The organism is Streptomyces aureoversilis (assembly GCF_042657885.1).
In the GTDB taxonomy this organism is placed as follows: domain Bacteria; phylum Actinomycetota; class Actinomycetes; order Streptomycetales; family Streptomycetaceae; genus Streptomyces; species Streptomyces aureoversilis.
Genome location: NZ_JBHSKJ010000021.1, coordinates 112,841 through 161,022, shown reverse-complemented (window position 1 = coordinate 161,022; position 48,182 = coordinate 112,841). Strand labels below are relative to the sequence as shown.

Here is a 48,182-nt window from a genome sequence, read left to right as displayed (position 1 = left end):
GGCTCCGGCTCCGCCCGCACCTGCCCCACCTGCCCCGGGCCCCGGTGCTCCTCCTCCTGCACCGCCCGGCGCGGAGGTTCCCGCCCCGCCGGCTCCGGCTCCGCCCGCACCTCCTGCCCCCGCACCTCCGGCTCCGGCCCCGCCCGCGCCTGCCCCTCCGGCGCCCGCCCCGCCGGCGCCGCCCGCTCCCGTCCCCCCGCCGGGTGCACCGCAAGCACCCCCGGCCCCGGCGCCTCCTGCCCCCGCGCCCGTAGCCCCGCCGCCGGCACCGGCGCCCCCGGCCCAACTCCCGCCGGCCCCCGTGCCGGTGGTGAGGACGCCGCCCCGCCCCGCTCCGCCTGCCGCCTCGCCCCCCGCTCCGCCGAACACGGCGCCCGTTCCGAACCCGCCCACCAACCTGTGCGGACCCAGGAACCGTTGCCCCTCGTACCGGAAGGTCCTCCCGTCAGCGACCGAGAAGCAGCTCCGCGGCCTGTCGCTGGTGACCCTCACCCTGCTGCTCACCACCCCGGCCGTGCTGGCCGCGGCACTGCTGCGCCCGCGCTCCGCCAGCCGGCGAAACCGTTGAGGGGCCGGAGTGCGTGTGGCGACCGGGCGCACGGGCGGGGAAAGTTGTGGTGTCCGGTGGATCGACGACGGTGGTGCGGATGGTGCGTGTGGTCGTCCTGGGCGAGTTCCGCGCGGACAGGCTCGTGCCGGCGCTCCGGGGCGTCGGCACGGAGGTCACCGTGCTGGGATTCGCGGACCTGACGTCGTTCCTGGGGCCCGGGACGGCGTGCGGAGAGCTGCCGACGGCCCTCGACGAACGCGGGACGCTGCAGCTGCTCGAGGATCACGGCGCCGACGTCGCCGTCCCCAACCCGGGGTGCCCCGGACAGGAGCAGTTCCTGCCCGTCTACTCCCGGGCGGCGTCCCGGCTGCGCGGCGGGGGCTGCCGAATGCCCGTGCATCCGGAAGGGTTCGCGACGGCGGTCAGTGACAAGGTGGCGTTCCACCGCCTCGCGGGGGAGCGGGGCTGGCCCGTGCCGCGGGGCGTCGTCTGCGAGGAGGCGCGGGAGCTGCCGGGCGCCGTGGGCGAAGTCGGGTTCCCCGTGCTGGTCAAGGAGGCCCGCAGCGAGTTCCACGCCGGACGCCACTACGTACGGGACTGCGAGCAGCTGGACCGGGTGGCCGGCGAGGTGAGGTATCCGGTACTGGTCCAGGAGGCGGTGTCGGGGGAGGAGTACGCACTGGAGCTCCTCTCCGGGCCGCCGTCTTCGGCTGCCGGGCTGCCGACCACGATCGCGTGGCCGGTGGCCTCCCTGGGCCGGCTCTGCAGCGCCTGCGCTCCGGGCAGGCGGGTGAGAGTCGCACCGGCGGCGCTGCCCGCGCGAGTGCAGGAGGAACTGGCCGCCACGGTCGCGGACATGGTGGAGTCGACGGCTCCCAGAGGGCCGTGGCAGATGGACCTCGCCGTCACCGACGACGGCCGGCTGCGGGTGATCGAGCTGAACGGCCGGCTGGGCGGCGTGTCCAACATGAGCTGGGCGAGTACGGGGCTCGACCCGCACGTGGCGTACGCGCACGCCGTGCTGGGCCGTGCGTCGTCCACTCGGCGGGCCCACCGGGCCGCGCTCGAACTGCCTGTGCACAACGGGTTCGCCCTGCCGCCCCCGCCGACGGGGACGGAGCTGATGTCCTTCCCGGGAAACCCCGCCAACCGGGGCCCTTTGATCGGCGGATACCACCGCCCCGTCCTGTGCGTTGCGGACGACCGCGCCGACGCGGTGGGCGCCTGGCTGCGGTCCCTGCCGCCGGGAACGCTGCTGAACGGGGCGGACGAGGCGGCCGCTCAGCTGGAGCGCGGGCTGCACGCCCTGCGGCAGGGCGGCGGCCGGCCTCCGGTCTGACGATCTCCGCGGTGACGATCTCCGCGGTGACGGGCTTCCCGCCGGCGCCGGCGCTGCGTCATGCGAGGAGGTTGGTGATGAGCTTGCGCACCCTGCCCTCCGTGACCGGCAGGACGCCGTGGACCAGCTGCGTGCCGTAGACGACGGTGGTGCCCGGCGGCGGGCTGCAGATCCAGCGGGTGTGCGGGAGGTCATCGAGTTGCACAGGGCCGGAGCGGGCGGTGATCTCGTGGACGAGCCGCGTTCCGGGCGCGTAGTCGCTTTCGGCCGTCGGGGTCGTGTCGCTCCACAGGGCGTCGGCCGAGTAGGTGTCGAGGTGGAACTCGCCGCCCCGTTCGGCGTCCTGGAGGTTGAAGGCGACCCGCGCGATCCGCTGCGGCCGGGCCTGCGGGTCGCCCACGCCGTGCACGTGCGGACGGATCTTGTCGCCGGGTTTGAGGTCGTGGTAGAGCCACGGGTCGGTGCCCGAGGCGGAGGGGAACACCCGGCGCAGCGCGGGCAGTGCGCGCCTCATGGCGCCGTTCAGGACGGCCTGTGCCGCGTCGGGCGGGGTCGTTCCTTCACTGGGCCGTACGGGGACCCAGCCGGTGGTCGCGAGGTGTTCGTCCAGGATCTTGGTCAGCTCGGCCGTCTCGTCGGCGGTGAGGAAGTCCTCGACGGTCTGCACGGCCAGGGTCTCGGTCATGTGGATCACTGGCGGACTCCTCTCGCGGGCCCGGCGGCCCGGCCGTCTCATTCCAGTGCGGGACGGTGCCGAAGCCAAGCGTCGGCTTCGGCCAATCCCGAAGGGCCGCTTGACGGTCCTCGCTCATGCGGCGAAAGGTGAGGGAGTGACGTCCCGGGGCGCAGGCATCGACGCAGGCATCGACGCAGGCACGGACCCAGGCATGGACCCAGGCATGGACACCGAAGTGCTCGTCGTGGGGGCGGGGCCGACGGGGCTGCTGCTGGCGTGCGAACTGGCACTGGCGGGCGTACGGGTCCGAGTGGTCGACAAGCGAACGACGCCCCACCGGGAGTCACGGGCACTGAACCTTCACCCGCGCAGCATCGAGCTGATGGACATGCGCGGCCTGGCCGGCCGCTTCCTGGCCGCAGGCCGTACGGTGCCCGGCTGGCAGTTCGCCGTCAGCCTCAAGCGGCGGCTGGACTTCACCGCGCTCGACACCCGGCATCCCTACGCGTTGCTGCTGGCCCAGGTACGTTCCGAGGCGCTGCTGGCGGAACGGGCCCGGGAGCTGGGGGTGGAGGTCCACCGCGGGTACGAGGCGGTCGCCGTCGGGCAGGACGCCCACGGCGCCGAGGTCGGCCTCTCCGGCCCCGGCGGCCCGGTGACGATCCGCTCCTCGTACGTCGTCGGTTGCGACGGCGGGCGCAGCCGTGTGCGGCAGGCGGCCGGCATACGGTTCCCAGGCACGCGCGAGTCCATGAGCGCGGTCGTGGGGGACTTCGCCGTCGCCGACCACGCGTGCAACGAACGGGCCCGGCAGCACGGCGTCCTCGTCGCCCGCCTGGAGACGGGGCTGACCCGGTTCGTGGTCATGGACCCCCGGCGGATCCGGACTCCTTCCTCCGAACCGGTGACCCTGGAGGAGTTCCGCACCTCGCTGAGACAGGTATGCGGAACCGACTGCGGTATCGGCGAGCCCCGGTGGCTGTCGAGGTTCGGCAACGCCACCCGCCTCGCCGAGACCTACCGCCGCGGCCGCGTCCTGCTGGCCGGCGATGCCGCGCACATCCACTTCCCCGTCGGTGCCCAGGGCCTGAACACCGGCCTGCAGGACGCCATGAACCTCGGGTGGAAACTCGCCGCCGCAGTCCGGGGCTGGGCGCCGCCCGGTCTGCTGGACACCTACCACGCCGAGCGGCACCCCGTCGGTCATGCCGTCACCGCGGGCACCCGGGCGCAGACCCTGCTGGTGGAACTCCCCCTCACCGAGCAGTACGGGTTACCTGCGTCGCTTCTGTGCGAGCTGCTCGACACGCTCCTGGGTATGAGTGAAGTCAACCGGTACCTGGCCGGCCGGATTTCCGCGCTCGACACCGTCTATCCTCCGTCCTCGCCGGATGCCGACCCGCTCACCGGCCGGCGCATGCCCGACCTCGATCTGACGACGGCGGCAGGGCCGGCCCGCGTGTACGAGCTCCTTCGCGACGGCCGCTTCGTCCTGCTGCACTTCGGCGAGGGCACGGGCGGCCCGGAGCGGTCCTCGCACACCCGCGCAGTCACCGCCCACCGGCACGGGGCCCGTTCGGACCTCGACGGTGTGAGCGCCGTACTCGTCAGGCCCGACGGCCACATCGCCTGGGCGACCCGCACCACGGACCCGCGTGCCCTGCGGGCCGAACGGGCCGAGGCGCTGCTGATGTGGACCGGCTCCCGGTCAGGTTGACGGCCGGCTTCTCCACGTGGGTGACTCGCCGCGGGCCCGGGACCGGCCTGCCCCGGGGGTCACCAGAAGGAGATGTTGCCCCGTCCCGCGACCGTCCGCAGGCCGCGGGACGCGCAGCCGGTCACGTCGGTGGTGGGCACCGCCCAGCCGCGTACGTGGCGGTGCGCCATCCGCCCCGAGACGACGTCGCCGCTGAGGAAGGCGTCCGCCGGGGTGTAGCCGCCACCGCCGCGGGCGGACGGCCTCAGGTGGGAGGTCCCGGCGGTCCGGCCGCGCTGGGCCCAGCCGTGGTACCAGGTGATGACGGCGGAGCCCTCGGGGCGGGCGGCGGTGAGGCAGTTGGCCGTCGCCGAGCCGCGCAGGACCATCCGCCCGGACCGGATCCCGTACTGGCTGCCGTCCGCGGAGGTGCAGCGGTCGAGCAGGACCGTGCCCGTGGCCGACACCTGTTGTACCCGGCCGGTGACGGGCGGACGGAAGACGAGGGGGTCGCCGGGGGCGGTCTGCAGGGAGCAGGACAGGGCGGTCCCGGCCAAGGCCGTCGCGGAGCGCGCGGCGGCCGCCGCCGGCGCGGTCCCCGGGCCGGCGGTCGTGCCGAGGGCGCCGAGCAGCAGGGCAGCCAGAGCCGCGTGGATCGTCGCGGCGCGCGGACGACGTGGACGGCGCAGACGGCGCGGACGGTACAGATGGTGCGTGGTGGTGGTCATGTGCGGATCTTCTTCCTCACGGTCTGTTTCTGCTGGGCCGGCACGGCACCCGTGGATGCCGGCGGCACGAAGGCGGTGTGGAGTCCGAGGCGCCGGTGGAGGCGGCGCAGCGGCGCGGGAGCCCACCAGTTGGCGTGCCCGGCCAGCCGCATGAAGGCGGGCACGAGGACGCCGCGCACGACGGTGGCGTCCACGAGCACGGCGAGGGCGATGCCGCATCCGAACATCTTCAGCAGCACCACGCGCGAGGTCAGCAGCGGCAGCACGGCGATGGCGACGAGCAGCGACGCCGTGGTGATCACCCGGCCCGTGCGGGCGATGCCGTTGACGACGGCGGTGCGGCAGTCGGCGCCCGCCCGGTACTCCTCCTGGATGCGGGCGATGAGGAAGAGCTCGTAGTCCACCGAGACCCCGAAGGCGAAGCAGAACATCACCACCGGCATGGCCGTCTCCAGCTCGCCCGTCACCTCGAACGACCCGAGGAGACCGCGCAGATGGCCGTCCTGGAAGACGTGCACCATGGCCCCGAAGGCGGCGCACATGCTCAGCGCGGCCAGTACCACGGCCTTGAGCGGGATGAGCAGCGAGCCGGTGAACAGGAAGAGCAGGACCAGCACGCAGCCGATCAGCAGCGCCCCGATGAAGGGCAGGACGTGCGCGAGGGCCGTCTTGGTGTCCAGCACGCGCGCCGGGCAGCCGGTGACCAGGTGCGGGCCGGGGGAGGGCAGCGCGCGCAGGGTCCGAACGAGGTCCGGGTCGCTCGCGGGCGGACCGGATCCCGTCACCGCGAGCCAGGTGCCGCCCATGGTGATCTGCAGCAGTGACCCGGGCGTCGGCCCGGCCGTCCGGCGCCCGTGCGCGTACGTCCCCAGGCCCGTCACCACGCTCGCGACGTCGGGCCGTTCGGACAACTGCCGGGCGTAGGCGGTCACCTCGGCCTCCTGCTCGACGGCATCCGTGGCCGGCAACAGAACGGTGACGGCACGGTCCCACGGGAGGGAGAAGTCGCGCTCGATCCCGGCGGCGACGGCGTGGGACTCCAGCTCGGCCGGCAGCACCCGGTAGTCGGTGACGCCGAAGCGGACGTGGGTGAACGGCAGCGCCGACGCGGCGAGCAGCAGCACGCAGCAGCCGGCGGCCAGGACGGGCCGGCCGGTGGCGGCCCGGGCGACCCGCCGCCACAGCGGGCTCTCCGCGGAGCGCGCCCGGCGCCACCGGGCCAGCGGGTCGCCGCGGTCGATCCAGCGGCCGAGCAGGACCAGCAGCGCCGGCAGGACGACAGCCGTGGCGAGCCCGCAGCACAACACGACCGCGATGCCCGCGCAGGCGAGAGACCGCAGGAACGGCAGGGGGAACAGCAGCATGGGGGTCAGGCAGACCGCGATGGTGCCGCTGGAGAAGAACACGGTGCGTCCGGCGGTGCGCATGGTGCGCAGCGTGGCGCCCCGGGTGTCAGGGCTGCCGTGGGCGTCGTGCACGTCGTGCGCGTCGCCTTCCGGGGCGGCGATCTCCTGGCGGTAGCGGCTGACGAGGAACAACCCGTAGTCGACGGCCACGCCGAAGCCGAGCGCCGTCGCGACGTTCGTGGCGAGCGCGGACACGGGCATCACGTCGGCGAGCGCACAGAGCAGCGGATAGGCGCCCAGCACCGCGAACAGCCCGGTCAGCACCGGCAGCAGGGCCGCGACCGGGGAACCGAAGGCCAGCAGCAGCGCCAGCGCGGCCAGCGGCACGCCGAGCAGTTCGGCGCGGAGCAGCTCCTGCCCGCTGACCTCGGTGGCCTGCGCCGAGACGTAGGAGATGCCGGTGGCCGACACCCGCAGCGGACCGTGGGCACCGGTGAAGCGCGGCACCAGCCGTGCGGCGGCCCGCGCCGTGGCCGCGTCGTCCCCCGCCAGGTCGGCCACGACGAGGGCACCGCGCCCGTTCTTGCTCAGCAGCTCGGCGGCGCCCGTGTTCCAGTACGAGTAGACGCGCTCGACGCCCGGCTGCCGGGAGAGCCTGACGGTGAGGTCCAGGCCCGCGCGGGAGACGTCCTCCGAACCGGCGGGGGAGCGGGCGTCCGCGCGCAGCACCAGGTCCGGCAGGCCCGCGTGGAAGCGCTCGGCCAGGACGGCGTCGGCGCGAGCGGCCTCGGTCCCGGTGGCGAGGTAGCCGCCGCCGCTGAACTGGGGGCGGGCTCCCAGCAGCCACAGCGCGAGCACCGCGCCCAGCAGGCCCGCCCCGGCCAGTACCCGCCAGGGACGGGAAACCACCCACCGCGTGATCATCTTCGTCCACCGTTCCCATCCGTCGTGTCCCGGGTATACGGCGGCGGCCGGGCACCCCTGCGGGCGGCACGCCCGCGCTCACCCGAATGCACCCGACCGGGCACGGATCGCCTGCCACGGGCGATCCATACGGGTGGTCGCAGGTAACCGTGTTGACGTTCGTGCGGTTGGCGGTTACGGCCAGTACACAGCCCCCGCCGCAGGACTCCCCTTGGGACACCCGTGAACAAGCACACCGCACAGGCACCGCCTTCCTCGCCCGCCGCCGACTCCGCCGAACCCGCCGACTCCACCGACCTCGTAGGCGAGGGCCTGCCCCACCCGGGCCGCCCCGTCGAGCGGTGGTCCGTCAACGCCTCGGTACGGACGGCCGAAGGCGAAGAGCACAGCCTGTCCGTGCAGTTCCTGTGCCGGCGGCCGGGCGCCGGGGGAGAGACCGGAAGCACCGGGCCGGGCGGGGAGGCCGGAACTACCGGAACCACCGGAACCACCGGGCCCGCCGGGGAAGCGGACCGGCCCGCCGGCCACACCGTCATCTGGTCGCACACCGACCACGCCACCGGCGGCCGCACCACCGAGTCCTGGCTGGACGAGTCGGCCCTCGCCGAGGCACGTTCCGCCTTCGAGGACACCTCGGCGTGGGACCCCCACGTGTGCCGGGCCGTCCTCGACGCCCTGGCCGGCGGCAGACCGCTCCTGCCCGACCGGCTGCTGCACGCACCCGTACGCCTCGCCGCGCACCGGCTCGACCTGGACTTCGGCGGCGTCGCCGGCCTCACCCGGCACCCGGACGGTTCGTACGGCCTGACCGTGACCGGCGACGCCGGGGGCTTCGCGCTGACCCTCGGCCCGGGCAAACCGCCCCTGTCGCTGTGCGAAGGCGACGAAACGGAACCCCCCGTGTCCCTGTCCTCGTCGTGCCTGCCGCGCATGACGGCCGAAGGCACCGTGTCCGCCTCCGGCCGCGACCCGGTGCGCGTCACGGGAGAGGCATGGCTGGAGCATTCCTACGGCACCTGCCCGGAGGGCGTGCACCGCCCCGGTGGCGCGGAGACCGCCTGGATGCGGGTTCAGGTGCAGCTGGACAACGGCTGGGACGTGGTGCTCCTGCGCACCAGCCTCGTCGAGGAGACCACCGACTGGGAGCCGTTGCCATCGGCACGGCAGCCCCTCGACGACCGGGATCCGGACCCGTCGAACATGTCGCACCCGTCAGACCCGTCAGACCTGTCAGACCCATCGGGCCCATCGGATCTGCCGACTGTGCCGGATGTGCCGGAAATGCCGGACGCGCCGGCTCTCCAGGAGCTGCCCGATCGGCCCATGGCCACCCACACGACACAGGCACAGCACACGGCCTGCGCCGTCTCCGGCCCCGGCGGACAAGGCCGGCAGGCAACCGCGGAGCTGTGGACCACGCGCCGCTGGGACTCCTCGGTCACCATGAACTCCTACCCCGTCGCCACCCGGTTGCGGATCCCCGCGGCCGGCCTCGACGTACGGCTCGTAGCGTCCTCGTACGCGCAAGAGGTCTCGTCGATGTCCCTGGGACGCGCCTTCTGGCACGGCCGGTGCCGGGTGGAAGGCACGATGGGCGGGCGGCCCGTCGGCGGCCACGCGCGCGTGGAGTTCGTTCCGCCCAACACCATCGGAGACCTGGAAGACTTCATGCGCCGCATCGGCCGGATCACGCGGGCGGAAGTGCGCCGGTTCTACCCCGACACCGCCGACCCCCGGGTGCTGGGTGCCGTGGCCGGCCTCGAAGGCCATGCCCCGCTGGACGAGGCTTCGTCCGGCGAGGTGCACGCCGGGCTCGTCCTGCCCGTACGCCACCTCGCGGACCTGGGCGGGAAGTCATGGCGATCGTTCGCCTCCGCCTGCGTCATGGCCCTCTTCTGCGAGACCGCGGACCGCTACCGCCCCCTGATGGCCGTCACCGAACTGCTGCACACCGGGTCCCTCATCGTCGACGACGTGGAGGACGCCTCTCCGATGCGGCGCGGTGGTCCTGCTGTCCACGAGGTCTTCGGCACACCGACCGCCATCAACGCGGGCACGGCCGCCTACTTCGTCTTCGACCGCGTGGCGGACGAGATCCTGCCCGACGACCCCGCGCTGCGCCTGCGCGTGTACCGGGCCTACCTGCGCGCCCTGCGCGCGGGCCACGCCGGACAGGCCCTCGACATCGCCGGGCACGAGCAGGCCATGGACACCGCCGTGGCCACCGGCGACGCCTCGGTGCTGCTGCAGCGGCTGCACTCCACCCACCGGCTGAAGTCCGGTCTCCCGGTACGGATGTTCGCCGAGGCCAGCGCCCTGCTGACCGGCGCCGGAGAAGCCGAGATCGCCGCCGTCGGCGCGTACTTCGAGGCCCTCGGCGTGGCCTACCAGATCAGCGACGACGTCGCGGATCTGCGCGGCATCGGCACCGTCAGACACGGCGGCCGGCGCCGCGCGGCCAAGCGCGTGGCCGAGGACCTGCTCAACGGCAAGGTCACGGTGCCGCTCGCCCACGCCGTGCCCCTGCTGCCCCCCGACCGACTGCGCGCCGTGTGGGAGTCCGTGCGCGGCGGCCGCGCCACTCCGCAGACGGCGGAAGCCGTCGCCGCCGTCCTCACCGAGTGCGGCGCGGTGGACGCCGCCCGCGCCCACGCCCGGGCCCTCCTCGAAGCGGCCTGGCCGGCCCTCGACCACGCCCTGCCGCCGACGATGCCGAAGGCGATCCTGCGCGGCCTCGGCTGGTACGCGGCCGAACGCGAGGACGACGTCCCCGACCCGGCCGCGGACGGCCGGCCCCCGGCCCCGCGCAAGCCGCTGCACCTGACCGGCGACCGGGTCCGACGAAAGGTCCGGTGAGGGGTCGGCATGTGCGGCCGTTACGTCTCCACCCGCAGTCCGCAGGACCTGGCCGGACTGTTCTCCGTCACCCGGTGGGACCCGGAACCGCTCCTTGAACCGAGCTGGAACGTCGCCCCGACCGACGACGTATGGGCCGTGCTGGAGCGCGCCGACCGTGAGAGCGGCGCGATCGAGCGGCAACTGCGGGCACTGCGGTGGGGCCTGGTGCCGTCCTGGGCGAAGAGCCTGAGCAGCGGCGCGAAGATGATCAACGCCAGGGTGGAGACGGTGCACGAGAAGCCCGCCTACCGCCGCGCCTTCGCCAAGCACCGCTGCCTGCTCCCGGCCGACGGCTTCTACGAATGGGAAGCCGTCGCCGCGACCCCCACCGCGAAGGCCTACAAGCAGCCGTACTTCATCAGCCCCGCGGACGGTCAGGTGATGGCGCTGGCGGGGCTGTACGAGTTCTGGCGCGACCCGGCGACCGGCGGCGACGGCCCGGCCGAGTGGTGGACCACTTGCAGCATCATCACCACCGAAGCCACCGACACCGCCGGCCGCATCCACCCCCGCATGCCGCTGGCCATCGCGCCGGCCGACTACGACACCTGGCTCGACCCCACCCACCAGGACCCCGAAGAGCTCCGCGCCCTCCTGACCACTCCCGCAGGCGGCGACCTCGGCGCCCGCCCGGTATCGACCGCGGTCAACGATGTCCGCAACAACGGCCCCCACTTGCTGGACGATGCCCCCGGCGCGGGCGCGGGCGCGGGCGCGGGCGCGGACGCGGACGCCTGACGCCCTCGAAAGGCCCGGCACATCCGGCAAGTCGTTGGGGCTGCCATGGATGGTCGACCGGAGCCTTGCCCCGATGCTCTGATGGTCGTATGCGGAGGTGGGAAGTCGGCCGCAGCGGCTGGTTGCTGCTCGCGGCCGTCGCCGTGGGCGTATCGGCGGTGTCCTGGCTGGCCCATCTGCTCCCCGGGCTGCTGGGAGGAGCCCTGACCGCGGTCGGTGCGGCGGTCGGTGCGGCGTTGTCGCAGCGCGGCCAGGAGCTGGTGGACGACAGTGCGCGGCAGGCACAGGAGACGAGAGAGCAACTACTGCGCGACCGGCGGGGGCGGCTGCCGAGGATCTGCGACGTCGACGACCTGATCGCCGTGGGGATCCATCCCGCAGCCCCGGCGGAGGGTGTCCGCACGGCCGGCGCGAAGGTCACTCCGTTCGTGCGGCGGGACCAGAGCGACGAGATGGAGACGGTGCTCCGCACGCACGCCTTCGTCCTGGTCGTCGGGGAGTCGACCGCCGGCAAGTCACGCGCCGCCTTCGAAGCAGCGCGAGCGGTTCTCCCCCGCTACGCGTTCATCGCCCCCGACCCCGCCGACCGCACATCGTTGCGCGCTGCGGTCGCCGCGATGCAGCGAGAGCGCCGTTCCGTCCTCTGGCTCGACGACATCGAGCGGTACTTGGGCGCTGACGGGCTGACGTCGCACGCGCTGCGAAGGATCACCCAGCCGGGAGCCGGCCGGAAAGTCCTCGTCCTCGGGACGATCAGGGCACAGGAACGTGCCCGGTACAGCGGTGCGCAAGGCGTCTTGGGGCAAGCCGTGGGGGAAGCCGTCGGGGAGGACGGCCGGCCCGACGGGCGGAGCGGCAGGGACGTTCTGGCGCAGGCGCACGAGATCCGGCTCGATCGCCGCTGGACCGAGGCCGAGGTGGAACGGGCACGCACGTTCGGCCAGGATGACCGCATCGCCCGGGCGATCAGCAGTGCCGAGCGCTACGGCATCGCCGAGTACCTGGCCGCAGGCCCTCAGCTGCTGGCGCCATGGCAGGACGCCTGGGCTCCGGAAGGACGGCACGCTCGCGGAGCCGCGCTGGTCGCCGCGGCGGTCGAGGCACGCCGCGCAGGGTGGGCCCGGCCGCTGCCCGCCCCGCTGCTGCGAGAGCTCCACGAACGGCACCTCGCCGCCCGCGGCGGGCTCCGGCTCAGGCCGGAGGGCTGGGAGGAAGCGGTGGCATGGGCGACCACGCCGCTGTACGCCACCAGCAGCCTGCTCATCCCTCTGGACGCGTCCGGGGACAGCTACTACGTCTTCGACTACCTGCCCGACGCGGTCGACGCAGCCCCCGGCAGTCCCCCGATCCTGGAGGACACCTGGGAACGGCTGATCGCGGGTGCGGACCCGTGCACCTGCGAAGCCATCGGCTGGGAAGCCGATGCGCGCGCGAGGCCCGAGACCGCCCGCGAAGCCTTCCGCAAGGCGCTGGACGGAGGCGCCATCACCGCTGCCGAGGGACTGGCCGGCGTCTTCGGCGACGCACTGCAGGTGGAGGAAGCCTGCCGCGTGCTCCGTACGACCTTGCAAACGGCCCCTGCCGATGCCGACCCTGATGCCCTGCTTTCCCTCCGGTGGGCCCTGTCATGGTGGAGCGGAGCGGCAGGCGACAAGGAGGAGGCCCTCGCCCAGACCAGGATCATTCACTCGGAGTACCGGCGTAGGCACGGGGAAGGGCACAGGGGTACCCTCGGCGCCGCGGTGAGCTTGGCTCGGTGGACCGGTGCCACCGGCCGGGCCCACGACGCGCTGGACCTGGCGCTCGAAGCGCAAGAGCGCTCCTTGCGCGAGCTCGGGCCCGAGCATCGCGTGACCTTGGCCTGCCGGTTCGAGGTCGCGGTCTGGACCGGAGCGAGCGGGCAGCTGGATGAAGCGGCCCGGCTCTGGGGCGAGTTGGACCGCGACGCGGGCATGTTCCTGGGAGCACACGACAAACTGACGAACGACGTCCGCTGGAACCACGCGGCCGCGGTGGCGAGCACCGGAGCCGTCACGCTCGGACTCCGGATCCTTGCCGGTGTCGTCGAGGGCCGCGCTGCGATCTACGGCGACGATCACCCGCGGACCCTCGCCGGCCGCCTCGAGCTTTCCGGACGGACCGGTGCGGCCGGGCAGGGGGAAGAGGCTCTGGCGCTCTCGGCCGCCGCCACCGCGGACATCGCCCGGGCGCTGGGTCACGACCACGAACTCGCCCTCGCCGGACGTCATCAGCAGGCTCTCTGGAGCGCTCGCTCGGGCCGGCACGACGAAGCGGTCGAGCAGTTCGCGAGGCTGCTCGTCGACTGCGAGAGGTTCCTCAGGGCGAACCATCCGCTGACCGAGAACTGCAGGACGCAGCTCGCCCGGCCCGGCCAGGCGGTCTGGTACTACGAACCGCCGTCATGGTGACCCGGTCCACTCCGTTCAGCCCTCCGGGACGGAGCGGAGTGGACCGGAGCGGACCAGAGCGCCACGCCAGCCGCCTGCGGTCAGCAGCAGGAACGCTTCGCCGTCCTCCGTCCGCCGGCCCGGACGTAAATGAGGTGATCGCCGGGGGCCGGTCGAGCAGACTTGCGCCGTGCAGCATCACGAGAAGCGCCGTGACGAGAAGCGCCGTGACGAGGAGCAGCCGCTCTCCGGCGGGAACGTCAGTGGCGGCGTCGTCCGCGTCGGCGACACCGTCCGTCGCCCCGCGGGCCCGTGGACCCCGGCGGTGCACGCACTGCTCGACCATCTCCACGAAGCGGGCTTCCGGGCGGCGCCCCGCCCCCTCGGCATCGACGACCGGGGCCGGGAGGTCCTGACCTTCGCGCCGGGCGAGGTGGTCTGGCCCGGTCGGTTCTCCCTGCTGGAGCCGCCGCAGCGGCTGGCCCGGGTCGCGCGCCTGGTCAGGGACTTCCACGATGCCGTGGAGGGGTTCATGCCACCGCCCGACGCCCGGTGGCAGGCGCTCGTTCCCGCCGAGGGAGCCGACATCATCGCCCACCACGACCTGGCGCCGTGGAACCTCGTGGTCGGCGGCGAGGACGAGTGGGCGTTCATCGACTGGGACGCGGCCGGCCCCGGTTCGCGGCTCTGGGACGTCGCCTACGCCGCGCACGGCTTCATCCCGCTGTCCGCGGACCCAGCCTGGCAGCGCACCGATGCGGCCGGCCGGCTGCGGAGCTTCGCCGACGCCTACGGGCTCGACGAGGCCGAACGGCGTGACCTGGTCCCCCTGCTGAGCCGGCGCACCCGCTCCATGCACGACTTCCTGCGCGACCGGACCGCCCGGGGCAACCAGCCCTGGGCCACCCTGTGGGCCGAGGGCCATGGCGACACCTGGCGCAACGACACCGCCTACATCGAGGAGCGCGAAGAACAGTGGCTGAGTGCCTTGCTCGCCGGCGGGGGCTGAACCACGACGGGACGATCGCCCGCGAAGGCGCCCTGGACCGGGTGCCGGAAATGTTCGCCCCCGTCGTCGACGCTGTGCGCGCCCACCTCGCCGATACGTACGGCCGCACGCGGCTGCACAGCGCCTACCTCTACGGCAGCATCCCCCGTGGCACCGCCACCCCCGGCCGCTCCGACCTGGACCTGCTGCTCGCCCTCCACGACGAGCCCACCGACGCCGACCGCGCCGCCGCGAAAGAGATCGAGGCCGCGCTCGACCGCGCCTTTCCCCAGATCGACGGCGCGGGCATCCTGCTGTTCGGCGTGCGCACCCTGCTGAGCGACCTCGAACGCCACGATCTCGGCTTCTTCGTCGCCTGCCTGTGCACCCCGCTGCTCGGCACCGACCTCGCCGGAGAACTGCCCCGCTACCGCCCCACCTCCCTGCTCGCCCGCGAAACCAACGGCGACCTCGCCCTTGCCCTGCCCCGCTGGCGCACGCGGGCCGCCGAAGCCGCCACGGACGGCGAACGCAGGGCCCTCGCCCGCGGCGTCGCCCGGCGTCTCGTACGCACCGGATTCACTCTGGTCATGCCCCGCTGGGGCGGCTGGACCAGCGACCTCGGCGAGTCCGCCGGACTCTTCGGCCGCTACTACCCGGAGCGGGCCGGGCAGATGCGCACGGCCGCGGCCACCGGCCGTACGCCCTCGGCCGACCCGGCCGTGCTCGGCATGCTCACCGACGACCTGGGCCCCTGGCTCGCCGCCCGGTACACAGCCGTGCACGGGGAGAAGGCTCCGCGCCCGTGAAACGGCATCGCCGTCACAACGCATCGCCGCCACGACGGCTCGCCGTTACGGAGACGGCCTTTCGAATCCGGGGCGGTCCGCCCGGCAGATCAGGCTGGTGGCGGTGGAGACGGGAGCGCCCGGGCGGGTGACGTAGGGGAGGGTGCGGTAGTCGACGCGGGCCTGCGACGGAGTGAGCGTGATGACGACGTAGCCGCGGCGCTTGGCGTAGTACGCCATGTGCGGGTTGACGGCGAGGAGGCTCTCCCAGTCCTCGGGTTTCTCGACTCCGTCGGCTCCGCTGGAGATGGACGTGCCGAGGATCTCCACGCCGCGCGTGGGGGAGGAGAGGTTGTCGAAGTCCTCCTTGATGTCCATGGCGAGGTGGATGTGGGAGTCACCGGAGAGCACCATGAGGTTGTTGATCCGCGCGGTGCGCGCGGCGTCGAGGAGCCGCTTGCGGGCCGCCGGGTATCCGTCCCAGGCATCCATGGACAAAGGGGAGTTCTGGGAGCGCAGCCGGCGCCGGGAGAAGGCGACCTGCTGGGGGAGGACGTTCCAGATGGCCGACGAGCTGCGGAATCCGTTGGAGAGCCACTGCTCCTGTGCGGGGCCGAGGAGGGTGCGGGAAGGGTCTTCGGAATCGGGGCCGGGCTGCTTCCAGCCGTCCCCGTAGGCCTGGTCCGAGCGGTACTGCCGCGTGTCCAGGATGTCGAACTGCGCGAGTCTGCCGTAGCGGAGACGGCGGAAGAGCCGCATGTCCGGCCCCGTCGGGTGCGGGAGGCGCAGGGGCATGTTCTCCCAGTACGCGCGGTAGGCCGCGGCCCGGCGCAGCAGGAACGCGTCGGTCGGGTCGTTGTCCTGCGACACGTGTGCCGCGTAGTTGTTCTCCACCTCGTGGTCGTCCCAGGTGACGCACCAGGGGTGGGCGGCGTGCGCGGCCTGCAGGTCGGGGTCGGACTTGCCCAGGGCGTAGCGCAGGCGGTAGTCCTGCAGCGTGACGGTCTCGTGCGCGAAGACGTCGGGGAGCCGGCTGCCCTCCGGGAGCTGCCGGTCCCCGGCCCGGGCGTCGATGGCGTTCTCGTAGATGTAGTCGCCGAGGAAGAAGACGACGTCGAGGTCCTCGCGGGCCAGGTGCGACAGCGCGGTGTAGTAGCCCTCGTCGTACTGCTGGCACGAGGCCACGCCCAGGCGCATCTGGCCGGGGGAGCTTCCGGCGGCGGGAGCGGTACGCGTCCGGCCGGCGCGGCTCACCCAGGACCCGGCCCGGAAGCGGTACCAGTAGGTGCGCCCTGCCTTGAGACCCCGGGCGTCGGCGTGCACGCTGTATCCGAATTCGGCGTCGGCGGTGGCCCGTCCCCGGCGTGCGACGCGCGAGAACCGTTCGTCCTCCGCGACTTCCCAGCTCACGGGGATCACCCCCGTGGCGGGCAGCCCGCCGTCCGGCTCCCACGGGCGCGGCGCCAGCCGCGTCCACAGCACCACGGCGTCCGGCAAGGGGTCGCCCGAGGCGACGCCGAGGGTGAAGGGATCGTCGCCGAGGACGCGATCGCCCAGCTCCTCGGCTCTTGCGCGGCCGGGCTCGGACGAGAACGCCAGCACGGTCGCGGCGGCCGTCAGTGTGAGGAATCTTCGTCTGAGGTACGAGATCGATGCGGTGCCGTGTCGGTCATGGCCCTGATGACCCGTCATGACGTGACGTCTCCCTCCAGGATCGCCGGTCACTCCTGCAGAAGGGATACCCAGGAGGAAGCGTCGTCTCCCGCGCCAGGGCGGCGTGCAGGCGTATCCGCCGCCACAGTCCCGAGCCGGGGCAAGGGCGCCGCGCTGCAGTGGGCCCTGCCCTGGACGGCATCGTCGCCGAGGGGGTGCCCGGCGCGATCGCCGAGGTGCGCGACCGCGACCGCGTCTGGCGGGCGGGCAGCGGTACCGCCGACCTGAGGGACGGGCGACGGGCGAAGCCCGGGGACCGGTTCCGCGCCGGGAGCGTGACCAAGACCTTCGTCGCGATGGTCGTGCTGCAACTCGCCGACGAGGGCGGGCTCGGCCTGGACGACCCCGTCGGCAGCCATCTGCCCGGCCTTGTCTCCGACGGGGGACGACGGCGCGCCCGTCACCGTACGCCAACTGCTCGGGCACACCAGCGGAATCCCGAACTGCACCGACGTGCTCCGGCGCGGCGACGACCCCAAACGCGAGCTCCAGGACTCCCGCCACGCCTCCCCGGGAGCTCGTCGAGCTCGCGCTGAAGGAGCCGCGCCCGTTCAACCCCGGCCAGCCGGGGAAGTGGGCCTGCTCCAACACCAACCACGTCCTCCTCGCCATGCCGATCGAGAAGGCCGCGGCGACGCTGCGCGGCGGTCGCATCAGGTCCGGTCTGTGTGGCCGCGCAGAACCAGCACGAACGGTTGACCGGCGAAGGCGCGGTCAGAGTGGCACGGCGGAACCGTCACCCTTCCTCTCTGTGGCTTTCCGGCTCGCAGATCGATTCCGACCAGTCCACGCCGAGCGTCTCGGCCAGCCGTTCCAGTGCCTGCTCGGTACGTCCGTACGCGACGAGTTCGAAGTCGCCGTATCCGGTGTCGTGGGCCACGATGACGTCCGGGCCGCCGAAGAACTCGGTACGGGCCCCCAGCTCACGCCACGGCAGCAGCCCCATCGGGCGCAGCTTCTCCCGCAGCCGGGCCAGGACCCCCGGGTCGATGCTGCCCTCCTCGACGGTCCAGCCGTAGTGGGCGGGCAGGCGCGTGACGGCCAGCAGGACGAAGAACTCCGAGAGCGAGCGGCTCTGCAGCACCCATCCCTCCTGCCCGTCGTCGTCCTGGGCGGAGACCAGCACCGGCGGATCGGCGAGGTGGCTGCGGGCCGCGGGGTAGCCCCACTCGTTGCAGTACTGGTCCTCGGCCATGAACACGCAGACCCGGAGGTCCTCGGACGGGCCGGTGAAGGGGTTCTCCGGTGGCAGGCCGCCGGCGATGCCGTAGCCGGTGGGGTCGGGGCGAACGGTGGGCGGCCACACCGGGTTGGTCCAGTACAGGCGCCACCGGTCCGCGAAGGAGTTGAACGGCAGCCCCCACCACTCGTCCAGCGCGGCGGGTATCGCGAGCGAGGGGTCGACGTCGCAGGGCTCGTCGTCCACCGGGGCGTCGGAGGACCCTGCCTTCAGGCCGGACACGTACGTCTTGTGGGCATCGGGTTCCTCCCGCTCCCACCGCTCACCACCGGTGGGTTCGTAACCCCAGCTCTCCTGGAACCTGCGCAGCAGTTCCCACCGCACGTCGGTGCCCGCGGTGCCCGCGGTGCCGCCCTCCGCCGCACTGCGCGCCTGCTGCAGCCACTCGTGGAATTGCCCGTAGTCGATCTCTGTCACGCGGGTGATCCTAAAGCGCAGGAACCGAGGCGCCTGAACCGCAAACTCCTGTACCGCTCCCGGTCGGCCCGTCAGCGCGTTCCACGGGATCGGACCCGGCGCCGGACGTACGCGGAGCGGGCGCTCCGCAGGCCGCCGACAGGTCCCGCGCGCGGACGAAGCGCGTCAGGGCCTCGGCGTGACGGCCGCGGGCCGCGAGGACGGATCCGGCCGTCAAAGAGGCGGTGGCTGCGCTGGTCCCGGCCCGTGGCGCCGGGTCAGCCTGGGCTGCACGGGTCGGCTTCGGGTCGTGGTCCTGACCGGGCCTGCCGTCGAGTTCGCTCCGCATCGCCGCCCACGCCCTCCCCGCAGGCACGACCGGTCCCCCAGGCTGTTCCCGTCGCCCGCATCAGGCCTGTCCGGTGCCTGCAGCCCCCCGGACACCACGGCTCCGCGCGAGCGGCACCGCCGAGGTACCCCGCGGGGGTGGGCGCCTGCGAGCGGGACGGAACGGTCCGGCCCCGTCAGCCTGGGGCCGGACGGTTGGTCCGGCGCCCGGGGCGGTGCTCAGAGTGCGGTGATCACGGACGTCCAGGCCGTTCGTTCCCCGGGGGTTGTGCACCGTGGGATAAACGGGCGTGCCGGAGGTCGGGAACCCACGCTCCGGCGCTCTCACCTCGCGTGCGCCGTGGCCCTCCCCGCGCCTCCTTCCGGGAGGTTGCCAGACGCGTCGCGGGCGAGTGAAGTGGGGGGGCCGGGTGCAAGGGTTTGAGAGTCGATGCCCCGGAGTTCACCACCCGGAGTCCGGTGTCCCCGCCTGATGTCCGGTGTTGCTCACCGGCGGGATGCGCTTCTCCCCGCCGCAGGTCGTCGTATGTCCCCGCACTGCGGCAGTGGTGCCTTCTCTGTCCGCGGAGACGAAGGGTTCGTTCGTCCACACGGAGGCAAGGGTGACAATTCGCGTTCTGCATGATCCGCCACTGCCGCCCCTGGTCGGCGACTGCCGTCGCCGACTGACCAGGTACCTGTCCTTACATGTCGACGCACGCGGGTCCTTGACGGACCGGTGCGGCAGCAGGGCAGTGGAGTCGTCGCTCTTTCTGGCCCTGCTGCGCCGGGCGGAGGCGTCCCCGTGGGGCGCCTTGGCGAGCACCCGCGTGGCAGCCTATCTCGGTCGGTCGCGGAGCAACCAGGGGTGGCAGGCGTTGCTCGCGCGGGCCGCCCTGGGGGAGCCCCGGGCAGGTGACCGGTTCCTGGCCGCCTCGTATCTGAGCGGATTCGACCACTTCACCGGGGCGCGCAAGAAGGCGTTGCTCACCACCCTGTTCGCCGTGTGCGGGGTGCTGCCCTACGACCGGCGCCTGGCCGGGCTCGAGCTGCCGGACGCCGGTGGGAGCGCGGCTTGGACCCGGCTCGTCCTCCTCGCTGTGCGCGTGCTGCACGGCCGGGGAACCGGGCTTCCTCCGTCCACGGCGGCGGGGAACGCCGAGGAGCTGCTGCGGCTGCTGCAGCGGGGCAGCGCCCGAGAGGTCTGGGAAGGCAATCTCCTGGCACACCTGCTCGCCCTCCACGCGGTGCACTCCATCGACCCGGGCGCGCCCGCGGTGTCGTCCGGCCTGGGCGTGCTGGCAGCCCGGCAGAACCCGGACGGCGGGATCCCGTTCGTGGAGAGCCACAACCTCTTCCTCACCGCCAAGGCGGGCCTGGCACTCGTGCGCGCCGGCGCCCGGCACCACATGATGCTGCGCATCGGCGACTACGTCGCCTCCGGACAGAACCCGGTAGGAGGCTGGGCCTACGCCTCGCGCGTCCGGCAGATCGACGTCGACAGCACCGCTGTCTGCGTACAGTTCCTTCGCGCTCTCGACCACGTCCGTTACCGCGGCGCGATCGGCCGGGCCGAACGCCTCCTGCGCTCGCTCGCCGACCCCGGCGGGGGCCTGCCGACCTATCGGAAGGGGGAACCGCCCGAAGCGGAGATGACCGCGGCGGGGCTGCTCGCACTGGCTCCCGGCAGCCGGCAACCGGACCCCGTCCTGCACAACGCGGTGGTCTTCCTGCTCGACCAGCAGTCCGACGACGGCACTTGGCCCCGGAGCTGGACGATGAGCGAGTCCAGCGTCATGGGGCGGGCGGTCCATGCGCTGTCGTGCCTGCCCTCCGTCCTCTCACAGAGTCTGGCGAAACGTATCGCGCGGTCCCTGGAACGTGCGGCCACCCGGCTGCGGGAAACCCAGAACGAGGACGGCGGCTGGGCCCAGCGCCCGGGAGGCGCGAGCGACCCCACGAGCACCGCTCACGCCGTCGCCGCCCTGCACCGCATGGAACACCGGGACCTGGCGCACACAGGAACGCGCTGGCTGGTCGCAGCCCAGCGGCCCGGCGGTGGCTTCCACGGGCCGGCCGACCAAGTGGGCCCGCGCCCCATCCCCTACGACTTCCCCTCGCTTCCCAGCATCCACGCCCTGACGGCCCTCACCGCCCGGTCCCGCCCACGTGGCCGGGCGCCCTCGGCCCCGGCCGCGCTGGGGGCCACCACCACAGCTCCGTCCCGACGACGAGAGGCAGGCTGATGCCCATGCGCGCGGAAACGGGCGCACCGCATCGCCCGGTGAAGGAGGAGGCGCAGGACGCCCACCCCGGATCCGGCGCCCCGGCCCCCCGGATGCCCATCCCGCCGTCCGACCCGAACCCCTTCGCCCTCCGCGCCCACACAGCCGTGCACTCCTGGCTCGCCTGCTTCGCGATCTGCCAGTCACCCGTCTCCCAGCGCAATCTGCGCCGGGCACGGATCACCGACACCACCGCCCTGGCCTACCCCGACGCCGGTCCGGAAGACCTCGTCCGGCTCACCCAGTGGCTGTACTGGACGTTCATCATGGACGACGACTTCGACGACGGCCCCGACGGCCGCGACCCCGCCCGCTGTGCAGGAGCACTCGACTCCCTGGTACGCGTACTGGACGGTGGGGCGGGGGAGAGCCCGGCCACCCGCGCTTTCGCGGACATCTGGCGGCGCATGCTGGCCGACAGGTCACCAGCCTGGTGCAAGGAGTTCCGCAAGGACACGGAGGAATGGTTCTGGACCTACTACGAGGACGCCGTCGACCGCGCAGCAGGCCGATACCCTCCCCTCGACGCCTACCGATACCGGCGTGCACGGGGTGTGGGCGCTCACATGTTCCTCACGCTCGCCGAACTCGGTGCGAGCCTCGATCTCCCTGAGGAGCTGCGTCACCTCCCCGCCCTCCAGGACCTGAAGCGGGCGGCCGCGGAGTACACCGGCCTCAACAACGACCTGTGGTCCGTGGCCAAGGACCGCTCCGTAGGCGTCTTCCACAACGCGATAGTGCTCCTCGAACGGCACGAAGGCTGCTCTCCCCGCGAGGCTGCGGACTGCGTCGCCGGAATGCTGGCCGAATGCGCCGAACGCATGCTCACCGCTGCCCGGGAACTCCCCGAACAGCTCGATGCGGCCTCCGCCGCCGGGACGATGCGCACAGACGTCCTGACCTGCGCCGCGGCCTACCAGAAGTTCGTCCGGGGATGCTTCGACTACTACCACCGGGCCGACCGTTACACCCGACCGGATCCGCAGGCTTCCGGCATCCCCACAGCCGTTCACCGGCTCTTCGAATCCGACTCCGGCACCTCCGGGAACGACTGGAATTGAGAGGCGGAACTCGCTCCCCGCGTACGCGGTCGGTCATCGCCGCCCGCGCTCGCGGGGAAGGTGAGGCCGATGCCACCGGCTGCCGGTCCACGCCGTTCCACGTCGAGGCCGGTTCGGGTCTTCTCGGCCTCGTACGCGCCGCACGAGATCGTCGGCGGCTTCCGGCCAGTGGGGGTGCTGGAATGCGAAGCCCGCTTCGAGCAGGCGGCCGGGGACGACACGTCGGCTCTTCAAGAGCAGTTCGGTATCCGAGCGGAGCGCGAAGGCTCCGAGCTCGGCCATCCATTTGGTTGCGGGCAGGCCCACCGGAACACCCCATGCGGTGCGCAAGGCGTGCATGAGCCTGCGTTGCGGCAGAGGGGCGGGGGCGGCGAGGTTGACGGGCCCGGCGACATCGTCCCGGTCGATCAGGAACTCGACCGCGCGGACGAAGTCACTGTCGTGGATCCAGGACACGTACTGTGCGCCGCCCGCCACGGGGCCCCCGAGGCCGAGCCGGGCGAGCCGCAACAGGACATCGAAGACACCGCCCCTGTCGGGGCTCATCACCATCGCGGAGCGCAGGGCGACTTTACGGGTGTGCGGGGTGTCGGCCACTACTTGTTCCCGCTCCCAGCATTCGGCGATGCCGACGCTGTGGGCCCAGTAGCCGGGGACGCCGGGTTCGGCTCCTCCGCGGATGCCGGTCTGTTCGTCGTTGGGCGCATCGAAGCGGTGGGCGTAGATCGTGGCAGTGCTCATCTGCAGCCACACGCGAGGAGGTTTGCCCGCAGCGGCGATCGCTTCGCCCACGGCCCGCGTGGAGTGCACGCGTGAATCCATCATCGCCTGCAGGTTGGCGCCGGTGTAGCGGCAGCTCACGCTGCGCCCGGCAAGGTTGATCACGGCATCACTGCCGTCGATCACGTCGGCCCAGGGCCCCAGGGTCTCCCCGTCCCAAGGAACTTCGCACGGGCGCGTCGGCCGTCTGCTCAGCACCTTGACCTCGTGCCCGGCGGCGCTCAGCGCGCGGTTCAGGATCGTCCCTACTTGCCCGGTGCCACCGGGTATCACGATCTTCATTCGGATTCTCCCCATCGCCGCGTAGAGATGACCGTACCGGAAGTTGAACGCGTTCAAAAGTAGCGTTGCGGATTCACCGTGACCTGGTGGGTTCGGGGTTCCCCGGTATCGTCGCCAGAACTCTCGCGGCTGTTCGGGCGGTTGTTCTCCGGCCGTGCCTCGGCCAACTGGCACGAGGACGGGGCCGCTGATGCGGCGGGGACCGGTTGCACTCTCGCTGGGAACGGTCGCTGCGTTCTCGGTGCCCGCGATCTCAGGGGCGCGGCCCCGCGGCGCGGTGGCCGGACGGGCTGATGCCGCGTACGCGTTTGAAGGCCGCGCTGAACGCGAAGCCGTCCGCGTACCCGACCTCCTTGGCCACTGCCGTGACCGTGGCTCCGGGCGCGTGCAGCCGGTCGGCGGCCAAGGCCATCCGCCAGTCGGTGAGATAGGCCAGGGGAGGCCTGCCGACCAGGGCCGAGAAGCGGCGGGCGAACGCGGTACGGGACATGCCCGCCTCGTCCGCGAGCGAGGCGACCGTCCACGGCCGGGCAGGCTCCTCGTGCAGCCTGCGCAGCACGTGCCCGATGTCGGGGTCGGCGAGGGCCCGGTAGCCGGGGGGCGGGGTGGCGCCCGGGTGGGCGAACCACGTGCGCAGGGCCCGTACGAGCAGCAGGTCCAGGAAGCGGTCCAGGACGACCTGCTGGCCCGGCTCGTCGTGCTCGACCTCGGCGGCGATCAGGTCGAGGAGCGCGGACAGACCCGTGTCCGGGCGCACGATCGTGATCGGGGGCAGGGCGTCGAGCAGCGGCCGGCACAGGTCGCCCCCGACTCTGTATCCGGCGGTGACCAGGAGGTCCGTCCCGCCGTCCGCCGCGTCCCCGACGGTGCGGCCGGTCACCCGCCAGTTGCGCCCCGGCTCTACCGGCTCCATCGGTTCCATCGGATCTGCCGGATCTCCCGGATCCGCCGGATCGCCGACGAGGGTGCAGCGGTCGTCGCCGTCGACGAGTACGTGCGGCCTGCTGTCCGGCCGGTCCGCCACCGTGTAGGGCGTACGCGCCCGTACGAGGGCGATGCCGCCCCGCGGCAGCTCGACCGGTTCGCCCGCGTCGGGCACGAGCCACGCGTCACCGCGCAGCATCGCGCTGAGCGTGAGCGGCGCGGGCTCGGTGAACCGCATCCCCCAGGGCGGGACGCTCACCGTGCTGCAGAACACCGCCCCGCGTGCCCTGACCCCGGAGAGATAGTCGTCGAGAAGATCCACACCGGAACGATACGAGACGGTACGAGACGAAACGCGACCGAGGCTGCCGGGACGATCTCGCATGGATCCGGTCGTATCAACCATGGATCGTTCCGTTCGGCCCGTATTGACTGACGGGCATGACACAGATTCTCGTGCTCGGCGCCACCGGCAAGACCGGCAGCCGCGTCGTCCCCCGCCTCAAGGCCCTCGGCCACACCGTCCGTTCCGCTTCCCGCTCGTCGGCACTCCGCTTCGACTGGACCGACCGATCCACCTGGGACGCGGTCCTGGCCGGCGTGGAGGCCGTGTACTTCGTCCCGACCGAAACGCTCGGCCTGCCCGAGCGCGCCGAACTGGTGGACCGCGCGAAGGCCGCCGGCGTCCGCCGCATCGTCCAGCTGTCGGTGCGCGGCCTCGACGCCGACGGCGGCGTACCGGAGACGGAGGCGGCGGTCCGGGAGTCGGGGCTCGAGTGGACGATGCTGCGACCCTGCTGGTTCTCGCAGGACTTCGCCGCACCGGACTTCTTCCTGCCGTCGGTCCTCGCCGGCGAGCTCACGACCCCCGCCGGGGACGGACGCGAACCGTTCATCGACGTGGAGGACATCGCGGACGTGACGGTGGCTGCCCTCACCGGCGAAGGCCACGCGGAGAAGGCCTACGACCTGTCCGGCCCCCGGGCACTCACCTTCGGCGAGGCCCTCGCCGTCATCGGCGACGCCGTCGGACGCGAGCTGCGCCACCGCCACCAGAACCCGGACGCCTACGTGGCCGCCCAGGTCGCGGCCGGCCACCCCGTCGGCGACGCCGAAGCCATCGCCTCCTTCCTGGACGGCATACGCCGAGGCGAGGACGACTACGTCAGCGCCGGCGTGCAGGAGGCGCTCGGCCGCGCTCCGCGCTCCTTCGAGGAGTACGTGAGGGCGACAGCGCCGACGGGCGTGTGGAACCCCTGATCGCACGGACGGATGGTGACCGGCTCCCTCGCGCACGATGAGCACGACGGGGGAGCCGGTTCACCGGGCCACGGGAACCACCGCCGTCCCCTCACGTCCTCTGCGGTGCCGTACGGCACCGCCCGGCGACGGACGGCGCTCGCCCGGTGCCCACCCCCCCCGTACCACCCCCCGTCCCGTCCCACGCCGGTTTGTATTCTCGGGCAGGCGATCTCATCGACAGGCAGTCGACGACCGGCACCCCGCGGGAGGAAACACCATGACCACCGAGCTGAGCCCCGACGCCCTCACCGGGCTCCTCGACCAGGCCCGCCGGGACTATCAGGACCTCGCGGGACGGGGCCTGTCGCTCGATCTCACCCGGGGCAAGCCGGCTCCCGAGCAGCTCGACCTCTCCGAGGACCTGCTGAGCCTGCCCGGCGGGCGCCACACCTCCGCCGACGGCACGGACGTGCGCAACTACGGCGGGCTGCAGGGGCTGCCCGAGCTCCGGGAGATCTTCGCCGGGGCGCTCCAGGTGCCGGCCGCCCAGCTCCTCGCGGCCGGGAACTCCAGCCTCGAGCTGATGCACGACTGCCTGGTGCACGCCCTGCTGAGCGTGCTGCCGGGCGCCGGGTCGCGCTGGGTGGAGCAGGAGCGGATCGCGTTCCTGTGCCCGGTCCCCGGCTACGACCGGCACTTCGCGCTGTGCGAGCGGTTCGGGATCGACATGATCCCGGTGCCGATGGCCGCCGAGGGCCCGGACATGGACGTCGTCGAGCGGCTCGTCGCCGAGGACCCGGCGGTCAAGGGCATCTGGTGCGTACCGAAGTACAGCAACCCCGACGGCGTCTGCTACAGCGACGCGACCGTGGCGCGGCTCGCCTCGATGACCACCGCCGCACCCGACTTCCGGATCTTCTGGGACAACGCCTACGCCGTCCACCACCTCACCGACGAGCCCGTCGGGATCGCCGACCTGCTCGCCGCCTGCGCCGAGGCCGGGAACCCGGACCGGGCGTTCGTGTTCGGCTCCACCTCGAAGATCACCGCGGCGGGCGCGGGCGTCGCCTTCTTCGGCTCGTCGCCCGCGAACGTGCAGTGGCTGCTCGGCAACAACGCCAAGCGGTCGATCGGCCCGGACAAGGTCAACCAGCTGCGTCACGTGCTGTTCCTGCAGGACGCCGAGGGTCTGCAGGCCCACATGGAGCGCCAGCGCGCCCTGCTGCAGCCCAAGTTCGAGGCGGTCGCGCGGATCCTGGACGCCGAGCTCGGCGGCACCGGCCTCGCGACCTGGACCTCGCCCAAGGGCGGCTACTTCGTGACCCTCGAAGTGCAGGACGGCTGCGCCAAGGAGGTCGTACGCCGTGCCGCCGAGGCGGGCATCGTGCTCACCCCGGCCGGCGCCACGCACCCCTACGGCGACGACCCGCGCGACGCGGTCATCCGTATCGCGCCCAGCTACCCCGGCCTCGCCGAACTGGAGCAGGCGATCGCAGGCCTCGCCGTCTGCGTCCGGCTCGTGGGGTACGAGCAGCGAGTCCGCTAGCCGGCGGAAGCCGAAGCCGGGCGCCTGGCCGATCCCGGAGCCGCTCCGCCCCGCCCCGCCCCGCTCCGGCTGGGGCGAGCGTGGCGTGGTCGTCACGCGTCCCGGCCGAGGCTGGGCGTGTGCCTGAGCTGGCTTGGCCTGAGCTGGCTTGGCCCGGACCGGACCGGTCCGGCCCGAACCGGTACGGCCGGAGGCGGTCCCTGGGGACCCGGACCCCGACCGGCCCGAACCGGTCGGCCCGGGCAAGGGCCGCCGTCGCGGGAACGCACCCGCGGTGGCGGCCCGCTCCGGCTCAGCACAGACGGGTCGTGGCGTAGATGTCGACGGCGTCTCGCTGGTACACCGCCAGGCCCGGCGCGATCGCCTCGCATGCGGCGCGCCACGGCTCCTTTCCGGGCGGGCGGGAGCAGGCCGATCTCGTCGTGATGCCGCAGCGTCCGGGCAGTCACGCCCGACATCCGGGCGGCCTCCGCAATCGGCCAGGCCATTGCCGCTCCTCCCTCACGATCGCTCCACCGGGCCGGTGTCTCCGGCCCTGGTCAAGACGGTAGAAGTTGCCGCTGCGGCAGTTGCAAGGCCAGTCCGCAGGCTCAGGTCGGTCAACGTGTGCGGCCTCGGCTGCGCGGCCGGGTGTGCGTACGCGTGCAGCGCTCTTGCGCCGGACCGTCCGCGTGTAGTCGGGTGAGGCCCATGAGGCAGAGAAGCGTTGCCACGCTGATTGCCGTCGTGGCTATGGGTTCCCTTTTCGCAGGCGCACCAGGCTTACCAGGCGTACCGATCCCAGGCGCGCGAGCCGCCGGGTCCGGCGTCGATGGTGCGCCGTCGCCGACCACAGCGCACCCGCCGGGGCCGGGGGTCGACCTGGAGACGGTGACGATCCCCGAGTTGCAGGCGCGGATGGCGGGCGGATCGCTGACGTCGTCGGCCCTGACCGCCGCCTACCTGCGGCGGATCGAGACCGTCGATCCCAAGATCAATGCGGTGCTGCGCACCGACCCGACAGCCCTGCGCCAGGCGGCCGCCAGTGACGTCAGACATCGGAACGGGCGCGTCCGCGGACCGCTCGACGGCATTCCCGTCCTGCTCAAGGACAACGTCAACACCCGCGACATGCCCACGACGGCCGGGTCGCTGGCGCTGGCCGGGAGCCCGCCCCGCACCGATGCGGCCCTGGTGACGCGGCTGCGCGACGCGGGGGCGGTGATCCTCGGGAAGACCAACCTGTCCGAGTGGGCGAACTTCCGTGGCGCGAAGCCGACATCGGGGTGGTCGGCGGTGGGCGGGCAGACCAGGAACCCCTACGTGCTGGACAGGAATCCGTGCGGGTCGTCCTCCGGTTCGGCGGCCGCGCTCGCCGCGTCGTTGGCGCAGGTGGCGATCGGCACCGAGACGGACGGCTCCATCGTGTGCCCGGCCGGGATGAACGGGATCGTCGGCCACAAGCCCAGCCTCGGACTGGTCAGCCGGGCCGGCGTGGTGCCGATCTCCGCCGAGCAGGACACCGCGGGGCCCATGGCGCGCAACGTCATCGATGCGGCGCTCACTCTTGCCGTGCTCCGTGGCGACGGCACCTCGCGCCCCGGTGCTCACGGCGTGTCCGGCGTGCTCAGCGGCCGTCCCCTCCCGGACGAGCTGACGCCCCCGGGCCCCGGCAGCCTGCGCGGCAAACGGATCGGCCTGTGGCGGCTGCCCTCGCTCGGGCCGGAGGTGGACGCCTTGATGACCCGTACGGCGGAGAAACTCCGCAGCGCGGGAGCCGAGGTCGTCCAGGTGACGCCCCCGCATCAGGAGCGACTCGCCCAACTCGAGTTCCCGGCGCTGCTGAGCGAGTTCCACCGGGACATCGACGCCTACCTCGCCACCCGCGACGGGCCCCGCAACCTCGCCGAACTGATCGAGTTCAACCGCACCCACCCCGCGGAGCGGACCTGCTTCGCCGGCCAGGAGCTCTTCGAGCGGGCCCTCGCCGCGCCTCCCACCACCGACCCGGGGTACCGGGCCATGCGCGCCGAGCTGAAGGACCTTTCCCGGCGTTCCCTGGACGAGACCATGGCCGCCCACCGACTGGACGCCATCGCCTCGCCGACGAACCCGCCCGCCTGGACGACCGACTGCGGGCGCGGCGACAACGACGTGATCCCCTCCTCCACCCCGGCGGCCGTCGCCGGGTACCCGTCGCTGTCGGTGCCCGCAGGGTTCGTGGGCGAGCTCCCCGTAGGCCTGCTCCTGATGGCCGGTGATCAGCAGGACGCCGAGCTGCTGTCGCTGGGAGCCGCGGTGGAGCACCGCCTGAAGGCCTGGCGAGCGCCGTGCTACTTGCCGACTGTGGGGTCCGGCACCTCCCGGTGAGCGGCGGGCCGCCCGGCCGCCCTGCTGCCCGGCGGCCCGCCAGTCCGGCTGCATGGCTGTCCGGCGAGGACGGGAGCCGATCGAGCGCCGTCACCCCCCCCGCAGGACCCCTGCGGGGGCGTGGGGGGCGACTGCGCCTGCGGGCATGATCGCCGGCACCGTCATCCGACACCCGGGCGCCCAAGGCGCGGGGCGGGGCATTTACGATCTCCGGAGGGTCGTGGAGGCCGGGCGCGCTCGCGAGAGCGACGCAGGTCATAGCCACGGACGGAACCGGTGGAAGGCCTAGCCCCTCCACATGGGCGGAAACACATGGTCATGTCCTTCGGGGCAGCAGCAGGAATGTCCGGAGTGACGTGATGACGCAAACGAGCAGCGGGATCTACCAGGCAGAGGGGTACGTCCGCGCGCGTCGCGCCAAGCGATGGACCATCGTGCTGGCGTCCCTGGCCGTCGTCGGGCTGATAGCCACCGGCGTGCTCAAGTACCTCAAGATCGGTCCGTTCTCGGACAAGGGGGCGCCGGTCAGCTTCGGCCAGGAGCAGGCCGCAGGCGGCGGCAGTGGCGGCGGTCAGGCCGGTGGCGCGAACGGCGCGCAGAAGCCGGACTCCAAGATCCTCATGCCGACCGGGCCCGCTGCCGACTTCAAGAATTCCGAGACCCTCGGTGACGGCACGCACATCGCCGTCACCACGCTGGAGGGCAAGAAGTCCGGTTTCACGGGCAAGGTGTGGGTCTGGGCGCCGAAGGAGTACAAGGACCCGAAGTTCAAGGACCACGGCTTCCCGGTCCTGATCGCCCTCCCCGGCGGCCCCGGCTTCCCGAACAACTACTGGATGGGCACCAACCTCAAGCTCCAGTCGTCGATCACCAAGTGGCACGCCGAGGGCAAGAGCAAGCCGTTCCTCCTGGCCATGCCGGTCCTCAACCCCAAGAACAACGGTACGTACTGGGACGGAAGCGACATTCCGGGTCAGCCGAAGATGGGCACCTGGCTGACCGAGGACGTCCCGGACCTGATGAAGGCCAACTTCCGCACGATCAAGTCGCGCGACGGCTGGGCGTTCATGGGCTCCTCCTCCGGCGGATTCGCCGGAATGAAGGCCGTGCTGAAGCACCCGGACAAGTTCAAGGCCGCGATCGCCTCCGGCCCGGACTTCTTCCCCGACTCCCCGCTGTGGAAGGGCCACGACAAGGAGCGGGACGAGAACGACCCCAAGCTGCTCGCGAAGGACCTGATCGCCCGGAAGGGCCCGGACGTCTACATCGCCTTCCAGTACGGCACGCGCGAGGACCCCATCACCATCAACGGGGTCAAGAACTTCGTGGCGCAGTACGGGAACGGCCCCGTGCACACGTCGGTCAAGGAGATCCCGGGCGGCAAGCACGACGCCGCCACGTATGTTCCGAGCATGGGGCAGGGCCCGATCCAGTTCATCAGCGAGCAGCTGTCGGACCCCATTCCGGCATTCTGAGGTCCTGCGTTCCGAGCGGCCCCTTCCGCTGTCCATCGCCTCGGCCCCGGCCGGTTGCTCGTTGCTCGAGCGACCGGCCGGGGCCGAGGCGGTTCTGTAGGGCCAGGGGGGGCCGGGGGGCGCTCAGTCGCCGAGGGCGAGGTGGACGCCGAAGCCGGCGATGACCGTGCCGCTGATCCGGTCCAGGATCCGCCGTGCCGAGGGCCGCTGCAGGCTGGTGCGGAGCGCCCGGGCGCATGCGATCAGTACGCCCGACCAGAGGGTCGCGAGCAGGATGTGCACGCAGGCCAGCATCGTGCCGGCCACCAGGTGCGAGGCGCCGGCCGGGATGAACTGCGGCAGGACGGCCACGTAGAAGGCGCCCATCTTGGGGTTGAGCAGGTTGGTCACGGTGCCCCGGCGCCAGCCGCCCCGGAAGCTGTCCCCGGCATCCGGCTTGACCGGCTTGGCCGGCGTGTCCGCGGCGTCAGGGAGAGTGCCGGGGGAGCCGGGACCGGGGTCGGGGTCGGTGCCGGCCTGCCGGCGCAGGGCCGGTATGAGGATCCGGCCTCCCATCCACACCAGATATGCGGCCCCTGCCCAGCGGAGTATCGCGTAGGCCAGGTGGGAAGCGGTCAGCACGGCGGTGATGCCGAGCGCGCTGAGCACTCCCCAGAGGAGGGTTCCTGTCTGGATGCCGAGGACCACGCCCCAGACGCGTCTGTGGTGTCCCACGGCGGCGGTGCGCAGGATGAGGGCGGTGTCGAGGCCGGGCGTGAGCGTGAGGAGTCCGACGATCAGCGCGAAGGACCCCAGTGCGGAGACGGTGATCATGAATGGTCACTGTACTGCCGGAGTCGCCAACTCCCCATTTCCTGCCCGAAGTCGGGCAGGAAGCTCTTGTATCGTCTGCTGAATGACAAGTGTGGTGGGGACTGTCGAGTGCATTTGGCGCTATCCGATCAAATCGACGGGCGGCGAGCGGCTGCGGCGAGCGGACGTCGACGTGCGGGGTCTGGCGGGCGACCGCCTGTTCGCGGTACGCGACGGGGAGGGCCGGTTCGGCTCGGGAAAGAACACCCGCCGTTTCCGCCGCATGCCCGGCCTGCTCCGGCTGCGCTCCCGCTACCCGGACGGGCAGGTGGAACGGCCCGAGCTGCTGGACCCGCAAGGTGCGCCCGTTCCGGAGCCCACCGCCTACCTCCGCCGGTACCTCGGCCGGAACGACGTCGAACTGGCCCGTGAAGAAACGGTCTCCCACTTCGACCAGCTCCCCCTCAGCATCCTGACCACCGCCACCCTCGACTGGGTACGCTCGGCCGTTCCCGGCGTCCGGGTCGATGAGCGGCGCTTCCGCCCGAACCTCCTGGTGCGTACGCCTCCGGGCACCCGGCCCTTCGTGGAGGACGAGTGGTTCGGGCGCAAGGCATGGATCGGCGACGGCCTGTGCGTGGAGTTCGTGCGCTCCAGCGAACGGTGCGTGATGACCAACGAGGCCCAGCAGGACCTCCCGCATTCCCCGCTGATCCTGCGAGCAATCGCGAAGGCGCACGACGCACGGCTGGACGCCCTGGCAACGGTCGTGACGCCCGGCCGGGTGGATTCCGGGGACGTCGTCACTCTCATCTGACGAGGGCCACACGTCTTCCGTGGTGGAACGCCCCGGCTCGGATTGACCTTGCCCCCGAGGGCAAGGTTTAGCGTTTTGCGAGGTCGAGGTCGAGGTTGAGGCCGAGGCGAGAGTGAGAACGAGGATGGGCCGAAGTGAAAGGCATGCGGCATGCGTATCGGTGAGCTGGCCCGCCGCGCGGGGGTGACGACCAAGGCGGTGCGCTACTACGAATCACTGGGGTTGATCACTCCCCGGCGGCTGGCCAACGGCTACCGGGACTACGGCGAGAACGACGTACGACTCGCGCAGGAGATCCGGGCGCTCAGAAGCCTCGGGATCCCGGCGGAGCGCACTCGGCCGTTCCTGGACTGCCTGGAAGCCGGCCGTCGGCACGCCGACGACTGCCCGGCCTCACTGGCCGGATACCGGGACGCCATCGACGAGCTCACGGAGCGGATCGCGGCGCTCACCGCCCGGCGGGCGGCGCTGATCTCGCACCTGCAGGAGGCGGCCCACCGGAACAGCGGCGTCGCCCCGGCCCACGCGACCCACCAGCCCGACCAGGCGGCCGGTCAAGCCGGCCGGCCCCACCCGGCCCCCGAAGCAGAGGGCCCGATCGAGGACCTGACGGAGGACCCGATGAACGAGTACGTGAGCCTGCCCGCCGACCTGCCCGTCCCCGAGGACGACGGCGCGGCCGGTCATCTGCCCGGCATGAAGGCGCCGTCCACGGCCTTTGCGGGTACGGCGGGCGAGACGATCCGCATGGACGCGCTCGGCGCGGGCCGGACGGTGATCTACGTCTACCCGCTGACCGGCCGCCCGGGCACCGATCTACCCGAAGGCTGGGACTCGATCCCCGGCGCACGCGGCTGCACCCCGGAGTCGTGCGGCTTCCGTGATCACTACCAGGATCTGCTGGCTGCCGGAGCCGCCGACGTGTTCGGCCTGTCCAGCCAGGACACCGGCTATCAGCGTGAGGTCGTCGAGCGTCTCCACCTCCCGTTCCAGATGCTTTCGGATCCCACGATGGAACTGGTGGGCAAGCTCCGCCTGCCCACATTCGAGATCAGCGGGATGACGCTCTACAAGAGGCTGACGCTGATCATCCGCGACGGCGTGGTCGAGCACGTCTTCTACCCGATCTTCCCGCCGAACGAGCATGCGGAGCAGGTCCTGACCTGGCTACGAGACAACCCTCTGTAGGGCGGCCACCGCATCCACCGATACCGGCACCGTTACCGGCACCGGCACCGGCACCGGCACCGGCGCAGTGTTCCCGGCTCCCTGTGCCAGGTCGGGCGTCGGGCTATGAGGTTCGGTCGATGGTGATCTCGCCAGCGCTGTACGAGGAGTCGGTGCCGAGATGAACGCTGCCCGAATCGCCTCTGCCGAAGGGGGAGAGGCCGAGCGGTACGTGATAGTGCGCCCGTACGCGTACGCCGATCCGGCTGATGTCAGGGCATGCGTCGAGGACGGCGGAGGCCGAGAGGTATGCGGCGTGCTGGGACGAGGAGCTCTGCTGGTCGGTGACGGAGTCCATGAACACCCGCAGCGCCTCGGTCCGGCACTGGTCGTAGTCCTCTTCTTCCCGACGCGTGCCGTATTCCCACCACATGTCACCGGACAAGTGCAGGACCCGGTCCTGTGTGTTCACCTGGTCGGTGAGGGTGTACTCGTCGGCGAGGAATCCGGTGAAGCTCGATCCGGTCGTCACCGCTCGGTGGAGACCGCTGATGCCGCTCACGACGCCGGTCGGCTGCCAGCGTCGGGCCGTCGCGTCGGCGGTCCACCGGTCCGAGGGGTTGGTCGTGAACGTGTGGTGGCTCTGGGGGACCCGGGCCCACGGGTATTCGACGATGCCGACCCGGGCCGCGGATGCCGCGGGGCACGCCTCGACCAGGCGCTCCGCCAGTGCTGCGGCCAGCTGCTCGATACCGGAATCCAGGTGGTCGTGCAGGAAGGCCGAGGCGGTGTTCGCCATGCTGCGGGTCGGCAGGAGGCACGAGTTGTCGCCTTTGACGAAGGCGGGGGCGAAGTCGCCCTCGAGCGTCATCGTCAGCTGAAGGTCGCGGGCCCGGTGGGAGGAGGTGCCGGGCCTGACACCGAGGAGGCGGAGGTCGTGTCGTCCGTATTGCGTGGACACCACTTGATGCATCGGTTCGCCCTTCCTGGGTGTTGCGTGCGCCGGCTTTGCCCGGCGGCTGGTCGCGGGCTGGTCGCGGGTGCCGCAGTGGCACGGCCTTCACGGATGGATCTGCAACTGCACCCTGCCCCCGGATCGCTGGAGCCCCTCAGGCGTCAGGCAGGCCGTCGGCAGAGAACCGGGCAGGAGCGCGACGGTACGTTCGGCCTTACTGCCCTTGCCCCGGCCGTCGGTGACCGTGCCGTTCATTCTGAGGACGGTGATACCGGCGACCCTGCCGGCGGATGTGCTGTAGGAGATCTCCGACGCGCTGCCGTCCCCGTAGCGCACAGACTCCTGCACCTGGCCGGAGTTGAGCGTCACGCACGTGCTCGCCGATGAGTGACCGGAGAGGGTGCTCGTGGCCGTGAGGAGCCGCCCCGGCCCGGCCCCGCACCGGTAGGAGGCCTGCGCCCGAACGTCCGTCGGTCGCGGTGTGAGCGTCAGCCCAGGACTGAACGCGTTGGATTCTTCCCCGACGCAGACAATCGCCTCCGCATCATGGGCAGGGGCGTGGGCATGGGCGGATGGCGCCCAGCCCAGCGATGTGGCGACGAGCGTTGCAGCGCACATGACCACTTCGGTTGAACGTCGTCCGAGCGTCACCAGACCTCCAGCAGCAGGAACCAGGCGCGCCTTTCGCGGCGCATTCACCTGTCGCTTCCTACCCTTGGACCTCACTCGCCAGCGCCACGCTCGTGAGGTCCGGCAGCGCGAGCGTGCGCCCGCCCCTCGGCGCGCACGCCCCGGAGCACGGCAGTGTTCCAGCGCCAGGCCGGTCGCGCGCCGCTTGGTGTTCGAGCCTTCCTCGGGTCAATCGGTGGGGGACGACACGCGGCGGGGGCGTGCTACGAGCTCGCCGCCGCAGTTGGGGCAGACGTTCTGCATGACGTCGCTGCAGGGCACGCAGAACGTGCACTCGTGCGAGCAGATGCGGGCGGGCGAGTCCGGCGGCAGCGTCGTGGTCTCACATCGTTCGCAGAGGTTGCGCATTTCCAAAGACATGACTCTCCTGGCGGGTTCGGGCATCCGCCGCCTGGTCGCCGGCACCGGATGGAATGGATTCGGATGCCCATCCTCGGCGCAGTGATCTTGGCCTGAAAGCGTCGGCAGGGCCAGCTTTACGCAAGATCCGGCCAGCGGGAGGCCGTGAGTCCCGGACGTGGCACAGGCGCCGGCCGGCCGGGACTCCGTTCACCCGACCGCCGAGGTCAGGCGCCCTTGGCCTTGGGGGCCGCCTGCTGGACGACCTCGAAGGACCACAGGGCCGACCCGGACGCGGCCGGCTTCTGCTTGGGGGCGCCGTCGCCGCCGCCCTGGTGCGCGGCCTTCATCGGGCCCTCCATCCACGCCTTGAAGTCCTCCTCGCTGCGCCAGCGGGTGTAGACCAGGTAGGTGTCCGTCCCCTCGACGGGGCGGAGGAGCTCGAACCACTCGAAGCCGTCGGAGTTCTCGACGGAGCCGGCGCGGGCCGCGAAGCGCTGCTCCAGGACCTCTCGCTGCTCGGCCGGGACGTTCAGCACGTTGATCTTCACAACACTCATGGGCCCATCCTGCCCCACCCCCGGAAAGGAACCGGCCAGGGGGTGCCGGTGGCGCATGGCGGACATCCCGCTACAGCCGCGACGGCCCGGACCGTGAGCCGGTCCGGGCCGTCGCGCACCTACCGCGAAGCGCGATGCTGCGTGGTCGGCAGTGCTCTGCCGTCAGCGTCGGCGTCCGCCGGCGTCGGCGTCCGTCCGCATCACTGCCGTCAGTGCCTGCTCTGCCGTCACATGCCGCAGAAGGGCGGGATGATGTTCTTGTGGGCGACCCAGCCGCGGGTGCCCTTGGACAGGCCGCCCTTGCTCTTGGCCTTCAGCTCGACGTTGTCCCAGCCGCCGGACGAGCGGAGGATGCGGATCGGGTCGCCGAAGTACAGCTGGCCCTTGACTCCGCCCGAGGTGCTGGCCTTCGTGCGCAGGCGGGTGCCGTCGGTGTAGATCATGGCGTTGTCCGCGTGGCACGCCTTGGCGCTCGTGGCGGCCCGGGTGGGGGCCGCGGGGGCGGCCTGGGCGGGGGCGGCCAGGGCCGCGGTGGCGCCGATGAGGGCGACGGTGGTGAGTGCGAGGGATATGCGTCGCACGGATCCTCCGATGTGGTTCTTGTGATGCGGCGGATGCCGCGCGATCACCCTAAGCGGCTCGAAGGAACCATCCAGCGGCGATCTTGTCACGCCCCTGTCACGAACTGCCGGCGAGAACGTCAGGCGCGTCCCCTCCGGCTCAGCGGCCAAGTGGGGGAATTTCCCCGGGCGGCCCCGCTGGGCGACCGCGGCTTCGGCCCGGTCCGCCCTAGCGTCAAGCATGTGATCAGACAAAGAATCATCGTCTCGGCCACGGTGTGCTGCTGCATCGCCGTGACCGCCCTGGACGCCCGGGCCGCACGGCTGCCCCTGAAGTGGCAGCAAGTCGGCACCGGCATTACCGGGGGCGTGAGCGGCATGGCGGTGGCGAGCAGCCGGCAGAGCGGCCGAGGGTCGGCTGACGTGGTCGTGGTGCGGGACAACAAGAAGCCGGGTGAGAGCCGGGTGGCCACCGTACGGCTGCGGCCCGGCAAGGAACCGGTCACGAAAGAGCTCACCTGGCGCGGACCCCTGCCGGAGGACCTGGAAGCCGTTGACGCGGTACCGGGCAGACCGGGCCACTACGTCGCACTGGCCAGCCGGGGCACGGCGTACGAGGTCGTCGTCAGGGGCGCGACGGCGACGGTCCACGGCAGCCCCGTCGAACTTCCCGGCAAGGCCCAGGGGGACAACTACGAGAGCTTCGCGCTCTGGCGGCGTTCTTCGGGCGGAGGCCTGTTCGCCGTGTGGGCCACCCGGGGCAAGGGCAGCGCAAGGGCCGTGGTGCGTGCCGCCCCGGCGGCCGTCGACCGGAACGGGCTCCGCATCGGCACGCCCACCGTCCGACGGGAGTTCGCCGTGCCCTTCCCCGACCAGGACGAGGTGCGGCACATCAGCGACCTCAAGGTCCTGGCCGACGGGACGGTTCTGGTGTCCTCGGCCTCCGATCCCAACGTGGACGACGGACCGTTCAGCTCGGCGGTCTACAAGGCGGGACGGCTGTCCGCGAACGGCCCTCGCCGGGCCGCGCTGAACCTGAGGGACGTGCAGAAGCTCTCCGCTCTGCGCAAGTTCACCCGGCAGGACAACCGCAAGATCGAAGCGATCGCCTTCCTGACGAAGGGGGCGGCGATCTGGGGCACCGACGACGAGAACCACGGAGGTTACGTCGGGTTCGATCAAGTCGGCATCAACCGGCGGTGACGCGGCGGACACACGTCACGTCCTCGCACCCCTGCACCCCTGCACCTGTGCACCCGTGCGCGCTCAGCCGGAGGCGGCGGCCCCGACGGCCCGGTAGACGTCGATCGACCGGGTCAGGGGATCGTAGACCAGCCCGTAGCCGTCGTTGACCAGCGCAGGGGAGACCGGACCGAGGTCCGTACGCAGGTCGCTGCCCGTGCGGGCGTCCAGGGTCATGGCCTGATCGGCTCGGGCGTAGACCACCCCGTGCCACGCCGAAGTGACCTCGGGGGCCGTGCGACCGGCCGCCTCGTCGGGCAGGCGCCACAGGACGCGGGCGGTGCGCACGTCCACGGCCCACGCGGTCGCCTCGCCGGAACCATCGGCTCCGGTGCAGACCGTCGTGTTCCAGCCGTCGTAGTGGCAGCTGTACAGGGAGGTGTCGCCCGAGTCCAGGCGGGTCGTGCCGGTTACGGGGTCGATCAGCAGGGTGCCGTCGGCCGTGGTGCCGTCGGCCCGGGTCAGTCGGGGCCCGGGGTCCGACGTCATGGCCTCGCCCAGTCGGAGGTCTCGCTTCCACAACTGGTCGCCGTCAGAAGCGGCCTTGCCCGCGAAGTCGCCGTCGCCGCGCACGCCGACGGCCACCGACTCTTCCAGGTCAACTCCCTTGAAGTCGGGGTCGGTCCAGATGACTTGGCCGGTTCGGGTGTCGAGCAGGGCGGACAGGGGAGGGGTCTGCGCGTAGCCCGGCTCGTACGAGGCGACGAGTACGTGCCGGGCGTCGGCGCCGACCACATGAGGGGCGGCCTCGGCCGGCCTGTCCTTGCCGCCGGGGATCTCGCGCGACCACAGACTCCTGCCGGTGCGGGCGTCCAGCGCGACGACGGTGATGCCGCGCCGGTCGGCGTAAGTACCGCTGCCCTCTTCCGTGGTGTCGAAGGCGCCGATCACCTTGTCGCCGACCAAGCGGGGCGTCCGGGCGACGGTGACGCCGTTCGGCACGGCCGTGTGCCAGACGGGCTCACCGGAGTCGAGCCCGTAGGCGGTGATGCCGACGTCGTCCCGGTCGTAGGCGTAGGCGAGGCGCGCGCCCAGCGCCACCACGTCGGCGGGACCGCCGTCGCGGACCGGGGAGGGCCAGGAGCCCTGGAACGTGGTGGTGGGGGTCATCGGCAGGGACCCGGCCGGGGCCGTCGGCCCCGTCGCCCGTGCGCCCTCGGGTTGCCCCCCGCCGCTTCCGCACGCGGCTACGGCGGCCCACAGCAATACGGTCACAGCCAAGGCAGTGGGCAGGCGGCGCCGTTCGGGCCTGCGCCGGTTCGCGGAATCCGTGTTCATGGAGCTCATGGGCACCAGAGAGTGGCAGAAGACGGATCCTGACGGAGACGGCTTCAGGGACCCCCTTCGCCTGATCAAGTGAACGCCCGGCCGTTCGCCCGTATCCCTCTGCTACGCGCCGGGCCGCACCCACCGCTTGATGATGCGCGGCTCGGAGTACGGTGCCGGCCAGGCCTGCAGACGGAGCTGCTCGGTGGTCTCGGGTGCGTTGTCCGAGTCGATGTCCGCGAGGACGGCCGCGGCAAGGTTGCGCCGGGAAGCGCGTATGCGGGTCCACCCGGCGGGCATGGCGAAGCGTGCCGCGTCGGGGAGGTAGTCGGTGCAGCCCAGCAGGACGAGCCGTCCCGAGGCCAGGTTGAGGCTCGCCTCGACGATGTGGTCGTAGTCGTCGCCTTCCTCGTCCGGCTGTGCCGCGAGGATGTGGACGCTGACGGCCACGTTGACATTGACGGCGGTGCCGATGGCGAGGGCGTCCTCGGTGACGCCGAGGCCGTCCAGGACGGTCTGCTCGGTCCACACGTCACTGAGGTCGCCGTCGGACTCGTCGTCCAGGAGGTGGATCTGGAAGTAGTCCGCGAAGAGCTCAAGGTCTGTTGCCATGGAGGCATCATCGCTGGCACCCCGGGAGGCGACGGCGGTGGGGTGGTGCCGTGCACGGCTCCGGCGCCGTCACCGCCCGGCGTGCCGGAGGAGTGATCCTCGGCAGAGGCAGGGCGCGCCATCGCCGGGGGAAACGGCGCGACTGGTCACACTGCACGGGTGCTCATCGAAGAGAACAAACAGCTCGTCCGTCGCTTCTACGCCGCGATCGACAACGGTGATGTCGACGCCTTCGACGAACTCGTGGCGGAGGACTATCTGGACCACTCCCCACCGCCCTTCCCTGGTTTCAGCACGGGCCTGGAGGGGCTCAAGCAGATCTTCCAGGTCTTCTGGGAGGCGACCCCGGGTACGCACGAGATCCAGGACCAGGTGGCGGAGGGCGACAAGGTCGCCACGCGGTTGCTGTGCCGTGGCACCCACGAGGGCGACCTCCCGGGCATCCCCGCCACGGGCAACCAGTTGGAGATCACGGCGACGGTCATCCACCGCATCGAGAACGGCAAGCTGGCCGAGAAGTGGGCCGACAAGGACGTCCTGCGCTTCCTGCAGCAGGTCGGTGTCGTTCCGCCGCTCGGCATGCCGAACGAGTGAGGGAGACCGGAGACCTGAAGCCGGTGTCCGGCGGCCGGGCCGGTGTGCGGGACGGCCGCCGGGACTTCACCTCGCGCCGCCCTCCTCGGGCGCATGGCCGTCGCCGGCGTCGTTGCCGGGCTTGTCTGCCTCTTGGGTCTCGTCGGACTCCTGGGGCTTGTCGGGCGCCGGGGGAGGCGTGTCCGCCGAGGGAGCCGTGTCGTCGTCTCCCTTTGCCTCCTCCGTCTCCCCGCCGGCCTCCTCGGTCTCCCCGCCGGGCTCGTCCGTCCCCTCGCCCTCCTGGCTGCGCTTCAGCCGGGCGAGGTCCGCTGCCAGCCGGTCCGAGAACAGGCGCATGTCTGCCTCTTTTTTGAGGTCGAACACTGTGATCTCCTTCGTGCTCCGCCGGACCCGTCGGGCCCGGCGCCGTGCCCGGCGTTCACAGTGGCCGGAACCACTGGTCCCCGGTCGCCGCGTCGGCCCGGTGCGCCCTGACCACGCCGGTGTGCACCTCGTAGTACCAGGCGTGCACCGACAGCGTGCCGTCCTCCGTCCGCTCCGCCACGCACGGATGTGCGTAGAGCCGTTCCACCTGGGCCATGGCGTGCCGCTGGACCGCTTCCGCCAGGTCGGGGGAGTCGGGCATCGCCGGCCCGGCCGGCGGGGCGGCCCGCTCCAGCCAGCCGCGCACGGCCGGGGCGAGGGAGAGGTCGTCCCCTCGCACCAGGGCGCTGACCGCGCCGCAGTGGGAGTGCCCGCACACCACGATGTCGCTGACGCCCAGGACGCGGACCGCGTACTCGATGGTGGCCGTCTCGCCGGTGGGCTGGTCGCTGCGGTACTCGGGGACGATGTTGCCCGCGGTCCGGAGCTCGAACAACTCGCCCGGCCGTGCGCCCGTGATCAGGGCGGGCACGACGCGGGAATCGGAGCAGGTGATGAACAGTGCCTGCGGCCACTGGCCGGCTTCGAGGGCGCGGAACTCGGCGGCGCGCTCCGCCACGTGCGTAGTGAAGGACCGGGCGTTGTCTGCAAGGGACTTCATGGTGGCCTTTCTCCTGCGGCCCGCGGGCATGCCGGGGACGCGGTGTTCAAGGTCAGCACTGGATGCCGGGCGTCGTCGGTGGTGCGAAGGGGCACGGGCGGCCGGCGCAGCGCACCTCGCGGCCGCGCCGGTCCCGGAGGCGGAGAGGGCGGCCCTTGTGGGGTTGCCACTCGTGATGAAAGCACCGGGAACCGGGGCGTCCACGGCCGGGCCGGGCTCGGTGGGTACAGCCACCCCTTTGCCATTACATTACCTTACGGAGGCGGGTAAAAGGCCGCCCAAGCAATGCTCTTGGATGCGTAATTCAGGCGCGGTCGTACGGCGAGCTACCAGGGCGTACGCCTTGGTGGTGAACGATGGGCGTGCGCCCCCCTTGAGGCGGGGGCGGGGGAATAGGAGAGGCATGACGGATCCCGTACGCATCGACGTCCACCAGCATCTGATCCCGCCGGAGCGGCGCCGCGCGATCTCCGGCCGCGCCGCCGCCTTCGGCTGGCCCGCACCGGTCTGGGACGTGCAGAGCGCGATCGCCATGATGGACCGCCGGTCGATCGCTGCCGGCGTGCTGTCGTTCGCCGCCCCGGTCGGGGCACCGGACGACCCCGAAGGGGCCCGCGACACGGCCCGCACGGTCAACGAGTACACCGCGGAACTGGTCAAGGACCGGCCCGACCGGTTCGGGCACTTCGCCGTCCTTCCCCTGCCCGACGTGGACGGCGCGCTCGCCGAGGCCGCGCACGCCCTCGACGAGCTGGACGCCGACGGGGTGATGGTGCTCTCCAACGCCCACGGCCGGTACCTCGGCGACCCGCTGTTCGAGCCGCTCTGGGCCGAACTGGACGCGCGCGCCGCAGTCGTACTGATCCATCCCACCGCCCCGCCGGGCGCCGCGCTCCCCGACCTGCCCGGCCCGCTCGTGGACTTCCCCTACGACACCACCCGCACCGCCCTGCACCTGGTCGTCAACGGGGTTCCGCGCCGCTACCCGCGGATCAGGATGATCCTGCCGCACGCCGGAGGCTTCCTGCCGTACGCGGCCGACCGGTTCGCCGCCGCGGGGCGGCTCCAGGCCGGCACCTCTCCCGAGGAGGTCCTGGCCGACCTGCGCCGCTTCTACTTCGACACCGCCTTCGCGGCCGGCCCGGCCTCGCTGCCCTCGCTCCTGGCCTTCGCGGAGCCCGGACGCGTGCTGTACGGCAGCGACTTCCCCATGGTCCCCGAGGAGTGGGGCACCGGTTACGACGCGGCGCTGGACAGCCATCCGCACTGGGCGCCCGGGCAACTCCACGCCGTCAACCGCGGCAACGCCGAAGCCCTCCTACCCCGGCTCGCCCGGCGCTGACTCCGCCTCGCCCAGCCTCGCCCGGCCCGGCACCGGTCACTCCCGGACCCGCGGGCTCACGGTCATGCGGATGTCGTCGGCCGCCCAGAGCACGAACCGTTCGATCGGCGTCACCTCGTGTCCCGGAACGGGCCGGAAGCGGAAGCGCTTGAGGAGCACGGCCAGTACGAGCTCGGCCTCGACCACGGCCAGAGCGGCGCCCTCGCAGCTGCGGGGCCCCATGCCGAAGGGGATGTAGGCGAGCCGCGGCCGCCCGGCCGTCTCCTCCGGGGTGAACCGCTCGGGCATGAACTTCTCGGGCTCGGGCCAGTAGGCGGGGTTCATGTGGACGGCCCAGATCGGATAGAAGAGCGTCGTTCCGGCCGGGATCTCGTACTCGCCCCGCTCGCCCAGCAAGAGGGTCCCGGTCGTCTCCCGCGCGCCGTACGGCCCGGGCGGGAAGAGCCGCATCGACTCCTTGAGGACCATGTCCAGGTACGTGAGCCGACGCAGATCGGCGTACTCGGGCGCCGCACGGTCGCCGAGTACGCGATCCAGCTCCTCGGCCACGCGTTCGGCGACGGCGGGGTGCCGGCCCAGCAGATGCAGGGTCCACGAAACCGCCACCCCGGTCGTGTGGTGGGCGGCCAGCATCATCACCATGACGGTGTCGCGGATCCGCGCGGGGCGCTCACCGGCCTCGACGAGCGCCCCGATCAGATCGCTCCTGTCGGCGCGGTCGCCGGAGCGGTGCTCCGCGACGACCTGATCGACCGTCGCCCGCAGGTAGGCCAGGGCCGCCCGCGCCCGCTCGGCCCGTTCCTCCTGTGCGCCGGGGGCGGGAACCTCGTAGAGCTGCCCCAAGTGCTCGGTGAGTACGTCCTCGAAGGCGGCCACGACCCTGCCGGGATCGGCGACCTGGCCTCCCAGGGCGTACTCGCAGATCATCCGCAGGGACAGGGCGGTGAGATCCTTCTGCAGCTCGGCGGGCCCGGCCCGGCGGGGCTGCCCGGCCTGCCCGGTCTGTTCGGCCTCTCCGGTCGGTCCGGCCTCTCCGGTCTGTTCGGCCCGTCCGGCCCAGTGGTCCGCGAGCCCCGTCACGAGTGTGGTGAACCGCGCGAAGTGCCGCTCGTGAGAAGGCCGGCCGGCCAGCACCGACAGCAGCAGGCGCCGCCACGGCCCGTGCTCGTCGGCCGGCATCACCTGCAGGTTGCCTGTCTCGAACAGCGGCGCCAGGAACTCGAACAGCCGCTCAGGCCGCTTGTCGATGTGAGCGGTGCCCTCCAGCAGTACGGGGTCGGCGACCGATACGGCGTCCTGCGCGCCCGGAAGCTGGAAGCGCACGACGGGCCCGTACGCGGCGTGCAACCGCAACTGGTAGCGATGCAGACCGCCCGCGGCTGCGACAGCACCGACGCCACCGTCCGCCCGGGGCTCGGGACCGGGGATGTCCATGGCTGCTCCTCCTCGTCCTCACCGACAGCCCGATGCACAGGGCACCGGCAAGTCTCCTCCGTGCGGCGAAGACGGTCACCATGGACGCGTACGGGACGTTGAGGCCGAGGGAGCCGGGGGCGGGTCAGGGGAGGGGGATGACGGTCCTGTATTTGCCGCCGGGGGATTGGCAGGGTGGTTCCTGGGCCCGTTGGACGGTGATGTGGCCGAGACCGTTGGCGGCGAGCAGGCGGGTCAGCTCCTGGAGGGCGGTCCGCCAGACGCGCTCGGGGTCCGCGTCGGGGGCCGGAAGCATACGGACCCGCAGGGTCGAGGGGGCGGTCTGCTCGACCTGGAACAGTTCGACGCCGGGGGTGCGGTCGAAGAGGGTGCCGAAGGCCAGCGGGGCGAGGCTGACGTGCTTGCCATGGCCGCCGTGGTTGCCGTGGCCGGCGGGGAAGGTGAGGATGTCGCCGGCGCGCCCCTGGACGCGGATCGCGGGCAGCGGGCTGCCGCACGGGCAGGGATCGGGCCGGAGCAGGACGCTGTCGCCGAGGTCGTAGCGCAGGAACGGCTGCACGCGGTTGGCGAGGTTGCTGACCAGGACGGTGTGGGAGAACTCTCCGGGCGGGGTCGGCCGGTGGTCGGCGTCGACCGGCTCCAGAACCGCCCAGTCGCTGTTGACGTGGTACCAGCCCTCCGCACAACTATGGCTGAGATAGGTGCACTCGGTCGCGGCGTACGCCGTGCGCACCGTGGTGCGGAAGGCGGCGGCGATGCGGTCCGTGTCGTGCGTGGTCATCGTCTCGCCGGCGGGCTGGATCAGCAGCGGATCGATGTGCAGGCGGCCGGCTTCCTGCTCGGCCGTGAGCAGCATGATCGTGCTGGAGTAGCCGATGACGACGGCGGGGCGGTAGGCGTTGAGCCCGGCCACCAGCTCCGGCATCGGAGTGTGCACCGAGAACGCGCGGATCAGCTTCCCGCGCCGCCTGTCCTCGCGGACCACACGGGAGTACCCCGCGAATCCGGCGTAGTGGCCGCCGGTGGCCACCAGTTGGGCGAAGCGCCCGCCGCGGACGGCCGCCCGGAGGATGCCGACCGGGCCCAGCCAGGAGGCGAGGGCGCGGGAGATCAGGGCGGAACCGACGTCCATGTACCGGTCGTCGAGGATGAACAGCCCGCGTCGTCCGCTGGTGCCCGAAGTGGTGGCCACCAGGTACTTCCCGAGGAACCGCTGTCCGATCAGGTCCGGGTCGTCGGCGAACGCGCGTACCTTCTCCAGGGTGATGCCGCGGTCGGTCACCCAGTCGTCGAAGCGCCCCATCAGGGCCTTCTTGCCGGTGACCGGCAGCAGCGCCGGATCCTCCACCCGCTCGGGCAGGCCGCGGTAGAGCTCGCGGTAGTACGGCGATGCGGCACGGGCGTGGGAGACCATGCCGGCCAACCGCTCACGCTGCCGCCGCTCGATCGCGGCCGGGCCCTCCTTGCGGGCCCGGCGGACGTCCCGTCGCAGCCAGGTCGTGCTCTCACTCATCGGCAAGTGCTCCTTCCTGCTGACGGCTGATGGCTGATGGCTGGCGGTCACGGCCGGCCGGACCGGTAGCCGGCCTGCCGCAGGACGGCGACGAAATAGGCCTTGACCTCTTCCGCCCCGGTGGTGTCGGGGTGCGCGGCGAGGTGCTGCAGCGCCGCGCCGCTGAGCATCTGCTGCAGGATCTCCGGGTCACTGCCCGGGGGGAGTTGCCCGGCCGCGCGGGCTCGTTCGAGGGCGGCCCGCACAGCCCGGCCGCGGTGGCTGCCGTGCGCGTCTTCGTAGGCGCGCAGCAGCTCGGGCAGGTCGTCCACCGTGCCGTGGAGGCGGCGGATCAGCCGGCGGGCGCGGGGCCGGCTGAGGTGACCGGCCCACTCCGTGATCATGCCATCGATGTCCGGCCGGTCCAGCGAGCCGGGTTCCACGTCCCGGTACTCCCACTCGACCGCCCGCACCAGCAGGTCGGTCAGGGTCGGGAACCGCCGGTACACGGTGGCGCGGGTGACCCCGGCGCGGCGCGCGACCTGCTCGATGCTGACCCAGCCGGCGCCCCGCTCGATCAGCAGGTCGAGGGCCGCCGCGAGGATCGCCTCGTCCGCCTCCCGGCTGCGCGGGCGGCCGGGAGGGCGCGCGGAGGGGGTGGGCGTGTCGGCGGTGTGCCCGCCGTTGTCGTTGCCAGGCTTCACTCTGGATACGATACAGAGCAGATCTGTATCGTATCCACTCTCCGGCAGCGTGGAGCCGGTCACTTCACGTCGGCGGCTCGGGCAGCAGCGCACAGGGTAGGCACCGGCGAGCCGGCCAGAGCACCGACCACCGGCTGACGGGAGTGAGCCGAGGCCCGTACGCACGCCCGGCAGCCGGTCTCGCTCTCCTCCTGGGAGGGTTCAGGCTTTACGCATACCGGTGTTGCCGTTGCCGTTGCCGTTGCCGTTGCGGTGCTTGAGCTGCTGCTGCGGGTCGTAGCCGGTGAAGGGGCGATCGAAGAGCCAGTTGTAGAGCATCTCCCGGCAGGTCTGCGGCTGGAACGCGGGCACCTGGTGCCCGGAGCCGGGCACGCCGACCTGCGTCAGGTTCCCGTGGCGGCGGACGAACCCCTTCGGGTTTCCCTGCGCCTGTGTCCAGATCAGCCGGGGAGCGTTGCGCCACTCCGCGTGCTCGTGCTCGCCCTTCTCCTTCATGAGGTGGTCCAGGATCTCCTCGGTGCTGCGGTAGCCGCAGGCGGTGTCGAAGTTCCCGGTGTAGAGCAGGGTCTTGTAGCCCTCGTCGATGATCTTGGCGTACCGCCAGGAGCAGTCCACCATGTTGTCCTTGACCAGCCATTCGGCCACCGGGCCGTCGTTGTCGGCGCACTGCCAGGTGACGTCCGGCGGAACGTGCAGGGACTTCTTCACCTCCTCGCTGTCCAGATAGGCCCGCAGCGCCCCCATGGGCAAGTCGTCCCAGCGGCGCACGTCGTAGAGGTCGAAGTTCCCGCCGTACGACAGAGTCGTGGCCACCAGTTCATTGCCGAGCTTGGTGGCCTTCTTGAGCTTTCCCGCGGCGAGAGCGTCCTGGAAGGCGTCGTAGGCCTTGTACAGGGACTCCTTCTGGTTGATGCCGAGGAATCCGGTCGTGTAGGCGTAGTCGATCAGGGCGCGGAGCGACAGCTCGGGCTTGATCCAGCCGTTGCCGACGGCTATCCCCTTGAGGTTGATCCGCCGCCCGGCCGCCTCCTGGCGGTTGCGCTCGTCGATCTCCATGGCGATCGCCGGCACGTACTTGCCTGCGTAGCTCTCGCCGCAGACGTAGAGCGGGCATTGCGCGTATTCCGGGTGCGCGCTGAAGAACTTTTGCAGGCCCTCCCAGAACATCCGGCTGAGGGCCTTCTCGTCGTGGACGTACTCCCCGGCGTCGGAGTAGCTGTATCCGGTGCCGAGGGGCTGGTCCCAGAAGACGACGTGCGCCTCCTGGTTCCAGGAGTCGGGGCTCACCGATATCGTCCCGGCGGCGTCGTCGCCGATGGACAGCGGTCCGTTCTCCAGGAACAGCCCCAGCAGCGAGGAGGCGCCGGGCCCGCCGTTGAGCCAGATCAGCAGCGGCGTCCGGCTGATCAGCTCCTGCTGGTCGGGGACCGCGACGTGGGGATTGCAGGTCTGGCTCTCGAAGAACCAGTAGAAGAGGTGGTTCTGGGTGCCCGGGTGCTCCGTGCTGTCGATGTGCACGTGCCCGGCGTAGGAGCGGGCCTTCTTGGTGTCCTTGGTGCAGAAGTCGATGCGCTGGGTGTTGGGGATGTTCGCCGGAATCGAGGCGACGAGGTCGTCCGCGGACATGGTTCAGCCTCCGTTCGGCAGCGAGGTCAGGGAGTCAGGGGACGCTGCGACCGGGGCTGGGTGTGGGGAGCGCGGGAGAACCGCTTGGCCGAACTTCCCGGGTCCTCCAGGACTCCGATGCGCTGCCCCTGGAGCAGTTGCACCGCGGGGAACCGGCCCTTCTGGAACAGCAGGATGTTCAGCGACCCGCCGTACTTGAAGTTGCCGACCTGCTCGCCCTTTTCCACCGGGACCGGCATCTCACCCTTGAACTTGTCCAGGAAATTC

At 71.9% G+C, this 48,182-nt stretch carries 42 protein-coding genes and 1 pseudogene (2 of these 43 running past the window's edge); 19 read left to right on the top strand and 24 right to left on the bottom strand.

The window, feature by feature from the left end:
• Nucleotides 1–647: 647 nt before the first annotated feature.
• Complete coding sequence (locus ACFPP6_RS29865; RefSeq protein ID WP_382048958.1) at nucleotides 648–1,889, top strand: ATP-grasp domain-containing protein; 1,242 nt, start codon at nucleotides 648–650, stop codon at nucleotides 1,887–1,889.
• A 58-nt stretch (nucleotides 1,890–1,947) separates the two neighbouring features.
• On the opposite strand, the gene ACFPP6_RS29860 is transcribed toward ACFPP6_RS29865, so the two are convergent.
• The gene (locus tag ACFPP6_RS29860; protein WP_382048955.1) at nucleotides 1,948–2,583 is read right to left on the bottom strand and encodes a hypothetical protein; all 636 of its coding nucleotides are present in this window, start codon (nucleotides 2,581–2,583) and stop codon (nucleotides 1,948–1,950) included.
• Between the two features lie 205 nt (nucleotides 2,584–2,788).
• On the opposite strand from ACFPP6_RS29860, the gene ACFPP6_RS29855 reads away from it, so the two are divergent.
• On the top strand, nucleotides 2,789–4,282 hold the full coding sequence (locus ACFPP6_RS29855; RefSeq protein ID WP_382048952.1) for an FAD-dependent monooxygenase: 1,494 nt from the start codon (nucleotides 2,789–2,791) through the stop codon (nucleotides 4,280–4,282).
• Nucleotides 4,283–4,341: 59 nt separating this feature from the next.
• Here the strand turns inward: ACFPP6_RS29855 and ACFPP6_RS29850 are convergent, their stop codons facing one another.
• Nucleotides 4,342–4,989 carry a hypothetical protein gene (locus ACFPP6_RS29850; protein WP_382048949.1) on the bottom strand — a complete coding sequence of 216 codons (648 nt, stop codon included), beginning with the start codon at nucleotides 4,987–4,989 and terminating at the stop codon, nucleotides 4,342–4,344.
• Nucleotides 4,986–7,244: an MMPL family transporter gene (locus ACFPP6_RS29845; protein WP_382048946.1), complete on the bottom strand. Its 2,259-nt coding sequence runs from the start codon at nucleotides 7,242–7,244 to the stop codon at nucleotides 4,986–4,988. The genes ACFPP6_RS29850 and ACFPP6_RS29845 overlap by 4 nt, the downstream gene beginning before the upstream one ends.
• A 237-nt stretch (nucleotides 7,245–7,481) precedes the next feature.
• Between ACFPP6_RS29845 and ACFPP6_RS29840 the strand changes: the two genes are divergently transcribed.
• The 5 genes from ACFPP6_RS29840 to ACFPP6_RS29820 all read left to right on the top strand — a co-directional run bounded on the left by ACFPP6_RS29840 (nucleotide 7,482) and on the right by ACFPP6_RS29820 (nucleotide 15,100).
• Entirely contained in the window at nucleotides 7,482–10,115 is a 2,634-nt protein-coding gene (locus ACFPP6_RS29840) for a polyprenyl synthetase family protein (RefSeq protein ID WP_382048942.1), read from the top strand.
• Nucleotides 10,116–10,124: 9 nt separating this feature from the next.
• Complete coding sequence (locus tag ACFPP6_RS29835; RefSeq protein ID WP_382048939.1) at nucleotides 10,125–10,895, top strand: SOS response-associated peptidase; 771 nt, start codon at nucleotides 10,125–10,127, stop codon at nucleotides 10,893–10,895.
• Nucleotides 10,896–10,984: 89 nt separating this feature from the next.
• On the top strand, nucleotides 10,985–13,324 hold the full coding sequence (locus ACFPP6_RS29830) for a hypothetical protein (RefSeq protein ID WP_382048936.1): 2,340 nt from the start codon (nucleotides 10,985–10,987) through the stop codon (nucleotides 13,322–13,324).
• A gap of 169 nt (nucleotides 13,325–13,493) precedes the next feature.
• Nucleotides 13,494–14,312, top strand: coding sequence for a phosphotransferase enzyme family protein (locus ACFPP6_RS29825; RefSeq protein ID WP_382048933.1), 819 nt, complete (start codon nucleotides 13,494–13,496; stop codon nucleotides 14,310–14,312).
• Entirely contained in the window at nucleotides 14,279–15,100 is an 822-nt protein-coding gene (locus ACFPP6_RS29820; RefSeq protein ID WP_382048930.1) for a nucleotidyltransferase domain-containing protein, read from the top strand. Before ACFPP6_RS29825 ends, ACFPP6_RS29820 begins: the two co-directional genes overlap by 34 nt.
• 45 nt (nucleotides 15,101–15,145) lie before the next feature.
• Here ACFPP6_RS29820 and ACFPP6_RS29815 read toward each other — a convergent pair whose 3' ends face one another.
• Entirely contained in the window at nucleotides 15,146–16,771 is a 1,626-nt protein-coding gene (locus tag ACFPP6_RS29815) for an alkaline phosphatase D family protein (RefSeq protein WP_382048927.1), read from the bottom strand.
• A gap of 140 nt (nucleotides 16,772–16,911) precedes the next feature.
• Between ACFPP6_RS29815 and ACFPP6_RS29810 the strand changes: the two genes are divergently transcribed.
• Nucleotides 16,912–17,328 (top strand): serine hydrolase, encoded by a 417-nt coding sequence (locus tag ACFPP6_RS29810; RefSeq protein ID WP_382048924.1) that lies wholly within the window; start codon nucleotides 16,912–16,914, stop codon nucleotides 17,326–17,328.
• 200 nt (nucleotides 17,329–17,528) lie between these two features.
• Here ACFPP6_RS29810 and ACFPP6_RS29805 read toward each other — a convergent pair whose 3' ends face one another.
• Nucleotides 17,529–18,449 (bottom strand): hypothetical protein, encoded by a 921-nt coding sequence (locus tag ACFPP6_RS29805; RefSeq protein ID WP_382048921.1) that lies wholly within the window; start codon nucleotides 18,447–18,449, stop codon nucleotides 17,529–17,531.
• 1,136 nt (nucleotides 18,450–19,585) lie between these two features.
• Between ACFPP6_RS29805 and ACFPP6_RS29800 the strand changes: the two genes are divergently transcribed.
• Nucleotides 19,586–21,001, top strand: a complete 1,416-nt coding sequence (locus tag ACFPP6_RS29800) for a prenyltransferase/squalene oxidase repeat-containing protein (protein ID WP_382048918.1) — start codon at nucleotides 19,586–19,588, stop codon at nucleotides 20,999–21,001.
• Between the two features lie 5 nt (nucleotides 21,002–21,006).
• Complete coding sequence (locus ACFPP6_RS29795) at nucleotides 21,007–22,101, top strand: terpene synthase family protein (protein ID WP_382048916.1); 1,095 nt, start codon at nucleotides 21,007–21,009, stop codon at nucleotides 22,099–22,101.
• Nucleotides 22,102–22,134: 33 nt separating this feature from the next.
• Here the strand turns inward: ACFPP6_RS29795 and ACFPP6_RS29790 are convergent, their stop codons facing one another.
• Both ACFPP6_RS29790 and ACFPP6_RS29785 read right to left on the bottom strand, forming a co-directional pair.
• A complete protein-coding gene (locus ACFPP6_RS29790) occupies nucleotides 22,135–23,163 on the bottom strand; it encodes a TIGR01777 family oxidoreductase (protein ID WP_382048913.1) in 1,029 nt (342 codons plus the stop codon).
• Between the two features lie 253 nt (nucleotides 23,164–23,416).
• The gene (locus ACFPP6_RS29785; protein WP_382048910.1) at nucleotides 23,417–24,409 is read right to left on the bottom strand and encodes an AraC family transcriptional regulator; all 993 of its coding nucleotides are present in this window, start codon (nucleotides 24,407–24,409) and stop codon (nucleotides 23,417–23,419) included.
• Between the two features lie 119 nt (nucleotides 24,410–24,528).
• Between ACFPP6_RS29785 and ACFPP6_RS29780 the strand changes: the two genes are divergently transcribed.
• Both ACFPP6_RS29780 and ACFPP6_RS29775 read left to right on the top strand, forming a co-directional pair.
• Nucleotides 24,529–25,347: an NAD(P)H-binding protein gene (locus tag ACFPP6_RS29780; RefSeq protein WP_382048907.1), complete on the top strand. Its 819-nt coding sequence runs from the start codon at nucleotides 24,529–24,531 to the stop codon at nucleotides 25,345–25,347.
• A 259-nt stretch (nucleotides 25,348–25,606) separates the two neighbouring features.
• Nucleotides 25,607–26,875 (top strand): aspartate aminotransferase type Ic, encoded by a 1,269-nt coding sequence (locus ACFPP6_RS29775; RefSeq protein ID WP_382048904.1) that lies wholly within the window; start codon nucleotides 25,607–25,609, stop codon nucleotides 26,873–26,875.
• Nucleotides 26,876–27,246: 371 nt separating this feature from the next.
• Here ACFPP6_RS29775 and ACFPP6_RS29770 read toward each other — a convergent pair.
• A pseudogene (locus tag ACFPP6_RS29770) lies at nucleotides 27,247–27,363 on the bottom strand (MerR family DNA-binding transcriptional regulator); the annotation flags it as partial.
• 202 nt (nucleotides 27,364–27,565) lie between these two features.
• On the opposite strand from ACFPP6_RS29770, the gene ACFPP6_RS29765 reads away from it, so the two are divergent.
• Together ACFPP6_RS29765 and ACFPP6_RS29760 are read left to right on the top strand one after the other, a co-directional pair.
• Complete coding sequence (locus ACFPP6_RS29765; RefSeq protein ID WP_382048901.1) at nucleotides 27,566–29,224, top strand: amidase; 1,659 nt, start codon at nucleotides 27,566–27,568, stop codon at nucleotides 29,222–29,224.
• Nucleotides 29,225–29,583: 359 nt separating this feature from the next.
• Nucleotides 29,584–30,699 (top strand): alpha/beta hydrolase, encoded by a 1,116-nt coding sequence (locus ACFPP6_RS29760; protein WP_382048898.1) that lies wholly within the window; start codon nucleotides 29,584–29,586, stop codon nucleotides 30,697–30,699.
• Between the two features lie 123 nt (nucleotides 30,700–30,822).
• On the opposite strand, the gene ACFPP6_RS29755 is transcribed toward ACFPP6_RS29760, so the two are convergent.
• Nucleotides 30,823–31,512 (bottom strand): LysE family translocator, encoded by a 690-nt coding sequence (locus tag ACFPP6_RS29755; protein WP_382048895.1) that lies wholly within the window; start codon nucleotides 31,510–31,512, stop codon nucleotides 30,823–30,825.
• An 82-nt stretch (nucleotides 31,513–31,594) separates the two neighbouring features.
• Between ACFPP6_RS29755 and ACFPP6_RS29750 the strand changes: the two genes are divergently transcribed.
• The gene (locus ACFPP6_RS29750) at nucleotides 31,595–32,308 is read left to right on the top strand and encodes an MOSC domain-containing protein (RefSeq protein WP_382048892.1); all 714 of its coding nucleotides are present in this window, start codon (nucleotides 31,595–31,597) and stop codon (nucleotides 32,306–32,308) included.
• A gap of 150 nt (nucleotides 32,309–32,458) precedes the next feature.
• Nucleotides 32,459–33,496, top strand: a complete 1,038-nt coding sequence (locus ACFPP6_RS29745; RefSeq protein ID WP_382048889.1) for a MerR family transcriptional regulator — start codon at nucleotides 32,459–32,461, stop codon at nucleotides 33,494–33,496.
• 103 nt (nucleotides 33,497–33,599) lie between these two features.
• Here ACFPP6_RS29745 and ACFPP6_RS29740 read toward each other — a convergent pair whose 3' ends face one another.
• The 5 genes from ACFPP6_RS29740 to ACFPP6_RS29720 all read right to left on the bottom strand — a co-directional run bounded on the left by ACFPP6_RS29740 (nucleotide 33,600) and on the right by ACFPP6_RS29720 (nucleotide 36,600).
• A complete protein-coding gene (locus ACFPP6_RS29740) occupies nucleotides 33,600–34,436 on the bottom strand; it encodes a hypothetical protein (RefSeq protein ID WP_382048886.1) in 837 nt (278 codons plus the stop codon).
• A 99-nt stretch (nucleotides 34,437–34,535) separates the two neighbouring features.
• On the bottom strand, nucleotides 34,536–34,799 hold the full coding sequence (locus tag ACFPP6_RS29735; RefSeq protein ID WP_382048883.1) for a hypothetical protein: 264 nt from the start codon (nucleotides 34,797–34,799) through the stop codon (nucleotides 34,536–34,538).
• Nucleotides 34,800–35,288: 489 nt separating this feature from the next.
• Entirely contained in the window at nucleotides 35,289–35,480 is a 192-nt protein-coding gene (locus tag ACFPP6_RS29730) for a DUF1272 domain-containing protein (protein WP_382048880.1), read from the bottom strand.
• A 206-nt stretch (nucleotides 35,481–35,686) separates the two neighbouring features.
• The gene (locus ACFPP6_RS29725; RefSeq protein ID WP_382048877.1) at nucleotides 35,687–36,019 is read right to left on the bottom strand and encodes an antibiotic biosynthesis monooxygenase family protein; all 333 of its coding nucleotides are present in this window, start codon (nucleotides 36,017–36,019) and stop codon (nucleotides 35,687–35,689) included.
• A 227-nt stretch (nucleotides 36,020–36,246) separates the two neighbouring features.
• Nucleotides 36,247–36,600: an SH3 domain-containing protein gene (locus ACFPP6_RS29720; RefSeq protein ID WP_382048874.1), complete on the bottom strand. Its 354-nt coding sequence runs from the start codon at nucleotides 36,598–36,600 to the stop codon at nucleotides 36,247–36,249.
• A 222-nt stretch (nucleotides 36,601–36,822) separates the two neighbouring features.
• Between ACFPP6_RS29720 and ACFPP6_RS29715 the strand changes: the two genes are divergently transcribed.
• Nucleotides 36,823–37,782: a hypothetical protein gene (locus ACFPP6_RS29715; RefSeq protein WP_382048871.1), complete on the top strand. Its 960-nt coding sequence runs from the start codon at nucleotides 36,823–36,825 to the stop codon at nucleotides 37,780–37,782.
• A 63-nt stretch (nucleotides 37,783–37,845) separates the two neighbouring features.
• Here ACFPP6_RS29715 and ACFPP6_RS29710 read toward each other — a convergent pair whose 3' ends face one another.
• Nucleotides 37,846–38,931: an outer membrane protein assembly factor BamB family protein gene (locus ACFPP6_RS29710; RefSeq protein WP_382048868.1), complete on the bottom strand. Its 1,086-nt coding sequence runs from the start codon at nucleotides 38,929–38,931 to the stop codon at nucleotides 37,846–37,848.
• 279 nt (nucleotides 38,932–39,210) lie between these two features.
• Nucleotides 39,211–39,699, bottom strand: a complete 489-nt coding sequence (locus tag ACFPP6_RS29705; RefSeq protein WP_382048865.1) for a hypothetical protein — start codon at nucleotides 39,697–39,699, stop codon at nucleotides 39,211–39,213.
• A 159-nt stretch (nucleotides 39,700–39,858) separates the two neighbouring features.
• On the opposite strand from ACFPP6_RS29705, the gene ACFPP6_RS29700 reads away from it, so the two are divergent.
• A complete protein-coding gene (locus ACFPP6_RS29700; protein WP_382048862.1) occupies nucleotides 39,859–40,293 on the top strand; it encodes an ester cyclase in 435 nt (144 codons plus the stop codon).
• A gap of 66 nt (nucleotides 40,294–40,359) precedes the next feature.
• Here ACFPP6_RS29700 and ACFPP6_RS29695 read toward each other — a convergent pair whose 3' ends face one another.
• Together ACFPP6_RS29695 and ACFPP6_RS29690 are read right to left on the bottom strand one after the other, a co-directional pair.
• Entirely contained in the window at nucleotides 40,360–40,629 is a 270-nt protein-coding gene (locus tag ACFPP6_RS29695) for a hypothetical protein (RefSeq protein WP_382048859.1), read from the bottom strand.
• An 82-nt stretch (nucleotides 40,630–40,711) separates the two neighbouring features.
• On the bottom strand, nucleotides 40,712–41,317 hold the full coding sequence (locus ACFPP6_RS29690; RefSeq protein WP_382048856.1) for a carbonic anhydrase: 606 nt from the start codon (nucleotides 41,315–41,317) through the stop codon (nucleotides 40,712–40,714).
• Between the two features lie 403 nt (nucleotides 41,318–41,720).
• Here ACFPP6_RS29690 and ACFPP6_RS29685 point away from each other — a divergent pair, with 403 nt between their 5' ends.
• On the top strand, nucleotides 41,721–42,659 hold the full coding sequence (locus tag ACFPP6_RS29685) for an amidohydrolase family protein (RefSeq protein WP_382048853.1): 939 nt from the start codon (nucleotides 41,721–41,723) through the stop codon (nucleotides 42,657–42,659).
• A gap of 36 nt (nucleotides 42,660–42,695) precedes the next feature.
• Here ACFPP6_RS29685 and ACFPP6_RS29680 read toward each other — a convergent pair whose 3' ends face one another.
• Nucleotides 42,696–44,093 (bottom strand): cytochrome P450, encoded by a 1,398-nt coding sequence (locus ACFPP6_RS29680; protein WP_382048850.1) that lies wholly within the window; start codon nucleotides 44,091–44,093, stop codon nucleotides 42,696–42,698.
• A gap of 124 nt (nucleotides 44,094–44,217) precedes the next feature.
• The gene (locus ACFPP6_RS29675; protein WP_382048847.1) at nucleotides 44,218–45,606 is read right to left on the bottom strand and encodes a phenylacetate--CoA ligase family protein; all 1,389 of its coding nucleotides are present in this window, start codon (nucleotides 45,604–45,606) and stop codon (nucleotides 44,218–44,220) included.
• A gap of 47 nt (nucleotides 45,607–45,653) precedes the next feature.
• Complete coding sequence (locus ACFPP6_RS29670; protein ID WP_382048844.1) at nucleotides 45,654–46,289, bottom strand: TetR/AcrR family transcriptional regulator; 636 nt, start codon at nucleotides 46,287–46,289, stop codon at nucleotides 45,654–45,656.
• Between the two features lie 201 nt (nucleotides 46,290–46,490).
• The gene (locus tag ACFPP6_RS29665) at nucleotides 46,491–47,915 is read right to left on the bottom strand and encodes a S10 family serine carboxypeptidase-like protein (RefSeq protein ID WP_382048841.1); all 1,425 of its coding nucleotides are present in this window, start codon (nucleotides 47,913–47,915) and stop codon (nucleotides 46,491–46,493) included.
• Between the two features lie 26 nt (nucleotides 47,916–47,941).
• On the bottom strand, nucleotides 47,942–48,182 hold the 3' portion of the coding sequence (locus ACFPP6_RS29660; RefSeq protein WP_382048838.1) for a phosphatidylserine decarboxylase. Its footprint extends 77 nt past the window's final position; only the last 241 of its 318 coding nucleotides appear in the window; the start codon falls outside the window, past its right edge; its stop codon occupies nucleotides 47,942–47,944.
• Nucleotides 48,156–48,182 carry the 3' end of a phosphatidylserine decarboxylase gene (locus ACFPP6_RS29655; RefSeq protein ID WP_382048836.1) on the bottom strand. The gene runs 978 nt beyond the window's last position, so the window shows 27 of its 1,005 coding nt (coding positions 979–1,005); its start codon lies off the right edge, out of view; the stop codon is at nucleotides 48,156–48,158. The genes ACFPP6_RS29660 and ACFPP6_RS29655 overlap by 104 nt, the downstream gene beginning before the upstream one ends.

Bases quoted from the DNA above. Each gene is read 5' to 3' on its own strand.
- ACFPP6_RS29750 (WP_382048892.1), top strand. From the start codon at position 31,595: ATGACAAGTGTGGTGGGGACTGTCGAGTGCATTTGGCGCTATCCGATC.
- ACFPP6_RS29765 (WP_382048901.1), top strand. From the start codon at position 27,566: ATGAGGCAGAGAAGCGTTGCCACGCTGATTGCCGTCGTGGCTATGGGT.
- ACFPP6_RS29830 (WP_382048936.1), top strand. From the start codon at position 10,985: ATGCGGAGGTGGGAAGTCGGCCGCAGCGGCTGGTTGCTGCTCGCGGCC.
- ACFPP6_RS29710 (WP_382048868.1), bottom strand. From the start codon at position 38,931: ATGACCCCCACCACCACGTTCCAGGGCTCCTGGCCCTCCCCGGTCCGC.
- ACFPP6_RS29865 (WP_382048958.1), top strand. From the start codon at position 648: ATGGTGCGTGTGGTCGTCCTGGGCGAGTTCCGCGCGGACAGGCTCGTG.
- ACFPP6_RS29705 (WP_382048865.1), bottom strand. From the start codon at position 39,699: ATGGCAACAGACCTTGAGCTCTTCGCGGACTACTTCCAGATCCACCTC.
- ACFPP6_RS29755 (WP_382048895.1), bottom strand. From the start codon at position 31,512: ATGATCACCGTCTCCGCACTGGGGTCCTTCGCGCTGATCGTCGGACTC.
- ACFPP6_RS29665 (WP_382048841.1), bottom strand. From the start codon at position 47,915: ATGTCCGCGGACGACCTCGTCGCCTCGATTCCGGCGAACATCCCCAAC.
- ACFPP6_RS29855 (WP_382048952.1), top strand. From the start codon at position 2,789: ATGGACACCGAAGTGCTCGTCGTGGGGGCGGGGCCGACGGGGCTGCTG.
- ACFPP6_RS29790 (WP_382048913.1), bottom strand. From the start codon at position 23,163: ATGAAGATCGTGATACCCGGTGGCACCGGGCAAGTAGGGACGATCCTG.
- ACFPP6_RS29680 (WP_382048850.1), bottom strand. From the start codon at position 44,093: ATGGACATCCCCGGTCCCGAGCCCCGGGCGGACGGTGGCGTCGGTGCT.
- ACFPP6_RS29760 (WP_382048898.1), top strand. From the start codon at position 29,584: ATGACGCAAACGAGCAGCGGGATCTACCAGGCAGAGGGGTACGTCCGC.
- ACFPP6_RS29685 (WP_382048853.1), top strand. From the start codon at position 41,721: ATGACGGATCCCGTACGCATCGACGTCCACCAGCATCTGATCCCGCCG.
- ACFPP6_RS29690 (WP_382048856.1), bottom strand. From the start codon at position 41,317: ATGAAGTCCCTTGCAGACAACGCCCGGTCCTTCACTACGCACGTGGCG.
- ACFPP6_RS29745 (WP_382048889.1), top strand. From the start codon at position 32,459: ATGCGTATCGGTGAGCTGGCCCGCCGCGCGGGGGTGACGACCAAGGCG.
- ACFPP6_RS29725 (WP_382048877.1), bottom strand. From the start codon at position 36,019: ATGAGTGTTGTGAAGATCAACGTGCTGAACGTCCCGGCCGAGCAGCGA.
- ACFPP6_RS29850 (WP_382048949.1), bottom strand. From the start codon at position 4,989: ATGACCACCACCACGCACCATCTGTACCGTCCGCGCCGTCTGCGCCGT.
- ACFPP6_RS29775 (WP_382048904.1), top strand. From the start codon at position 25,607: ATGACCACCGAGCTGAGCCCCGACGCCCTCACCGGGCTCCTCGACCAG.
- ACFPP6_RS29695 (WP_382048859.1), bottom strand. From the start codon at position 40,629: ATGCGCCTGTTCTCGGACCGGCTGGCAGCGGACCTCGCCCGGCTGAAG.
- ACFPP6_RS29675 (WP_382048847.1), bottom strand. From the start codon at position 45,606: ATGAGTGAGAGCACGACCTGGCTGCGACGGGACGTCCGCCGGGCCCGC.
- ACFPP6_RS29730 (WP_382048880.1), bottom strand. From the start codon at position 35,480: ATGTCTTTGGAAATGCGCAACCTCTGCGAACGATGTGAGACCACGACG.
- ACFPP6_RS29780 (WP_382048907.1), top strand. From the start codon at position 24,529: ATGACACAGATTCTCGTGCTCGGCGCCACCGGCAAGACCGGCAGCCGC.
- ACFPP6_RS29795 (WP_382048916.1), top strand. From the start codon at position 21,007: ATGCGCGCGGAAACGGGCGCACCGCATCGCCCGGTGAAGGAGGAGGCG.
- ACFPP6_RS29835 (WP_382048939.1), top strand. From the start codon at position 10,125: ATGTGCGGCCGTTACGTCTCCACCCGCAGTCCGCAGGACCTGGCCGGA.
- ACFPP6_RS29815 (WP_382048927.1), bottom strand. From the start codon at position 16,771: ATGACGGGTCATCAGGGCCATGACCGACACGGCACCGCATCGATCTCG.